The sequence below is a fragment of the uncultured Clostridium sp. genome, from assembly GCF_900547735.1.
GTDB lineage: Bacteria > Bacillota > Clostridia > Lachnospirales > Lachnospiraceae > Otoolea.
On record NZ_URHZ01000036.1, the window covers coordinates 1 to 51422 of the forward strand.

A 51422-nucleotide genomic window follows, 5' to 3' on the forward strand; every position below is an offset into this window, starting at 1 on the left:
ATCTTGACAATCACAAACTCACCCGGTTCGCAGGAACGTGCGACTCTGGGGGCTTTCACGACCATCAGATAAATTTTATCAGCCAGCTTTTCCGCTTTTAAAATCGGATACATGTCATTCTCTCCTCCGGTTACCGTCCACTCCGGGCCCGGTAACCTCTTCTGCTTTTCTCGTGTTACGTTATTTTGTTACGTTGTTTCTTCTCTATTTATTCTCTGCAACTATGATTCTTGCTTTTCTCCCCATGGTGTTATAAAATTGAAAGAAAACACAACTGTCCGGTGCCTTCCCGGTTATCACTCCGAGATGCTTTGTCCTCCGGACAGTTACAAGAAAACATACAAAGGAGAACTTCTATTGGCTTCCATTGAAATCTTTCTTCTGCAATCCCCGAAAATCATAATCGGTTCCTCCCCCTGCCAGCTTCCTTATCAGAAGGCCGAAGCGCTTCTGTATTATCTCGCTGTCGAAAAGAAATCCACCAGGGAACAGGCCGCATCCCTTCTGTGGGACAACTGTGATGAGGCGGTTGCCAGGAAAAACCTGCGCCACGCCATCTACACGGTTAAAAAGGCCGTCGGTGAAGAATGCATCCTCCCCTGCGGCCGCCAGGAGCTGGTCTTAAATCCGGAGCTTACTGTTTCCGTCGATTACGACCGCCTGGTAAACGAGGACTGCCTGGACGCCTATAAGGGGGAGTTCCTGACAAGCTTTTATGTCAAAGGTTCTCCCGCCTTTGAGGAATGGATGCTCGCGAAACGGCAGTATGCCCTCCATTCTTATCTGGAACTCTTAAAACGCCGTCTCTCCCTCCTTCCCCCTTCCGATGTGGAGGAGGCGGAGAAACTGTTCGGCCTTTACATCGAACAGGAGCCGCTGGATGAGAATCTCTACCGCCTTATGACCGAACGCTATTTAAACAGCGGTTTCTATTCTAAAGGCATCAAGCTTTACAACCGGCTGGCCCGGCTTTTTGAAAGGGAGCTTTCCGCCTCTCCGGGAAGAGAGATGAAAGAACTCCATCACCGGTTGCTGGACGCCCTGCACGAAGAACGTTCCCCGATGGATGATACGGAGGAGGAGCTGCCCGGACGCGAGTCCGAACTCCGTTTCCTCGCCGAAGCTTTCCGAAACTTCATCGGAGGCAAATCCACCTCCATCCTGCTGACCGGCGAGGATGGGAGCGGCAAGACCTATCTGGCGGAATACTGTACCCGCGCCCTCTCGGAGCGCTCCTTCCTGGTTCTTCAGGCTCCCTGCCTGGAAACGGAAAAAGATGTACTGTTAAAGCCCGTCAGCACGATGATTCTGCAGCTTCAGCCTCTGATTACGCTTTATCATCTGAAGGTGGATTCGGGCTATCTTGAGGCTGCTTCCCGGCTCTTTCCCCTGTCGGGTACAATCGACACGGCCGCTTACAGCCTGCTGTTTAAGTTATTCTTCAGTATCGGAGAACAGATTCCCCTGGTCCTGTTTTTCGACAACATCCACTTCATGGATACGGCCAGCCTGGATTTTATCTCCCTGCTGATCCGAAGCCGGAACCCTAATATCCTGTTTCTCGCCACTTCCCTGCCTCCCGTCGGCAGTCTGGAACATATCCTGCTGCCGCTCTGTGCGGAAAATGTCCTGCTGCATCTGAAAGTGAATCTCCCTACGGCCTCCGTATTCGGGAAAACCGGGCGGGAGGAAACCATTTTCCGGGGCCGGGTGCCGCTCTTAGACAGACTTAAAAACCTGACTTCCACAGAGGAGGCCGTCCTGGAGCTCCTCTCCGCCTGCCAGTCCAGGGCAAACCTGGAGCTTTTTGAAGATCTCCTGAGAGAAGAGCCCCTTGATATCCTGGATGCATTAGAGCATCTGAAGAGCCTAGAAATAATCGAAGAAAGATCGGAACAGCAAAATCCCTATTTTCTTTTCCGCAACAACAGCATACGGAGAAGAATTTATGAAAGCATGTCGCTTTCCAGGCGCTGCTATTTCCACAAGATACTGGCCGAGCATTTGAAACACCTGGAGGTGTCCGGCAAAACCGATTACGAATGTCTGATTTACCACTACTGCCATGCCGGCAACCAGGCCATGGAGCTGAAATGCCGCATTCTGGCCCTGGAAGAGTATGCCTCCAAAAACTATGAGCTTTATCCCATGCAGTATACTCCCCAAAGCCAGCTAAACGGCAGTATCCCTTCCTTCACCGGATACTGCAATATCCTGGAAGACCGCCTGCTCTCGCTGACGGAAAATGAAGCTTCTTCCATTCCGTTTTCCCGGCTGTACGCCCTTTTACTGCGGACAAAAGCACAGTACTGCATTGCCCAGGGCGAATACAGGGAGGGCCTCGCAAGCCAGAAAAAAGCGCTGCTGATTAACAGCCAGACCGACAATGATCCGCTTATGCGGATACGCTGCCTGCGTCTTGTCAATTTTTACCGTCTCAACATCTGGAGCACGGGGGATTTGGAACGCTCTCTGTCGGAATGTCTGAGACTCGGAGCGGAGGGCGGATACGAGGAGGATTATGCCATCGACTGCCGCCTCTACGGCCTGTTTAAAGCTATGGAGGGGAATTACGCCGCCAGCCTGCGCTATTTAAAGCGGGCTCTCAGGATTTTTGCAAAATATCCGCTGAAATCCCGCGTCTATACCCTGAATATTGCCGGATGTTACAACTACATGGGGGAGGCCTACCGCAAGCAGATGCAGTTTGCAAGAGCCGTCCAATTTTACCAGAAAGCGGTTGCCACCTGCGAATCGGCCCGCACTACGGGAAATGCAGTCTTCTATTCAAACCTCGGCCGCGCCCATCTGGCTCTCGGAAACAAAGAAGAAAGCGCCGATGCGTTTTACCGCTCCAACAGGCTCTTCAATGAATCCGCAGCGCTGATTGGGCGCTCCATTACGAAAGGATACGTGAGCATCCTGGAGGCGGAAAAAGGGAACTTTGCCTCAGCAGGGGAGCTGATAAAAGAGGCCGGTGAGAGCGCCCGTCTCTTAAATTCCCCGAACTCACTCGGCCTTTTAGCCATCGCCTCACGTGAGCTGCGTCTGCGCTGGCCGGAAGAGTTTTCTTCTATATTAATGCAGACGCCCGATGAATATAAAACCGAAGCGCTGGCCGCCCTGGAAAATATTCCGGGCGCCTATGAGATAAAGGAGTTATAGCTTACCGGACACAGAGTGCGCGGTAACCGCGATAGCGTTACCGTCCGCAGCTCCGCAAATAGCGGCGGTGCTGCGGACGGCAATGAAAATTCATATAGTATGTTTCTGTGCATCGCGAAGCGGTAACTATGAAGGCACTGAATCGTTATGTCAGTTCTTTGAATATTCTTTTTTTCTGAAAAGGCTGCGAAGCAGCACCAGCCATCCCCATGACACCGTGAATGCGGGGAGGGCCGAAAGAAGCGCTCCCTTAAGCGGTGATATCTCGGTAAACATGACCGGCCCGAAAAACATGATGAAAACGACCACCATCATCACAAACAGCGTTATCTTCTCCCGCATGGTTTTAGGCGGTGTCAGAAATATTTTTACAATGTCAATCTCCAGTCTTTCGGGTTCTTTTCTCATTTTTTCTCCTCCTATGCGTTAGCCTGGGCCTCCGTCAGCCCGGCCGCCGGCTCTGCTTTAGGCAGCGCCGCCTCATTGTCATCTACTTCTTCTATGATTTTGTCAATAAAGAATACCTTGAATGTTGCCGCCAGCTGCAGGATGAATACGGGTAGTACACAGAATCCGCCGACGCCCGACAGGTATTTCACGCCTTCCACGCCCTGCTGGCCGCCGCCGAAGATTACCATAACAACGGAGATAATGCCGATGGATACGCCCCAAAGCACTTTCTGCCAGTTTGCAGGTTCCTTGTCGTAGCTGGAGCCCTTTGTACATACCTGGGCAATGGTCGTGGACATTGTGTCCGCCGTGGTTGAGAATGCGGCAATCATGGTTATCATGACTAATGGAATGATAATGACGCTGAGCGGCATCTTTTTAAGCAGTTCCCAGAGTCCCGATACCGCAATGCCGTTCTGAATTGCCCCAATCAAATCCGCCTTTCCAATCTGCTGCCAGTTGAGGGCCGTGCCGCTCCATACGGAGAACCATACAAGGCCGAAAGAGGACGGTAAAATCCAGTTTACGATCATGAACTGACGGATGGTTCTTCCGTAAGAGATCATGGCAAAGAAGATAGCCATCAAAGGCGCGTATGCAATCCAGCATGCCCAGTCAAACATGGTCCACCATGTAACAAGCGCCTCGCCGTCAATGACATACGGGTCGAATCCCCAGCGTAAGAAGTGCTCTCCCCAGCTTGCCAGGCCCACATTCAGCATATTGCATATGTAAACGGTCGGTCCTGCTATGATCAGGAAGAATAAAAGCCCGTAGAAAATTTTCGTCGTTCCGTTGGCAAGCCATTTGATTCCCTTATCCAGTCCTGCTACGGACGCAATGGTAAAGGTGGCCGTGATAATGATAAACAGGGTAATCCACACAATCGGTCCCTGGGCGATTCCATATGCCGCTTCCAGTCCGGAACCAATCAGGGCAAGACCCATGCCGAGGTTGCTGGAAAGTCCCAGTGCCAGGGCTACGATCGATACCACGTCAATTACGTTGCGCCAGAAGCCGTATTTGATTTTTTGGCCGAACAGAGGCGTCAGGGACGCTGCAACCGAAAGTTCCTCTTTTCTGTTAAAATAGATGTACGCCATCGCGCAGCCTACGATAGAATACATGGCATAGGGAATAAAGGTCCAGTTATAGAATACCCTTCCCATACCAAAGTAAGCCGCTTCCTGCGTCAGAGGGGTAATTCCGGTCCCGGCCAGTTCCCCATAGATACTTCCGTAATAAATCATAACTTCGTTTGCGCCGTAAACGATGCAGCCCACAGCGATTCCGCCGGTCAGCGTCATGGCAAACCATGAACCGAAGGAATGCTTTGACCTCGCATTTTTCCCTCCGAACCTGACATTTCCAATCTTGGAAAATGTGAGGATAATTACAACCACCAGACAGAATATGGCAACCAACTGATACAGCCAGCCAAACGATTTTAACGACCAGCCAAAGATTGCCGAACACATTTTGGTAAGCCAGTCATTTCTCAAAATACCCAGAAGCGCACCTCCGCCTATGATCAAAAACGCCGGTAAAAACACACCCCATCTTACATCATCCTTTTTTTTACCCTCTCCACTCACTCTAACTACCTCCTAATTTATTTAGATGTATTGTATTCCTTTAAGAATTCATACGTCTTTTCAATATCACAGGACAGATTCCTGTCCTCGCAAAGAAACGGAACCACTTTGCGGTAGGCCTCGAACAGTTTCCTTGTCTCCTCCCCGAGGGACGGCGGTTTTCTCAGATCCACCGCCTGCGCCGCATGCATCAGCTCAATGGCGGCGATATAATAGAGATTGTCGATAATCTTTCTCATATTGCAGGACGCCATCGTGGCATTGGTCGCCAGATCCTCAATATGTCCGGCCATGCTCAAAAAATCCAGGGAACACGGATTGGCGTACATACGGTTCTCCGCATCGAGACAGGAAAACGTCTTCTGAATCGTGCCGTATGCAATGACGGCCCCCTCTTCCGGAGTCAGGAAACGGTTCAGCTTTGTAAATCCCGGATCCCCGATCCGAAGGAGCTGCTGGCAAATCATCTTCGACATATGAGCCAGTCCGGTGGATACCATTTCAACAGCCAGCACCCAGGACAGCGGTTCGAAGTTGGAACTGCCGCACATCCTGTCTTCTTCCGGGAGCAGGCAGGGATTGTCGTCCGTGGAGTTTAACTCCTTTTCAAGCTGCCCCTCCGCATAAGCGAGGGCGTCCATTACCGCTCCCGTCACTGCGCTCTGGCCCCTGAAGCTTAACGGATCCTGCAGCGCCCTGTCCTCAGACGGATCAAAGAGATAACTTCCCTTTAAAATTTCGAGGCAGCTCTTTGAGGATTCAATCTGGCCGCCAAATCTGCGTTCCCGGTTCACGGACGGATCCATCGGATCCAGCACGCCGTTAAGTCCCTCAAGCGCCAGGCAGAATACCCTTCTGTACCGTTCGATAAACTGTCTGGCTTCAATTAGCCCCAGGGAAGCAAAGGCTGCCCCCTGCGCATTGGACGATACGACGCCGAGCCCGTCTTTCGGTCCCAACAGAAGCGGTTCAAGCCCTGCGGCCGCAAGAGCCTCGCCTCCGGTCATGCGCTCACCGCGGTACCAGGCCTCGCCCTCCCCGATGATGACAAGCCCGATTCCCGACAGTGTGCCGATATCCGCCTCTCCCACCGAGCCGCGTTTCTTCACAACCGGATGGATGCCGCGGTTTAAAAATTCCACATAATACTCCACAATCTCGGCCGATACTCCGGTGTGCCCGCACAGGAAACCGTTCAGGCGGACGGCCAGCATTGCGCGGACCTCCTCCTCGGTGCATTCCGGATCCACCCCTATCATATGGCTTCTTAAAAGGTTCCTGTTATATCGGTCGTAAAACTGGGAAAATACCTTCTTGTCTTTATTCCAGCCCACTCCCCTGTTGAGGCCGTAGACAGCCACTCCCCTCTTATCAAGGGTAAATATCAGCTCTCTTGCCATGCGCACGCGTGACCATGATTCTTCCCCTATCTCCACGGGCGCTCTGTGAACGGCAATCTGTTCCAGTTCCTTAAGGTTCAGCGTTTCCCCCGTCAGGCGTATCCTCCCCATCTCCATCTACCTGTTCCTCTCTTTCTCCAAAAATGCTATGATTTTCTCCGGTGTAGCCGGATAGTCGGAAAAATTCCCTCCCACCGCAAAATTAATCGCATTGATAGCGGCCGGCCCCGGCGCTACCGCCGCCAGTTCTCCGAGGCTCTTTCCTCCGTACGGGCCGTCCGGTTCCCCGTCTTCGATGAAGAGGGCTCTGACAGGAGGCATATCGGGAGCATTGATCATGTGGTATTTTGAAAAATTCCGCCCTTTAATTCCGCCCTTTTTGTCATATACCATCTCCTCGCACAGGGCCATTCCCAGGCTCATCTGTGCGCCTCCCTCCACCTGGCCCTCGGCCAGCGTCCGGTTCATGCACTGGCCTACATCATGGATGGCCAGCAGGTCGGTCACTTCCACAAGACCCGTATACTTATCTACCTTCACCTCCGCAAATGCGCAGCTGTAGGAACCGGGGTTGGACGGCGGCTCATATTCCAGCTCCGCCCTCAGATAGCGTGAACATGCTTTCTCATACTCTTTCGCCACCTCACTGTATGCCTTCGACTCTTCCCGGCAGAAGAGCTTCCCGTCCTCCGCCTTTATCTCATCCTTTTCCCATCCGTATAGGACGCAGGCCGCCTTAATCAGCTTCTCAAACAGGGCCTCTCCCGTCTTCTGCACCGCCCTGCCGCATACGTAGGTGACACGGCTGGCCTGGGTTCCGGCGGCATCGTACGGGGTAATGTAAGTATCTGCCTCATATACTTTAATCCGGTATACATCCATGTGGAGCGCCTCGGCGGCTATCTGCTGCATGGTCAGCACCGTTCCGCAGCCCTGGTCATGAATTCCCACCCTGACTTCCACCGAGCCGTCCGGATGCATCATCATGTGGACATTGGTAAACTCGGGATAAGCTCCCTTGTAGCCGTTTCCGTGTGCCGCACAGGCCATTCCGACGCCCCATGCATAGCGGGAAGTATTCTTTTCCCTGACGTGTTCCCGTCTCTCCTTCCAGTTAAAAGCCTCCATCCCCGTACGGATACAATCCTCAATCCTGGTATTGCCGAGATTTGTGCCTCCCGTCGGGTCCGGATCCATCGGCTGCGCCACGTTCTTTAAACGGAGCTCACAGGGGTCGATTCCAAGCTTTGTTGCCGCCTGATCCAGATTAATTTCTGTGATTGCATGAGCCTGGGGCGAACCGTATCCGCGGCAGGCGCCGCCCGGTATCGTATTGGTAAAATACGTCCTGACATGACAGTCCTGGGCCTCCATCCGGTACATGCGGAACAGCTTTTTAGCCAGGGCCATCGCTACGGCCGAGGCATTTGTGTAATAGGCTCCTCCGTCCATGTCGGCTTCAATTCTGCGCCCCAGAATCCGTCCATCCTTCGTAAGCGCCGTTTCCACCTGCATCTCACAGGCATTCCTGCTTCTGGTTCCGATTACGGTCTCCGCACGGTCCATGTAAAGCATCACCGGACGTTTCAGCGTATAGCAGGCAAACGCGCAGGCCGGTTCCACAACGGTCTGGCCTTTTCCGCCGAACGAACCGCCCATCGTCGCCTTGATGACACGGACTTTCGTGTACGGCAGGCCGAGAAGGCTGCTGACATGGAAGCGGACCTGGTAAACGGTCTGGCAGGGTGTCCAGAGAACCAGATTGCCGTTCTCATCGATATCCGCCAGGGCGATATGAGCTTCCAGCGCTCCGTGGTGAATCTTCTGGGTGCTGCCCGAAGTGGCCACCACAACCTCCGCCTCCATCTTCACCGCCTCGTAATCTCCGAAAGAAACCTTTTTTTCAAATGCCGGGGGCACCTCCGATTTCCTGGCGGCGGCCAGGCCAATCACGGGTTCTTCCTCCCCGTATGTAATTTCCACAAGGCTCGCCGCCTCTTGTACGGCCTCCTTTGTCTCCCCCACGACAAGGGCGAGGTGGTCTCCCACAAAACGCGCCTTGTCGCTCAGAATATACTGATCTTCCGGTGAATCGATACAGGCCGACCAGTTATGGGGATTATAGGTTTTCTTCGGAACATCCTCAAATGTGTATACGGCCTTGATTCCCGGTACTGAAAGCGCTTTCGTCTTCTCTATCTTCACCGCAGCGCAGGCTTTTTCGCTGAGGACCAGTTTTGCATAGAGCATATCTTTTAATTCCCGGTCACACGTGTATCTGCTCTTTCCCCGCGCCTTGTCGTAGGCATCCTCCCGCACATACCGTTTGCCCACATATGTAAGTTCGCTCACCTGGGTATTCCCCCTTCCGGTTTCATTTCTCTTAATTGTTCTCTCAATTTTTCCTGCTCCCTTATATCTTTAAGCGCGTCACAGACGATTCCAAAGGACGCCGGTTTCTTATAATGTTTTGAACTCCTGTCCGGGATGTTTTCCTCTATCTGGGCATAGACGGCTTCTTTCAGGAGATCTCCGTCAATCTGTTGAAGCTCCATTCCCTCCAGAACCTTTTCGATAAACTGGGAACGCCTTGCCTTCGGTCCTACCGCCCCTAAAAGCACGGAGACATTTCTCATAATTCCGTTTTCCACATCCGTCCTGATGCAGACATTCACCTTGGAGATGGCCACCGCTTTTCTGGAACCCACTTTTGCAAATCCCGAAACGGCATCCGACTTTTTAAATTCAAAGCTCAAAATGACATCCGTCTCTCCGAGGGACGTTTTCCCAAGCCCCTTTACGAACTCGTCTACGGCACATGATCTCACTTCGCCCGTGCCGTCGCATATCTGCGCCCTGGACTCGTAGGCCAGGACCACGGGAGTCAGGTCGGAGCTCTGTGAGGCGTTGGCTACGTTGCCTCCTATCGTCGCCCTGTTCCTTATCTGGGTGGAACCAACCATGGACGCCGCTTTGGCAAGGGCCGGAAGATACCGTCTTACCACTTCGCTCCGTTCCAGTTCATCCATGGTGACGGCGGCGCCGATTATTACCGCGTCATCCGTCTCTTCTATCGCGGCCATCTCCTCCATATGGGTCAAATCGATGAGGGAAAAGTGGAACTGCTTCTTTTCACGCAGTCTGATCATCAAATCCGTTCCGCCCGCACACAGCCAGGCTCCGTTTTTCTCTTTGAGGGCCGCCACCAGCTCCTCTCTCGTTACCGGCATTACAAAACTCAATTTAATCCCTCCTCTGCGGCCGCCCTGACCGCCGCCTTTATTTTTTCGTACCCCGTGCACCTGCAGAGGTTGCCTTCTATCGCTCTTTTAATCTGTTCATCCGTCGGGTTCGGGTATTCCATCATCAGAGCCTTGCATGAGAGTATCATGCCGGGGGTGCAGAACCCGCACTGGATTGCCCCGTTCTCAATAAAGGCCTTCTGGAGGATATCCAGCTCCCCGTCCTTCTCCAGCCCCTCAATGGTCACAATCTCTTTTCCCATTACCTGGCCTGCAAAAACGGTGCAGCTCGTCACGGCTTTCCCATCCAGAAGCACGGTACAGGCTCCGCATTCTCCTTCCCCGCATCCTTCCTTTACTCCCTTAAGTCCGCAGTCATCCCGCAGAAAATCTAGAAGCCGTCTGCAGGGGTCCACCTCTCTCTCTACCCTCTCGCCATTGATTGTACAAACTAAATTCATATGCCACCTCAATTACCGGTCCGCTGGGGAATCCGGTCTTTTTCTTTTCATCGTCCCCGAAGGAAGTCATTTTTGTTTTCGTTGAATTCAGTATAGCAAAGCAGCGTTGAAAAAACGTTGAAAAACAAAAACGGCTTTAAAAAAAATGGTAAAAGGCGTGATTCGCTTACAAAACATCTCCCTCTTAAACGGTTCCGGCTGCCAAATCCGGAACGTATTTACAGGTTTTTTTATTTCCCCTGAACCCGTTTTATAATTATTTTCAAAAACAACTCGTAAGTATTTCCCTCTTGTTTTTGTCTATTTTGTATATTTTTTTATGCATTTTCATCCATCTCCTTAACTTTCATTGTCATATTCCACAGTTTTTTATTCAGATATTGATAATTTGTCACAAAAGGTGATATACTCGTTTCTATTCCGGGTGGCAAATTACCTGCCGGGTGGCGTAGACAGCATCAAAAAGTCACCACAAATCACCGCATGGAAAAATTCACTGAAACACTAAATGCAAAATTGAGAAGGAGGTACTCCATGAATTCATCTCCAACATTTACCGCCGTCATTGCGGCGGCCGGTTTATCCTCACGCATGGGCGCTTTTAAACCCACGCTCCCGCTGGGGAACGACAGCATTTCACGCAGGCTGATCCTGGCCTTTATCAGAGCAGGCTCTCTCCCTGTCACGGTAGTAACCGGTTTTATGGCCGAAGCCCTGGCGGACCATCTGAAGGATCTTCCCGTCCGTCTGGTACATAACAAAAACTATGAAACTTCGCACATGTTCGACTCCCTGAGCCTGGGACTTAGAGCGTGTCTTGAAAATCCTGCGCTTCCCGATAAAATTTTTCTCTGTCCGGCGGATATGCCGCTTATTTCCCCCGAAACAATCTCCCTGATGGCCGGCCAGGAGGCCGGTGTCATTATCCCTGTCTGCGAGGGGCGGAAAGGCCATCCGGTCTGTATCTCCAAAACGCTCCTCCCCGCCCTCCTGTCACACGACGGCACGGACGGGCTGCGCGGAGCGCTTAAACCCTTTTCCAGTGAGATTTTCCATCTCCCTGTTGACGATGCCGGAATTCTCACGGATGCCGATACAATGGAGGATTACCGGAAGATCCGGAAACTTTTCGGGGAGGTGGATTCATGAGCTGTCCCTCCTTTTACGCACTGATAGCCGCGGCAGGAAAACCACGGCGAAAGGACGGATTCCAGGTGTCCGATCCATTGGGTTCCCTGTCCGTCATACGAAGAATTATCCATACCTTCCGTCAGGCGGGAGCTGCCGAAATTGTCGTCATTACCGGCTATCACGCAAAGGAAATGGAACGTCATCTGGCGCGCAGCGGCGTCATCTGCCTCAGGAATGACGACTGGGAGAATTCCGATATGATGGCCTCCGTGCGGATGGGGCTTTCCTATCTCTCCTCCACCCCCGGTCCCGTTATGTTCACACCGGCCGACATCCCGCTTTTCACCATGTCGACCGTGCTTCACCTGCTTAACAGCGGAGCAGATTTCGCCGTCCCGCAGGCGGGCGGAAAAAGCGGTCATCCCCTGTATCTCGGTACAAAAATCCAGCCGTTTCTGAGCCGCTACGAAGAAGACGGGGGACTGCGCGAGGCCCTGAGGCGGTCCGGTTTTCCCCGGACCCTTGTCCATGTTCCCGACGAAGGAGTCCTCTATGACGCGGAGCTTTCCGAAGACTTCGAGGAGCTTCTGGAACGCCACAGGAGACAGCCGTTTCTTCCCCTGGTGAGCGTCTCCCTGGAACGTGAATCCCCGTTTTTCGACAGGACCGGCGCCATGCTTCTGCGCCTTATCGAGCAGACCGGTTCCGTCAAAAAGGCCTGCGCCCTGATGGGCCTCTCCTACAGTAAGGGCTGGGATATTTTAAACGAACTGGAGCTTCAGGCCGGCATTACGGCCATCAACCGCAGGCCCGGCGGCAGCGACGGCGGAGCCACCACACTGACGGCGGAGGGAAAGGAATTCCTTGAACAATTTACCGCCTACGAAACAGAAGTTATCTCGCTGGCCAAAAAGTGCTTCGGCCGGTTTTTCAATTCAAAGGAGGACTAACAATGAATGAAACAACACGCTACCTCTCTTCCCTCCTTCGGGAGCTGGAAAACGGACATGATGTGATGTCCGTAACCGTGATAGAAAGCCTGGGTTCGGCCCCCAGAGGCGCCGGAGCCAGAATGCTCACCGGCGAAAAAGGCCGTATCTGCGGGACGGTCGGAGGCGGTCCCATTGAATACGAGGCAGAACAGGAAGCCGGAAGACTTCTCTTAGCAAAATCCTCCGCCAGAAAACAGTACGATTTGTCCAGCCAGGCCTCCCCGGTCGGGATGATCTGCGGAGGGAGCGTAAAAATGGCGTTCCATTATATAAGCGCCGGGCGGGAGGATATAAAATCCCTCTGCCGCTCCGCCCTCGCTCTTTTTAAATCGTCGGGTTCTCTGTGGCTCGTGCTGGAACTTCCTCCGTCATCCGGGGAGGAAAAGAACCGCACCGGCGGGGAAAAGATGTGGATTTACAGCTCCTCGTCTTCCGTACCCGGTGGGTTATCCGCCGGTCCGCCTGCCGGTTCATCCTTTGAATTGGCGGCCGTTCCGCCCTCTGAGCCGGCTGCCGCTCTGCCCTCTGAACTGGCGGCCGCCGTCGCGGAGCGCTGCAGACGAAAGCAGCCCGGCATTATCACGTGCGGGGAACATGAATTTTATCTGGAGCTGATCGCGGCCGACAGCCTGGTCCATCTATTCGGCGGGGGACATGTGGCCAGGGAACTGGTGCCGCTTCTCTCCAAATCAGGCTTCTCCTGCGCCGTATACGACGACCGGGAGGAATTCTTAAAGCAGGAGGATTTTCCCGACGCCGCCGGCACAGCGGTTGTCTCCTTTGACAAACTGGAGGGCTGTCTCTTTCCGGCCGCGGAAAATTATTTTGTCATTATGACAAGAGGCCATGTATTCGATCTCCAGGCTCAGGCCTTTGCCATGAAGTCTCCCGCCGCCTACATCGGAGTCATGGGCAGCCGGAAGAAAAAAGCCTATCTGACCGAAGCGCTCTTAAAAGCGGGGTTTAGCCGGAAGGAGCTGGACTTTGTCCATGCCCCAATCGGGCTTGACATCGGAGCCGATACCCCGGCCGAGATAGCGGTGAGCATTGCCGCCGAACTCATTCAGGTACGGAGCTTAAGAAACGGTAATAGCGCAGTAAATAAGGAGGAAAACCGATGAAATTAATTAAAACCGAGGATGCCGCCGGCTGTGTGCTCTGCCACGACATCACTCAGATTATCAAGGGCGTCACAAAAGATGCCGTGTTCCGTAAGGGGCATATTGTGACGGAGGAAGATATTCCCGTGCTCTTAAGCGTCGGAAAAGAACACCTCTACATATGGGAAAAAGACGAAAACATGCTGCACGAAAATGAGGCGGCGGAGATCCTCTGCGGCATCTGTATAAATGACGGCATGGAGCGTTCCTCCGTCAAGGAGGGAAAAATTGAGCTGACCGCAGCGGCCGGCGGACTTTTTAAAATCCGCCGGGACAAACTGAGAGCCGTCAATTCTCTGGGCCAGATGATGATCGCCTGCCGTCACGGAGACACGGTGGTAAAAGCGGGCGATAAACTGCTGGGAACCAGGATTATCCCCCTTGTCATTGAAAAAGAAATCATGGAAAAGGCAAAAGAAACGGCCGGAAATGAACCCGTCTTCTCCCTTCTTCCCTTTACCCTGAAAAAAGCCGGGCTTGTCACCACGGGAAATGAAGTTTACCGCGGAAGGATCAAAGATACCTTTACTCCGGTCATCGAGGAAAAGCTCCGTGAGTTTGACGCCGAAGTCGTTTCACACATCACGCTGCCCGATGATCCCGACCGGATTACGGAAGCGATCCTCACCCTGATCGACGAGGGGGCCGAGCTTGTCTGCTGCACCGGGGGAATGAGCGTGGATCCCGATGATATGACTCCCCTGGCCATCAAAAATACGGGGGCGCGCATCGTCTCCTACGGCGCTCCGGTGCTTCCGGGCGCCATGTTCCTGCTGGCCTACTATGAGAAAAACGGGCGTTCCATCCCCATCGTCGGCCTCCCGGGCTGCGTCATGTATGCAAAGCGGACCATCTTTGATCTTGTGCTCCCGCGCCTGATGGCGGAAGATCCCGTTTCCAGGGAAGAACTTGATGCCCTCGGGGAAGGCGGCCTGTGTCTCTCCTGCCCCGTCTGTACGTTTCCGAACTGCGGCTTCGGCAAGGGGGTGTAACCATGGAATTTACTCATTTTGATAAAAACGGCAATGCCGTTATGGTGGATGTGGGGGAGAAGGCCGAGACCGACCGGGAAGCCTCCGCCGCAGGAAAAATCTCCATGAGCCGGGAATGTTTTGAACTTTTAAAGGCGGGACGGATGAAAAAGGGCGATGTACTGGGCGTCGCAAGGATTGCGGGCATTATGGCCCTCAAACAGACCTCTAACCTGATACCGCTCTGCCATCTTTTAAATCTGACCCACGCGGAAATTTCATTTTCTTTAAACGAGGCGGCGTGTGAGGTTGGGGCAGTCTGCACGGTCCGTACCACAGGAAAAACGGGTGTGGAGATGGAGGCGCTGACCGGCGTGTCGGTTGCGCTCCTCACCGTCTATGACATGTGCAAAGCGGTCGACAAGACCATGACAATCGGAGAAATCTGCCTTCTCCGCAAATCAGGAGGAAAAAGCGGTGTGTTTGAAAGACCCTTACGGTAGAATCATCGATTATCTGCGCGTCTCCATCACGGACCGCTGCAATTTAAACTGTGCCTACTGCAGGCCCGGCAATGCCCCGTTTCTGGATGAGAAAGAGCTGTTAACGACAGAAGAAATTCTCACCTTCTGCCGGGAGGCCGCCCTGCTCGGGATACGCCATCTGAGAATCACCGGCGGGGAGCCTCTTCTTCGGGAAGGCTGCTGCAGCCTTGTAAAAGATTTAAAGGCGCTGCCCGGAATTGAGAGCGTTACAATGACCACCAACGGCACCCTTTTAAGCCGCCATCTGGACGGACTGAAGGAGGCCGGGATTGACGGAATCAATATCAGTATGGATACGCTGAACGGGGAGCATTATGCCGCCCTCACCGGCGCTCCGCTGCTGCCCGGACTCCTTGAGGCAATCCATGAAACCGTTTCATTCAAAATACCGGTCAAGGTAAACTCCGTCCTTATGGATGGGCGCATTCCCGTCACGGACTATCTGGAGCTGGCTGAATTTTCCCGCAGCCTCCCGGTGGACGTCCGTTTTATCGAGGCCATGCCCCTTGGCGGCTTCTCGCCTCCCGCCCTGGATCACAGGAAACTCTTATCCCTGCTCTCCTCGCGGTATCCCGGCATGGAGCGCCTGAATACGGCCCGCGGCTTCGGTCCCGCCGTCTATTACGCCATACCCGGGTTTTCGGGCTGTATCGGCTTTATAAACGCCGTACACGGCAATTTCTGCGGGCACTGCAACCGGATACGGCTGACGGCAAGAGGCGTTCTCAAAAGCTGTCTCGGCTATGAGGGCACCATCTGCATCAAACCGCTTTTCGGGTCGGCCGGGAGCGAAAACGCCCTCCGCCAGGCCCTGCTTACCGCCGTCTCGGAAAAACCGTCCTGTCATCATTTCGGTGAAAATCACCGCTATGCCGAACGGGACAACATGTCAAAAATAGGAGGCTGACCATGGGAACCATAAAAGCAATCTGTATCAGTGAAAAGAAGGGGACCGAAAAACATCCCGTCCCTTACTGCGATCTCGTCGTGGAATACGGAATTTCCGGCGATGCCCACGCCGGCTCCTGGCACCGCCAGGTAAGCCTTTTAAGCGCGGAACGCGTCCGGAAATTCAACGAAAAAGGAGGCGGGGTCTCGGACGGTGATTTTGGAGAGAACCTTCTCGTGGAGGGCCTGGATTTCTCCTGTTTTGCGGTAGGAACGACCCTGACGGCCGGAGACGCTGTCCTGGAGATTACACAGCTCGGCAAGGAATGCCACCATCACTGCACTATTTACCACAGGGTCGGGGAATGTATCATGCCGAAAAGGGGCGTATTCGCCCGGGTTCTGAAAGGCGGCCGTCTCTATCCGGGAGATGAGATTGTCTCCTGCCCGCCGGATCCGAAAAGGCCGTTCACGGCTGCCGTCATCACCCTCAGTGATAAGGGCTCCAGGGGGGAGCGCATCGACGAAAGCGGCCCCGCGGCGGCCGCACTGCTCCAGGATGCGGGGTATCAGCTCCTGGAATCCATCCTGATCCCCGATGAACCGGAGGAACTTAAAAAACACTTAAAACGCCTGAGCGACAGCCGACAGGCGAGTCTCATCCTGACACTGGGAGGCACCGGGTTCTCACCACGCGACACCACGCCGGAGGCCACAATGGCCGTGGCGGAGCGGAATGCCCCGGGCATTGCAGAAGCTATCCGCAGCCTGTCCATGCAGGTAACAAAAAGGGCCATGTTAAGCCGGGGCGTATCCGTAATCAGGGGAAAGACCCTGATCGTCAATCTGCCCGGCAGCCCGAAAGCCGTCCGTGAAAGCATCGGTTTTATCATCGAAGAGCTTCCGCACGGACTTGAAATATTAAGAGGAGGTGCATCAGAATGCGCAAGATAAACAATGTAAATTTAAAAGAAATAGGAAACTCAACAGGAAAAAGCCGCTTCAATAAAGGAATCAAAAAAACAGTTCTCTCCATGGCGCTGCTGGCCGTGCTGGCCATGACCGCCTGCAGTTCCGGGCAAAAGAAGACGGAAATCACAGGCGCTGCCGCCGAATCCGGATCTTCATCTGAAAAAAGCACTGAGAATCCGGGCAACGCCGCGGACGGTAAAAAAGCGGCAGTCGAAAAAACAGGTGAGATTTTTATTGCGGCGGCAGCCAGCATGAAGCCGGTCATGGAAGAAGTTCTAATCCCCGGTTTCGTGAAAGCAAATCCCGGCTGCACCGTGACGGGAACGTATGACAGCTCGGGGAAACTCCAGAAACAGATCGAGGAAGGGCTGGGCGCGGATCTTTTCCTGTCCGCCGCCACAAAGCAGATGGACGCCTTAAATGAGGAAGGCCTCGTAGACAAGGATTCCGTCACCATGCTCCTGGAAAACCAGATTGTCCTGATCGTGCCCGAAGGTTCCGAGGGGGATTACACGGCCTTTGCCGATATTGAAAAAGCCTCCACGATTGCCATCGGCGATCCCGACAGCGTCCCCGCCGGCCAGTATGCCCATGAGGCGCTGACACAGATGGGCCTCTGGGATTCCCTTGAGGACAGGTTCAGCCTCGGCACCAATGTAACGGAAGTTTTAAACTGGGTTGCGGAAGGCAGCGCCGATGCCGGAATCGTATATGCCACGGATGCGGCGACAACGGACCGCGTAAAGGTGATAGCGCCCGCCCCCGAAGGAAGTCTGGCTAAGCGCGTCCTGTATCCGGCCGCCATTCTTTCCGACACAAAGGATCATGACGGAGCCGCCCTTTTCCTTGAATATTTAAAGAGCAGTGAGGCAAGTGAAGCATTTACTTCCTATGGCTTCACCCCATTGGCAGAGTAGCATAAAAAGGTAACAGTTCAGCCATGATGCATTCCGTGAGGTATTTTCGCATGTTCTTTGCGAAAATACCGAGTTACACGGCGAGAAACGGTGCTTTCTACCGTTTCTGTGCATCATTTTGCTGCAGTTTGGTCGGAGGCTGAACTGCAGCCTAAAAACGCAAGGAGGTAAAATGGAACTTTCACCTGTTTTTATTTCGCTTAAAACGGCGGTCTATGCCCTTCTCATCGTCTTTCCCGCAGGAACCGTACTTGCCTGGAAGATCATGAAGGTGAAACGGCGCCGCCTGAAGACAGTCCTGGACAGCATCCTGACACTCCCGTTAGTTCTTCCTCCTACGGTAGCGGGACTGTTCCTGCTCTGTCTCTTCGGCGTCAACCGGCCGCTGGGACGTTTTTTTCTCAATGTATTCGGTGTGAAAATTGCATTTACATTTATCTCCACCGTTATCGCCTCGGCCTTTGTCTCCTTTCCGCTGATGTACCGCTCCGCACGCGGGGCTTTTGAGCAGGTGGATCCACAGCTTTTAGATGCCGCCCGGACATTGGGAATGAGCGAAACGGCCGTATTCTTCCGCGTGCTGCTGCCGAATTCCGTACCGGGCCTGCTCTCGGGCAGTGTGCTTGCATTCACGAGAGGCCTCGGAGAATTCGGGGCTACCGCAATGCTGGCGGGCAATATTGCGGGAAAAACAAGGACTCTCCCGCTGGCCGTTTATTCCGAAACAGCGGCCGGGCGCATGGACATTGCCTTTGTCTATGCCGGAGTCCTGCTGGTCTTTGCATTCTCCGCCCTGCTCCTGATGAGCCGCGCCGGAACCGCAAAGTGGAAGAAATAAATGATAAGGAGTATATGATGCTGACCGTCGATATAAAAAAAGAACTTAACGATTTCACTCTGGAATTCAGGCTCACGCACAGCGGGGGCTGTCTGGGCATTCTGGGTCCCTCGGGCTGCGGAAAAAGCATGGGGCTGAAATCCATAGCCGGTCTGGTGGAACCCGACAGCGGCCTGATCCGCCTGGGTGAAAAGACGTTCTATTCCTCACAGGACCGAATCAGCTTAAGGCCGCAGCTTCGAAAAACAGGTTATCTCTTCCAGAGTTATGCCCTGTTTCCCAACATGACCGTGGAGGAGAATGTGGGCGCCGGAATCAGCCGCAGGGACAAAGGGCGCAGTGAAACCATTGCCGCCTTACTGAAGCGTTTCCAGTTGTCCGGCCTTGAAAAATATTATCCCGACAAATTATCCGGCGGACAGCAGCAGAGAGCCGCCCTGGCGCGGATTCTCGCAAGCTCTCCCGATCTTCTGCTGCTGGACGAGCCGTTTTCCGCCATGGATGCAAGCCTTAAGGAGATGCTCCGTCTGGAACTGCTCCATGTGCTGAAGGATTACCACGGCCTTTCCATTCTTGTAACCCATGACAAGGATGAGGTCTATCAGCTCTGCGATAACCTGATTGTCATGGAACAGGGACAGATTCTCTGTTCCGGTCCTACCGGAGATATCTTTAAAAACCCGGGAGTCCGGCAGGCCGCCCTTCTGACGGGATGCCGGAATATATCGGCCATTCAAAAGCTTGGAACGCGCAGCCTCCTGGCCCTGGACTGGAATCTCTCCCTCACAACGGCCGTGAATATCCCGGATACGGCAACAGCCGTCGGCATACGCCCCCACTCCCTGGTCCCGTTAAGCGGGGAGGATGCGGACGGCCTGAGCGCTCTGCCGGGAGCAAATCTCATCCCGGTTAAGAACCCGGTCGTTTCCGCCCTGCCCTTTGAATGGGAAATTTACCTGGAAAACGGAATCCGGTGGACGGCCGGAAAGAATTCAAAGGTCTCTGCGCCTCCCCCTGTACCTTCATGGCTCCGGGCCGCCCCTGAGGACTTACTCCTTCTGTCTTAATGCCTTGAAAGTAAGTGCCCGGGAGGCCGCTGCGGTTCAATCCCGCAGGAAAGAATTTTATTCTACGGGGGAGTTCAAAGAACTTTCCCGCAGCACAAAAAAAGCCCAGGCCTCTGTTTCCAAAGGTCTGAGCCTGTTCGTGCAGAAGAAGAGACTTGAACTCTCACGGTATTGCTACCACACGGACCTGAACCGTGCGCGTCTGCCAATTCCGCCACTTCTGCAAACTGCGGGAGATGGGACTTGAACCCACACGAGCATACACCCACAAGATCCTTAGTCTTGCCTGTCTGCCAATTCCAGCACTCCCGCGTCTGGTGCTTGGTGATTTGTGTTCCTCACCAACGAAAGCTAGTATACCACAAAGTTTCCATCATGGCAACCACTTTTTGTAAATTTTTTTAATTTTATTAACTATTGAGTTATTTTACCTTTAGACCTGTGTTTCGACAACACCCGACAAGCCTTATATTACGGGCTTTGCAGGTATTTTCGGCAGCAGACCCGGCCGGCATATTTTTTTCCTCCGGGTCTGTCTGCAGCATATTTTTTTAATATTTTACTTTAAAACATTTTTTACCGCCGAAAGCAGTTCCTTCACATCCACCGGTTTAGCCAGATGGCCGTTCATACCGCTCTTAATAGACTTTCTCATATCCTCATCAAACGCGTTCGCCGTCATCGCAATAATCGGGATGCTCTGGGCGTCCGCACGGCTCATTCTTCGGATTTCCCTGGTCGCTTCCAGACCATCCATGACAGGCATTCTGATATCCATCAGAATCAGGCTGTAAGCGCCTTCCGCGGCCCCGGCAAACTTCTCCACGCCCTCCCTGCCGTTTGCAGCGGTATCCACCGTAAAACCATGCATCTCAAGAAGTGTTTTCGCAATCTCCGTATTCAGTTCATTATCTTCCACCAGAAGAATCCGGCAGCCGGAGAAATCATAGGCGGCAGCCTCCGGCTCTGCGGAAAACGCCTCTTCCGGTTCCTCCGAAACGTTAAACCGGAGGACGAAGCTGAACCGGCTTCCCCTGCCTTCCCGGCTTTCCAGTTCAATCTCCCCGCCCATCATCCTGACAAGGCGGCTGCTGATGGAAAGTCCCAGGCCGGTGCCTCCGTAGACGGCGGCCGTATAGTCCTCCGCCTGCTCGAACGCATTGAAAATTCTTTCCCTGTTTTCCGGGCTGATTCCGATACCGTTATCTTCCACTGCAAAACAAATCTCCACCTCGGCATTTTCTCCCGGATGAACACTGCCTGTCTGCCTTTCAGAAACGGAAAACTTTATCCGTCCGCCCTCTCCCGTGAATTTAACCGCATTGCTGAGCAGGTTGATAATCACCTGCTTCAGACGCATTAAATCGGCATATACCCACGGATGCTCCACCTGTACGTCCCGGATATAGGCAATATTTTTCCGGAGCATCTGGTTCTCCATCAAATCGCCAATCTCGTCCGCAAGCTTTATAATGCTGCCGCTGTCGCAGGCCAGCTTCATCTTGCCGCTCTCAATCTTGGACATATCCAGAATATCGTTAATCAGGCTTAAGAGGTACTGCGAGGACTGATCAATCTTTATCAGGCAGTCTCCGATCTCCTCCTTCTTTTCCTCCCTCTCCATTGCTATGGCCGTCATGCCGATAATGGCATTCATCGGGGTCCTGATCTCGTGGGACATGCGGGAGAGGAAATCGCTCTTGGCCCGGCTCGCCAGGTCATACCGCTCCCGGTTGATATTGGTCTCAATGATTTTTACAACCTCCTGAAGTTCGGAGCATTCCCCGTCACTCCACTGCCGCTGTTCCGCTTTCCTGATAAAATTGATGGCTCCCATCAGTTTACCGCCGTCATACATCGGAATGCAGACCCCGGAAACACCGTCCGAAATATGCAGGATACGGCGCTCCTCCTCCGTAAACGGCCCGTTCTCGGAAAACCTCACATACCCCGATGCAAAACGCGTCAAACAGCGTTCAAAATCCGGGTTTTTGAAATGGCATACCGTCGTGTCCGCCACGGCGTCCTCATTCCGGTGCCACTGCCTGTACACTCCCGAAGCGTTGAAATCCCATCGGATATCCGCCATCAGGATGTCGGAGGCATTGTAATTCGTTCCCATCTTTGCAAACAGCACCGAAACGATCGGACCGACGCGTCCTCCTCTGTCGAAAAGGTTGAAGACCCTGGTCACCATGTTCAGCGCCCTCACGTTGCCGTTGCTGGCAATCTCGTTATAATCTCGTTTTTCGGTGCACTCTGATTCCGGCACATCCTCACAGAAGGTGAGCTGTGATTTCCTGCGTCTCTTTCCGTAGGCCAGCGCCGCTCGCAGCTTCTCCGCGTAGTCCGTATAACTGCCTGCCCCGCCGCCCAGTGCGATTACCGCAGCGGTCACGGAAATCTCCAAATCCTCGCTGCAGAGGTTTGAAAGCATGTGGTTCATCCGCCCGAAAAAGTCCGGGATCTCTCCCCGGCTAAAGCCCCTGAACCAAACGAGAATCTCGTCGCCTCCGGCCCTGACCGCAATCAGGCGCTTTCCGGATTTCTCGTTTTCACGCCTTTGCTTCAGGATAAAGATTCCCATCTCTTCCAGGACGGCATCACCAAACTCAATTCCAAAATGGTCGTTCATCTCCTGGAACTTGTCAAGATCCATCAGAAGCATAAAGCCCGGGCGGCCAAGTTCCACCTCAGCCCTGATAATCTTCTGACCTACTTTTTCCCGGTAAAGCCCGGTTACGGGATCGATGCGGACCGCCTTGCTCTCCATCTGCTCTTTCTCTTTTTGCTCCTGAATATTGCGGATGCTTCCTATTACCTTACTCTTTTTACCGGAAGCGTCACAGATTGTTTTGCCGGACAGTTCCATCCACTGCCAGCCGCCCGACTGCGTCAGTGCACGGAAATCCATCTCGAATTTGTCGTCCAGGCGCAGAAACATCTTTTTCATCAACTGCCGGTCAGCGTCATATAGCAGTTTGCTCTGCTGGATGCCTTCGATCAGATTTTCGATATAGCTGCCATGTCCGCTCTTTTTGCCGTCGGCAAGCAGGTTATAAATTTCAATTGAATTACCTTCCACATTATAAGTATAAATAATGTCCGTACTGCTTTGGAGGGCGAGCAGATAACGCTCTTTCTCCTCCAGCGCCTCCGCCTCCGCCTTCTTCTGTTTCTCCGTCAGATCCCAGACCGCGTCGTAGAGCGCCTTAATCTCCGCAATATCCGATTTTCCCCGGTTCCTGGGTCCTTCTTTCCTGACATCCCGGATCCAATCGGCCAACTGTGTAATCGGCCGCGTCAGATAGTGCATCAGAAAATAAATACAGATAATGCCTACAATCAGTGAAATGAGAACCGCCAAAGCGATATTCCTTGTAATTCTGCTGCCCATGCCGAACAGGCTGTCCTCCGACTGGACGCCAAACAGCACCCAGCCATTTTCAACAAAGGGTGTATTGGGGCTGTACATCGGAAAGGCAACCGCTTCGGCGTAATAATTCCGCCCGTCTTCCAGGCCGTCTATCTGGTAGAGGCCCGTATACTGTGTTTCCTTCAGATTCAGGGGTATATTTTCATCCAGGTTCCGCTTAAGGGTATTGCCGCTTAAAAAGAACGGGAGCAGCTCCCCCTCATCGGTATACTTCGCAATCAGATATCCGCTGTGTTCCCCTGCATTCAGTTCACTGTAGGGAAGCAGGCCGTTAATCACTGCGGAGGAAATCTCAATTCCCATGACACCGTATACTTTCCCGTCACACATCAGTGGGACGGAGTAGCTGATCATGCTGTAGGAATCCTTAGCCCTGTCATTCTCCAGATAAAACGTGCTGCTCCAGTACGCCAGATTATCCTCTTTTGCTCCCGGATTTACCAGCGCCGCCCTATACGGCTTATAGAAAAAGCTGTCCGCTTCAAGCTGCCCTTCCTGGCGGAACAGGAACCTGGAGGTCCAGGAGGTATCGAACGGGATTCCCAAATCATGAGAAAATTCATAATTTCCCCGCTCCATCAGAAGATCCGAGTAGTCCTTCGGATTCACATAAGGATCCGCATCACGGAAATAAATCCCGCTGCATTTGTAGACTTCCTCACCCTCTTCTTCCTGCGCCTTTCCCAGGCCGTCGGCCAGGATCAGATAGACGCCGTTTACCCCGTTCCTTCTTATTATGTCGAGGCTCGGAAGCAGCATCTGGTTTAACAGCTCCTCTTTCGCTTCCTCGTCCTCCATAAATCCATGGAGGGTCAGTTGCTTTTCCTCTAAAATCCGTTCCAGGCTGGAGTTCGCAATTTCATATTCGCCGGATATATCTGTCCACTGGTGCGTCATGTTATTGGAAAGGATCAGATTTCTGTTTTTTACGATCTGCTCCATAATTCCAACAGAATATTCCTCTAAATGTCTTACCGTGCCTCCAACGTGCACCGCTCCAAGGGCAACCAGCGCCTGGAGCAGCATCACAAACGAGAGCGGTATTAAAAACATCCTTAGAATTGTCTTCTTTTTACGCATCTCTACTCCTTGTCATTATTTGGAGCCATCCTCCCGGTCCGTTCCGGTCTCATCCACACAAGCTTCCAGCTTCTGCTTCACCGAATCAAACCATAAGTCAAAGGATTCCTCGGAAATATAGTCCTTCACCGCATCCTCAAGGCTTAAACCTTCTGCCAGAAGAGCCTTTACCTGCTCCCTGTCGGCAACGGCCTTATCGGAAAGATCGTATTCCAGAATCTTTCTGGCCTTGCTGCCGCCGTCAAAAGCCTTGTTGGTGTAGAGGTCATTACTCTTAACGGCTCTGTAGGCCTCCGTAAGCGTATCGTATTCTTTTTCAGGCATGCTCACCTGCTTGTCCGCCATCACTTTCTCAAGCACCGCTATGTCACCGGCGTCTTTCTTGACGGGAAGATAGCCGGAAGAACAACTGAACTCCGTGTTTTTCTCCGCGTCGGTAAACCATTTGAGGAATTCGCAGGCGGCGCTTTCTTTCTCCGGCGTACTCTTTGTCACAACCATTCCCGCTCCCTGCTGGACAATATATGGTTTCCCTCCCTCAAATCCGGGGACGGGAAGTACGATACAGCCGATTGGCGTGATGGAATCCCCCACCTCGACCTGATCCGGGAAATATCCTGCCGATGTGGTGGAGCCCGTATAAGCGATCAGCTCCCCGATCTTGACATCATCGGAGCGGAAGCGTCCGTAAGCCGCAAAGTATCCTTTTACAAAGGGAACATAATAGCAGTCCCAGATTCTTTTAAAAACATCTCTGTCAATCTGAAGCGTCACCTTCTGTTTTTCCACATGAAAAATTTCGACTCCCAACTGCATGGAGCCGACAATGAAAAGATTGGCAACAGCGTCTCTGCCGTAAAAAGCCTTTCCGTCATTCGCTATGCCGGGCGTTTTAGCGTCCGTCCAGTCGTAATAAAGCCCGGCGACTCCGACGACGCCTTCCTTTGTCTTCAGGTCGTCGAGAGACGCCCCTGTTTCCGCTGAGAATTCATCCCAGACATTTTTATTCATCATCATGATTTCCGTGGATTTGGCCACCGGGAAAATCTTGAGTTCGCCGTTTACCCCTATTTTTCCTTCCTCTATGTAGGCATCCATATAGGAATTCTGCTCTTCCTCCGTAAAGTACGGGGAGAGATCCGCCAGAAGCCCCTCCTTCTCAAGCTCATATGCCGTATCCGCATAGGAAGAAAAGATGCCGGGCATCTCATCGCTGCCCACTTCCTTCTTACTCGATGCCAGAACCGCATTCTCCAGCTCCGAGACATTGCCCTTGCTGTGTCCTTCCACATAAATGTTCTTTTCTTTCCCCACCGTCTCGTTGAATTCATTGACAAGATCGTCAAAGGCCGCCTTCTGTGAGCCATTGTAATAATGCCAGATTGTAATATCCACCGGATCGCTGTTTTTTACCGTATCAACCGACGCGGCACCCGAACAGCCGGTCATAATCAGGCTGAATGACAGAATTGCCGCAGCTATATTTTTCTTCATAGTAATCCCCCTTCGTAACGCCAAGTGAAATCTGCATGCGCATGATATAATGTCCGCATTGCGCACATTATATCATATTCACTTCGTGAATATGAGTCTCCGACGGAATTCAGCGCCAGACTTTCTGCGGCAAGCGCAGAAATCTGCATGCGCATGATATAATGTCCGCATTGCGCACATTATATCATATTCACTTCGTGAATATGAGTCTCCGACGGAATTCAGCGCCAGACTTTCTGCGGCAAGCGCAGAAATCTGCATGCGCATGATATAATGTCCGCATTGCGCACATTATATCATATTCACTTCGTGAATATGAGTCTCCGACGGAATTCAGCGCCAGACTTTCTGCGGCAAGCGCAGAAATCTGCATGCGCATGATATAATGTCCGCATTGCGCACATTATATCATAAACGTCCTGTGTATTAAAGTGATTTTACGCTTTCGCGTATAAAAAAACCGAAACACTTTACCAGGATGATAAAATGTTTCGGTTACTTATTTTGCTTTGATATCCGAATTATGCTAATTTTGCTTTAGCCAGTTCTGCCAGTTTAGCAAAACCTTCTGCGTCGCTGATTGCCATGTCGGATAATACCTTACGGTTCATCTCAACACCAGCCAGCTTTAAGCCGTACATGAACTTGCTGTAGGATAAGCCGTTGATACGTGCTGCTGCGTTGATACGTGCGATCCAGAGCTGTCTGAACTGTCTCTTTCTCTCTTTACGTCCTGCGTAGGAGCTTGTTAATGCTCTCATTACGGACTGTTTTGCTACTCTATACTGTTTGGAACGGGCACCTCTGTAGCCCTTTGCCAGTTTTAATACTCTATTATGTTTCTTTCTAGCGTTTAATCCGCCTTTAATTCTTGCCATGAGTCAATTCCTCCTTCTTAATCCTCGAATCTTATAAGTATGGTAAAATCTTCTTCATTACCTTGCTGTTTGTTGCGTCGGTAACGATGTCTTTTCTAAGATTTCTCTTTCTCTTAGTCGATTTCTTAGTTAAGATGTGGGATTTGTAAGCTTTATTTCTTACTAACTTTCCTGTTCCTGTTGTTTTAAAACGTTTAGCAGCAGCTCTGCTTGTTTTCATTTTAGGCATAGTAAAATTCCTCCTTAGATATTTGTCTATTTTAACGTTTTGCAGATAAAAACAATACGATGCTTCTTCCTTCAACTTTTGCAGGCTTATCGACCGTTGCGATATCAGCGAGCTTTTCTGCAAAATCGTCAAGAATGTACTTTGACTTGAACATATGAGCCATCTCACGACCTCTGAAGCGCAGTGTAACCTTCACCTTGTTGCCCTTTTCAAGAAACTTACGTGCGGCATTGGTCTTGGTGTTTAAGTCGTTATCATCGATATTCGGTGACAATCGTACCTCTTTAACATCGATTACTTTCTGTTTCTTTTTGGCTTCTTTCTCTTTCCTAGCCAGCTCGTATCTGTATTTACCGTAATCGATAATTTTGCAGACCGGCGGCTTAGCTGTCGGAGCAATCTTTACCAGGTCAAGCTCTGCATCCTTTGCAAGTTTTAAAGCGTCTTTAGCAGGCATGATTCCAAGCTGCTCTCCGTTCTCGCCAACCAAACGAACCTCTCTGTCTCTAATCTGTTCGTTAATCATTAAATCGCTAATAGTCGTGCACCCCCATCACATGATGAATAATATTTATATACTGCAAAAAATAAGCGGACAGCCAGACTATCCACTTATCATAATAGGAAATCCAATTAAGGAATTTTCGATAAATTATGAACCCACGGTCACTTGCTCGTGCCGGGGTGAGGCGGATACCTGCTTTCCTGTATATGTTGTAAGTATTCTCACAACCTAAGTAACTATACTACAAGAGTTTTAAAATGTCAACTATTTTTTTAGTTGAAATGCGGGGACGCCTCTGTAAGATGGCGGACTGGGTGGCATAGTGGTTGGATGAGTCTTCAGTCCCGGCTGTGAGGACGTAGTGAGGGGGAATCCGGGAGAAAAAATTCCTGCGGGGACCCGCTCCCGCTTGTGGAATGCACAGCGGATGCCAGCTTCGTGAGAAACTTAAACAAGCACCGGCGGATTCCAATGTCTCCTTCGGAAAGTTTTCTCCCTCCTTCCCCCGGGCAGGTTATCGCCGGGACTGAAGACCGGGGAGGGAGCGGCCCCGTCCGTCAGCTACAGGAGCCGGCCATCACCAGCGGCGATCTTATCGATGGCTGAATTATTAAAAGCCGGGGAAACCGGACGTCTAATAAAGACTATTTCCGTTTTCCCCGGCTCCTGTGCAGATGCGTGGTTTCCGTTCTTAATGGAAGGAAACCTGTTATCTTGCCTTGAAGCTGGAACACTCCGTGCCCTGTGCCTCGACTGCGTCGCCGCCTGTGATACCGATATGCTCGGCCTCGCAGAAACGATCTTTGTTGAATACACAGTTTACGGCTTCACACTCTACTTCCAGTCTGTTTTCCGGTGTTTTGAACATGTTGCGGAACATTCCGCCCTTGTTCTCATCGTAGCTGCCGCAGCATGTATCACATTTCTCATGTGCGGACTGGCCCTCTACGACGATTGCGTTTTTACAGCAGCAGTTTTCAGAGTTATGAAGACATCCCGTTACGTTACAATCCAATTTTGTCATGACGTGCTCCTCCTGTTTCGTTGTTTACGGCGAAAAACCGGCAAAGCTCTCTTTTCACCGTCTCTTTACATCCTTTCGGACAGTAATTCAGATACAGGCTTAGTATGTGCCGTCACAGACAAAATATTCTTTTTTAGTTTTAAAGCGCACTGCTTATTTTTATTTTGACGTCTCCATTTTACGGATTTCCTTTGACTTAATCTCTTTCTGGATATCGGAGATAAATGCGTCGAGACTCTTGGAGCCTTCGTCTCCGGCAAAACGGCTTCTCACGGAAACATTGCCCTCTTCCTCTTCTTTCTGGCCTACTACCAGCATATACGGAACCTTCTGTGTCTGGGCCTCACGGATTTTATAGCCGATCTTCTCGGAACGTGTGTCCATCTCGGCTCTGATTCCCGCCTCATTTAACTGATCCGAAATTTTGCCCGCATATTCGGAATACTTGTCGGAGATTGGAAGCACCTTCACCTGCACAGGCGCCAGCCAGGTCGGGAATGCTCCCGCAAAATGCTCAATCAGAATCCCGATAAACCGCTCTATGGAACCAAAGGCCACGCGGTGAATCATGATTGGCCTGTGTTTCTCGCCGTCCGCTCCCGTATATTCCAGTTCAAACCGCTGCGGAAGCTGGAAATCGAGCTGGATGGTTCCGCACTGCCATGTTCTTCCAATGGAATCCTCCAGATGGAAATCGATTTTCGGTCCGTAGAATGCTCCGTCTCCCTCATTCACCACATAATCGAGTCCCAGTTCATCGAGGGCGGAACGAAGTCCTTCCGTCGCCATCTCCCAGTCTTCATCACTTCCCATGCTGTCCTCCGGTCTGGTGGAAAGCTCTACATGGTATTTAAAGCCGAACAGCGAATACACTTCATTAATTAAATGGGCAACACCCTTAATCTCATCCTTAATCTGATCCGGTGTCATGAAAATATGGGCGTCATCCTGTGTAAAGCAGCGCACGCGCATCAGGCCATGGAGCTGGCCCGATTTCTCGTGGCGGTGTACCAGGCCCAGCTCTCCCATGCGCAGAGGCAGATCACGGTAGGAACGCGGCTCGGACGCATAGGCAAGAACTCCGCCCGGACAGTTCATCGGTTTAATGGCATAATCTTCTTCGTCAATTACCGTTGTATACATATTATCTTTATAGTGATCCCAGTGGCCAGAAGTCTCCCAGAGCTTTCTGTTTAAGATGACCGGGGTTGAAATCTCCACATAGCCTGCTTTTTTATGGATTTCTCTCCAGTACTCAAGCAGGGTATTCTTAAGCTCCATTCCCTTTGGAAGAAAGAATGGGAATCCGGGGCCTGCATCATGCATCATAAAAAGGCCGAGTTCTCTGCCGAGCTTTCTGTGATCCCTCTTCCTGGCCTCCTCCATCATTGTGATGTAACCTTCCAGCTCTTCCTTGGACGCAAAAGCCGTCGCGTAAATACGTGTCAGCATCTTATTCTTTTCACTGCCTCTCCAGTAGGCTCCCGCCAGGTTCATCAGCTTAAATGCCTTGCCGACTCCCTTTGTGTTCATCAGATGAGGGCCCGCACAGAGATCCGTAAATTCTCCCTGACGGTAAAAGCTGATCTCGGAGCCTTCCGGCAGATCCTCGATGAGTTCCACTTTGTACGGCTCCTCTTTTTCCTTCATGAGGGCAATTGCTTCCTCCCTGGGAAGTGTGAACCGGTTAAGCTCCAGGCCTTCCTTCACAATTTTTTTCATCTCCGCCTCGATCTTCGGCAGATCCTCCGCCGTCAGAGGAACAGCCGGATCCACATCATAGTAGAAGCCGTCGGCAATAGACGGTCCGATTGCCAGCTTTGTTTCGGGATACAGCCTTTTTACCGCCTGCGCCATCACATGGCTGGCCGTGTGGCGGAGCGCCGCCAGACCGTTCTCGTCTCTGGCCGTCAGGATGCTCAGGGAACAGTCCCTGTCAACCACCGTGCGCAAATCCACAACCTCTCCGTCCACTTCCCCGGCACAGGCCATCCTGGCCAGGCCTTCGCTGATATCCTTTGCGATGTCAATGACTGCCATCGCACATTCATACTCCTTCACAGAGCCGTCTTTTAATGTGATTTTCATATTTATTTCTCCTCTCTTAATTTACACTGCCTCTTAGCACGAGTGCGCATCCTGCCCGGAGGGCTTTTTTGTATCATTTTTATGATATAATAAAGAGTCCGGTCCACCGGACTCGCGCGCCGAGTGCGGCCGCATAGCGGCATATTACATCTTCGCACGAGTGCGCATCCTGCCCGGAGGGCTTTTTGTATCATTTTTATGATACAAAAAAGTCCCCTGACACACACTTCTGCGTATCAAGGGACGAATTTATCGCGGTTCCACCCTGATTGACCGGACTATGGTTCTGCCCGGACCTCTCAATTATGATGATAACGGAATCACCGTTCCCGATTAAGGGACACTCGAAGCTGGTTTTGGGACACTCGCTCTGTAAGGCACTTCCACCGCATATGCCTCTCTCTGGACAGCTCTCCTGTCTTACTGGTCTTCTCAACGTGTTAACAATATGGTTGATTTACGTTTGATTATAACACCCGCGGACGATTTGTCAAGCCTCTACCTGATCTCTTTCATCATGACATCCCTGAGCCGGCCGCCGTATTTTTCTTTTCTGCAGACCGCCTTATAACCCTGCCCGAGCATATTGCCGCGGCTGAAACGGTTGTCGGGATGGACCGTGCACATAATGTACCGGTATCCGGCCAGGAGCAGCTCCTTTTCGGCCGCCTCCATCAGCAATGCCTGCAGATGCCTCCCGCGGTATTCCGGCAGGATGGCAACAGAATCCACATGGGCCGTTTTCAAAAGCTGTTCTTCCGAAAAGCCTGCGTCATAGCCCAGATTTTCTCTTTCAAGCCCCGGCGTAAGGATATCCATAATTCCAGCCGTCCTGCCGCTTTCCGGGTCAATCGCCCTGAGAACAAATCCGCGTCCCGATGTCAGAACCTCCCTTATAAACCGGGCGTCATCGGGCACAAACCATTCCAGGTTCTCCATCGCTTCCCAGACTGTACGGATCAGTTCCGCTATTTCCTCCGCATGAACGGCCTCCGCCTTCTCAATTCTGAATTCCACTGCTTTTTCCCCTTTCTTTCACCCGCTGCATCCTCGTAAGCTCCGGCCAGATGGTCAGAAGCATGGTTCCAAAGCAGGCAATTCCGCCGATAAAATTAGAAATCGGCTCCGCCGCAAAAACGCCCGATGTTCCCATATGAAAAACACCCGGCAGCATGATGGTGAGCGGCACCACAATAATCACTTTCCGGAAAATAGAGAAGAAAATGGCATTTTTCGATTTTCCAAGCCCTACAAAGATAGCCTGCCCAGAAAACTGGAGCGACATCATAAAAAAACCGAAAAAATAGAGCCGGAGCGCAGGAATGCCCGCTTCTATTAATTCCCTGTCCTTGTTAAATATACGGATAAACAGCTCCGGGAATCCATGGATCAGGCTCCAGATTCCGACCGTATAAATGATGGCCGCCACCGATGTGAAAATGATTGCTTTTTTAACCCTCTCGTACTCCCCGGCACCGTAGTTAAAACCAAGGACCGGCTGTGCGCTCTGGGTGATTCCCGAGACGGGAAGCGATGCCACCTCCCGCACGGAATTGATGACGGTCATAACTCCGACGTAGAGGTCGCCGCCGTAGGCCTGCAGCGTCGCATTACACATAATCTGGACCGTACAGTTCGTAATAGCCATTGTAAATCCGGAAAGTCCCAGCCCTACAATCGACTTGACTCTTCTCAGCTCCAGCTTAAGACAGGATCGCCTGAGCTTCAGGATCGTCTTTTCTCCCGTCAGAAACCTGACAATCCAAACCGCCGACAGAAACTGCGAGATAATCGTGGCAAATGCCGCCCCTCTCACTCCCATGTGGAAGACAAAAATAAAGATGGGATCTAAAATAATATTGGATACCGCCCCCAGAAGAACCGTCATCATTCCAATCTTTCCAAATCCCTGTGAATTGATGAAACTGTTCATCCCAAGCCCGACCATCACAAAAAGACTGCCGAGCAGATAAATTGTGATGTAGGCATCCGCAAAGGGCCAGGTGGAATCGCTGGCTCCGAACAGATAGAGCATGGGCCGCCTGAATATCAGCCCCAGAACGGTCAGCAGAATCCCCGATATCACCATCATGGTAAATGAATTTCCCATGATTTTTTCCGCTTCTTCAAGCCTGCCTCTGCCCCTTTCGATGGAGCAGAGCGGCGCCCCGCCCATTCCAAACAGATTGGCAAACGCAATCACCATCGTTATAATCGGCAGGGAAAGGCCGATTCCGGTCAGGGAAAGCGTCGAATTCTCCGGTATCCTTCCTATATAAATTCTGTCTACAATGTTGTAGAGTACATTGATGAGCTGTGCCAGCGTCATAGGCACGGCCAGGCTCATAATATTTCCTACCACACTCCCCTGTGAAAAGTCATTCTTATCCGTATTCATCTTCCGCCTCCAGAAACGCTGCCGCCTTCATCGGCATAGGCAGCGGCAGCCTGAACGTTCAGCGCACAGACCGACGCCATCCATAAAGCAGCGCGCCATAATAACTGTATTTTGTCATTATAGCGCGCTTTTTTATCGGTTGGCAATGAAAATTTCACAGAGCGTGTGTTCCACACAGTAAAACTGTTTAACGGAACAGAGCCGTAACATTAGCGACTTCCGCCGCTGCTGCCGCCCGTGTCAGGGAACTGAAGTCATAGAAACAATAGCCGCTCACCTGGCCGGTTCCTCTTCCTTCCAGCACCTGGCGTCTCATAATATCATTATATCTGAGCCATTCCGGCACTTCATTTCCATCCTTTGCATCGGTTCCCGTCTTATAGAGGGCCAGCCCCGCATAGAGGGTCACATTGCCCTTCTTTTTAAGCTCAATCCAGTCTTTCAGGCAGTTGGAGTATGCATACGGAGCCGTCTGGCCTCCCGACTTCGCCTCAAATCCCCAGTATATCTGAGGCATAATATAATCAATGTACCCCGGCTGAGTCATCCATGTATCAATGTCTGAGAACAGTCTCGTATCGGAACGCAGATTCTTTAAATACCCCTCCGGGCTGATACCGAATACCACGCCTGGTTTAATGGATTTGATCGTACTGTAAATGCCTCTCACAAGCTGGTTTACGTTGTCGCGCCGCCAGTCTGCGATACTTCTTCCGCTGCCGGAGGCCAGGTATTCCGGTTTGTCAAACCACAGATCTACGTTTCCGTCGTTGACGCCCGGATAGAAATAATCATCAAAATGGATTCCATCCACATCGTAGCCCTCGACGATCTCCCTCACGCCGTCTATCACCATCTGGCGCACCTGCGGCACCGCCGGATTGTAATAATACTCTCCCTGGTGCAGTAGAACCCATCTGTCGTTGGCCGGATCCCCGTCGTTCGCCCAGGCGACGGCCGGGTTGCTGCTGCTGAGATCACTGTAACGGTTCAGATATCCCGTTATCCGGTACGGATTGACCCAGGCATGGATTTTCAGGCCTCTCTGGTGAGCCGACTGGACCACATAAGCAAGCGGGTCATATCCCGGATCCTTTCCCTGCTGTCCCGAAGCAAACTTAGACCATGGAAAATATTTGGACGGATACATGGCGTCGCCGTCCGGCCTCACCTGGACAAAGACCGCGTTCATTCCGTTTTGGACGCTTATATCCATCGTAGAATCCACCGCATTCTTAAATCCGCTGTAATCCTTCGGCCACTTATTCCAGTCCAGATAAGAAATCCAGACGCCTCTCAGCTCGCCCGACTGGACGGCAGTCCCGCTGTCACCGGCCGGTCCGGCCAGGGACGTCATGGCTCCCATTACCGCAAACACTGCCGCAAGCAGCAGAGAAGCCAGTCTCTTTGCAGGCACCCGTCTGCGGATATTTTTTAAATCACTCCGTTTTTCCTTTACTTCCATTGTCTTTCCGCCTTCCTGTCTGTGTTTATCCGCCTGCGGGCCATTTTTCCTTTTCTGCCAGGCCTTGCAGGTTCTAATGATTTCTTCCAGCACAGCTATATTTTACCAGAAAATCCTCCGGGGATTCTTACTTTTTCCTTTCTGTTTTGTAAAATGTAACGCTGGACAACCAATCCCCTGTGTGCTAGACTGGATAACAGGAGATACAGGTACATGGAGAGGCTTCACTTCGCAAAGGAGGTTTTCAAATGAGTTTAACGAAAGAAGATATCCAAGCCATTGCGGGATTAATCGCCCCATTGGAAACACGGATGGAAGCCGGTTTCAACAGAATTAACGAAAGGCTTGAAATTCTTGATACCAGAGTGGCAAACCTGGAGCAGAAGGTAGAAGACCTGGATCACAGAATGGACAGCGTTGAACAACGGATGGACAGTGTCGAATCAGGACTCGACAAACTGGCAAGCGATACGGCTTCTTTAAAAGCCGGGCAGTTATCGCTCAGGAAAGACATCAAAATCCTCGACCAGAAAGTCCAGAGTACTTACGAGCTGGCTCTTGAGGCCTGGGGGAAAAGCACAGAGAACCGGATGCTGATTCAGGAAATGTAGGCCGCTGCTGTCCGTCCGTGCAACACAGAATACAACACGGCACAAAAAAAGCACCGTAAATACGGTGCTTTTTGCATGGAGCAGACGGGAGTTGAACCCGTGTCCAAAAACCAATTCCCTGTTCTTCTACTATCGTAGTCCGTTCTTTGACATTCCCTCTATCCTGCGGAAACGAACATCCTCAGGACTTCAGTAGATCCTAATACGTCTGACGGTCCGGAACCCTCCCGCCATCGTTTCTCACATAGTCGATGCCAGATTCTTAAAGTGTGAGTGCTCTAAGGCTGACAACAGCCGAATTAGGCTGCGTAAGCTAATTTATTATTGTTAGCGTTTAATTTTAAGTTTGCCATTTAACGCATCGCATGCGGATAGCTTCACCAGCTGCATGATCCCTGTCGAAACCGGTACTGCCCCTTTAAAGGGTTTTATGCTCCATTATCTTATCATGTTCCAAAACGTCTGTCAATGGGGGCGGCTAGTTATTTCTTGCCTTAAATTCCCTCTCGATCTCACGTTTTGCATCCTTCTTGGCGATATCGTCGCGCTTGTCGTAAAGTTTCTTACCTCTTGCCAGGCCTACCTCCACCTTCACAAGGCTGCCCTTAAAATACACCTGCAGCGGAACCAGGGTATAACCCTTTTCCTTAATCTTTGACTGCATTTTCCTGATTTCCAGCTTATGAAGCAGAAGCTTTCTGGTGCGCAGCGGGTCTTTGTTAAAAATGTTTCCCTTCTCATAAGGGCTGATATGCATTCCATAGACATAGACCTGGTTATTTTCCACTTTAATAAAGGACTCCTTAATGCTGCACTTCCCCATACGCAGCGATTTTACCTCTGTCCCGTAAAGCTCGATCCCTGCTTCATACTTTTCATCGATAAAATAATCATGATATGCCTTCTTATTGTTGGCAATCATCTTAATGCTCTCTTTACCCATATTGTTTTTGTTATCCTCCTGTTTTACCCGGTCTTTCGGCCGTGAAGCCGGCGATCCCCTACTTCGCCGTATTCACATTGCCTGCCGGAATAAAGTCGATGGTCTTTGCAAACCGGTCGCAGCCCGTAACCTGCACCCGGATCGGCTGACCCAGTTTATACGTCTTTCTCGTCATCTCACCGATCAGTTCATAGTGAAGCTCGTCAAACAGGTAATAGTCGTCGCGCAGCTCATTGATATGCACAAGCCCCTCCACGGTGCTCGGCAGCTCCACATAGAAGCCCCAGTTTGTCACGCCGGAAATAACGCCGTCAAACTCCTGTCCGATGTACTGTTCCATGTACTGGACTTTTTTCATCTTGTCGGTCTCACGCTCCGCCTCATCCGCTCTTCTTTCAAGAGCCGAAGTTTTAACCGCCACCTCGGGAAGAATCTTCTCGAAGTGGGAAACTCTTCTGTCGTCCAGCTTTCCGCACAGGCATTCCTTGATAATCCTGTGAATCTGCAGGTCCGGATACCTTCTGATGGGAGATGTAAAATGCGTGTAGTATTTTGCCGCCAGGCCGAAATGACCGGAATTCAGGGTCGTATATTTCGCCTGCTTCATGGAACGGAGCGTCAGGCGGCTGATCAGCGCTTCTTCGGGTGTATTTTCCACCTTGTCAAGCAGCTTCTGTACTTCCTTGGGATGCACTTCCCCATTCGGCATACGGAGTGTATATCCGAAATTGTTGATGAAAGTGCCCAGCTTTTTCATCTTTTCTTCATCGGGCTTATCGTGGGTTCTGTAAAGGAACGGCACTTCCTGCCAGAAATAGTCTTCGGCTACCGTCTCATTGGCCAGAAGCATAAAATCTTCAATCAGACGGGTGGCCGCATTGCGCTCATACGGCTTGATTTCTACGGGGTGACCCTTCTCATCCAGGATGATCTTGCTCTCCGGGAAGTCAAAATCAATGGAACCGCGGCTGTGGCGCCTGTTCCTCAAAATATCGGCCAGCTCCTTCATCAGGTCAAACATCCCGACAAATTCCCTGTACTCTTCCATCGCTTCCGGATTGCGGTCCGTGATAACGGCATTAACGGCCGTATAGGTCATACGCCTGTCTACACGGATTACAGTCTCCGCCACCTCGTGTCCGACTACCATACCCTTATCGTCGATTTCCATCAGACAGCTCAAAGCCAGACGGTCCTCCCCCTGGTTCAGGGAACAGATGCCGTTGGAAAGCTTGTGCGGCAGCATCGGGATGACGCGGTCCGTCAGATAGACGCTCGTTCCCCTCTTAAGGGCCTCCGTGTCCAGCGGAGTATGTTCCCTTACATAATGGCTGACATCGGCAATATGGACTCCCAGCTCATACCCGTTTTCCTTCTTTACGAGGGTAATCGCATCGTCCAGATCCTTTGCCTCCTCACCGTCGATTGTAACGGTTTTTAAGGCCCTTAAATCCTTTCTTGCCAAAAGCTCCTCCGGCATCACTTCATCCGGGATCGTCTTAAGCTGTTCCATCACCTGCTCCGGAAACTCCTCCGGCAGATCATAGGCTCGGACAATGGAGAGAATATCGATTCCCGGATCGTTGATGTGTCCCAGGATCTCGGTAATGACGCCTTCCGGTTTCTTTCCCTTGTCGTCGCCGAACTCCTTGATTTTCACTACTACTTTATGTCCCGTGACGGCGCCCGCATCACTGCCCTGCGGAATAAAAATATCTTTTGAAATTTTCTGGTTGTCCGGTATTACGAACCCAAAGCCCTTACTCTTTTCATAGGTTCCCACCAGGCTCTCGTTGGCATGCTCAAGTACGCGGATCACGCAGCCTTCCGCGCGTCTGCTGCCCTCTTCCTCCTCGATGACGATCTGGACTCTGTCGCCGTGCATGGCTCCCCTTGTCCTGTCTCCCGGGATAAAGACATCACTGTCCCTTCCCTCCACCGTCACGAAGCCGAAACCCTTCGGATGCCCGCTGAACGTTCCCGTAATGGCAAAGGTCTCCGGCTTGCCAAGCTTTCCTTTGGAAGAAAGGCTCAGTTTTCCGTCCTTTAACAGAGCTTCCAGCACAGCCTTCAGCTCTCTTCTTTTTTCCTTTGGAATGTCTAAAAGAATTGCCAGCTCCTTCACTTTCATCGGAACATAATTCTTATCGTTCGTCAGATCCAGGATTACCTTTTTCCTTCTCTCAAACTCTTCCGCATCCTCCGGTTCAAACGGTTCACTGCCGGCCCTTTTTTCATAGCCGTCTCTCTTTCTCCCCGGCTTTTCATTCCGATCACTGCTTCTTCTTTTTTCCGGTCCGGCGTTTTTTAGTTCCGCTCTCTTACCGGGTTTTAATTTCTTTTTAATTTTATCTTTTATTTTCAATTTATTTCTCCACGTTTCTACTGTTTTCTTTTATATTATACGGGAATTTATGCACAAACATACAATTATAGTAAAAAAATGCACCTGCAAAAAACACCTCGCGGAATACTGCCTTCGAACAGTAACCCCATATTTCCCTATAAAGAAAAAGAACACCCCTGCTCCCAGGAGTGTCCGGATTAAAATACTTTCAGGTTCAATACAAAAGCAAGAATAAGCCAGAGAAATGCGCCGTATTTTGTCAACTTCTCCAACTTTCCTTCCATGGAACGGCTCTTATTCTTTCCCCAATAGCTGTCTGCCATACCGCTGATGGAACCGGACAGGCCTGCGGATTTACCTTCCTGAAGTAAGATTACTACTGATAAAAATACACAAATAGCAACGAATAAAAAGGTGAGAATACCTCTTATCATTTTTACACCTCCTATAGTCAAACAAGTGTATCATATCATATTTTTCCTCGAAAGACAACTATTATTTTAGTTGATCTGTGAGGATTCTGCCGTAGGATGGCGGAAGGGGTAGCGAGAGGATTAGATAAGGCTTCGGTCCCGGTTTCCAGGGTGTGGCGAGGGGGAAGTGGGAGGAAAAAATCCCCGGCGGGGGAGGAGGAAATCTTTTCTGCCCGCATCCCCCGCCCTGCCATAAACCACCCCCGGGACTGAAGCTCATAACCTCTCACTCCCCATCCCGTCCAAAGTTCCTCCCGGCCGCGTCCTCATCTCCTATTTCAACTCTTCCTCTATTCTTAAGAGCTGGTTATACTTCGCCACCCGGTCCGAACGGCAGGGCGCGCCCGTCTTGATCTGCCCGGAGTTCACCGCAACGGCAATATCCGCGATGATGGAATCCTCCGTCTCACCCGAACGGTGGGAAATAACGGTGGTATAGCCCGCCTTTTTAGCCATCTCAATTGCCTCGAAGCTCTCCGTCAGCGTTCCAATCTGGTTGACTTTTACGAGAATGGAGTTGGCAACGCCTTCCTCGATTCCCCTGCTGAGCCGCTTTGTGTTGGTGACAAAGAGATCGTCGCCCACAAGCTGAATTTTTTTACCGAGTTCGTCCGTCAGGCGTTTCCAGCCCTCCCAGTCGTCCTCCTGCAGGCCGTCCTCGATGGAACAGATGGGGAATTTGCCGATGAGCCGCTTGTAATATTCCACCATCTCCCCTGCGGTGCGGCGGATTTCGCGGCCGTTCATGGCGCTCTCACCCGGAAATACATAAAGTCCGCTGGCCTCGTCGTAAAGCTCGCTGGAAGCGGCGTCGATTGCTATCTTAATATCGTGGCCGGGATGATAGCCGCTCTTTTCAACCGCTTTTACGATTGTCTCAAGGACTTCCTCCGCATTTTTAAGATTGGGGGCAAATCCGCCCTCGTCTCCGACGGCCGTACTGTATCCGCCCTCATTCAGCACCTTCTTTAATGTGTGGTAAATCTCCGAGCACATTCTGAGTCCCTCGGAAAAACATGGTGCTCCGGTGGGCATGATCATAAATTCCTGAAGATCCACGGTATTGTCCGCATGGCGGCCTCCGTTCAGGATGTTCATCATCGGAACGGGCAGAGTGGATGCTCCGATTCCTCCCAGATAACGGTAAAGCGGGATTTTAAGGCCATCGGCCGCCGCCCTTGCAACAGCCATGGAGACGCCCAGAATCGCGTTTGCACCGAGTTTTTCCTTGTTATCCGTACCGTCCGCCTCTATCATAAGCCGGTCGATTCTCCTCTGTTCCAGGGCATTTTCAAACAGGACCGTCTCTCCTATCGCATTTACAATATGGTCGGCTGCCGTGGATACGCCCAGGCCGTGATAACGGTTGTCGCGATCCCGCAGTTCCACCGCCTCAAATTTTCCCGTGGATGCGCCGGATGGCACGGCCGCACGTCCTACCGCCCCATTTTCCAGGGTAACCTCCGCTTCTATTGTGGGATTTCCGCGGGAATCCAGAATCTCCCGTCCTTTGACACTGACTATCTCAAAATCATTATTCATATAAACCGCCTCCTGATTTACTCTCTTTTATGTAAGAATAGCCTTTTTTTCTCTTTTTTATGCCTCCCGCAATTTCCAGTAACAGGATCCGGGACAATCTGCCGTCTGTCTCTCTTCTATAAATAACGAAACTTTCTCTTGATTTTTACACTTTATTATGGTAAATTGGAAAACAAATTTATTTGTGGCCATGAAAAGATTGAATCGTCACAGGATTTAAAGTAAGGGGGAATTATATGGAATTAGCCAATACTGTTGTAAATACGATCAACGACTACCTTTGGGGAATCCCAATGATTGTGCTCCTGTTCGGAACTCATATTTTTCTGACTGTCCGGACCGGATTCATCCAGAGAAAGACATTTACCGCAATTAAGCTTTCTGTCACCAAAGATCCCGGCTCCCACGGCGACATCAGCCAGTTCGGCGCCCTTACGACGGCGCTGGCCTCCACGATTGGGACCGGCAATATTATCGGTGTGGGAACCGCCGTTGCCCTGGGCGGCCCCGGCGCGGTGCTCTGGTGCTGGCTGACCGGCGTGTTCGGCATAGCGACCAAATATGCCGAGTCCCTGATCGCGGTGAAATACCGTGTCAGGACAAAAGACGGAACCATGCTCGGCGGCGCCATGTACGCTTTGGAACGCGGTTTACATATGAAATGGCTGGGTATCGTTTTTGCCGCCCTGGCCTCCCTCACTGCATTCGGTATCGGCTGCGGCGTTCAGGTTAACGCCATTGCAAGCGTTATCGACGCCAATCTGTCCCCTATCCTGAAAAACGGAAGCGGCAGTCTGGCAGCGGCTCTTAATAAAAACCCGTGGATGATCAGTCTGGCAATCGGTATCATTGTCGCTTTTGTCACCGGACTCGTCATATTCGGAGGCGTCAAATCCATCGCCCGCGTCTGCGAACGCCTGGTCCCTTTTATGGCATTTTTCTATGTTGTAGGATGTGTCATCATTTTGATTATAAACAGAGAATATCTGGGCGAGTCGATCCGGATTATTGTAAAATCGGCATTTACCGAGGTGCCCTCCATCGCCGGAGGACTGGTGGGTTCCGGTATTATGACAGCCGCCCGCTACGGAATGGCAAGAGGCCTGTTCTCCAACGAGTCCGGCATGGGTTCCGCCCCTATCGTAGCCGCGGCGGCCCAGACCAGAAATCCGGTGCGCCAGGCTCTCGTCTCCTCGACCGGTACCTTCTGGGATACCGTGGTGGTCTGCATGATGACGGGGCTCGTCCTGGTCAGCAGCATTATCGGCAACGATTCGATCAGCGTAACGAACCTTTCCGGCGGCGAACTGACCACGGCCGCCTTCTCCCAGATTGCCTACATCGGCAGCCCGATTTTAATTATCGGAATTATCACCTTTGCCTACTCCACCATCCTCGGCTGGTCCTACTACGGCGAGCGCTGCCTGGAATATCTGTTCGGTAAAAAAGCGCTCTTCCCCTACCGGCTGGTGTGGGTGTCGGTTCTCATCATCGCCCCTCTAATCCAGTTGGATCTCGTATGGAATATAGCGGATACGCTGAATGCGCTGATGGCAATCCCGAATATTATCGCGGTCCTGCTCCTGTCGGGCGTCGTTGCAAAGGATACAAAATATTACTTAAACCACCTGGATGAGAGGGATGAAACGCCGATTCCCGTTCTGGGAAATGAAACATAACACAGCCGCAGAATCCGCAAAAGACCGCAGTCCCCGCGCAGGAGCTTTCCTCCATGCGGGAACTGCGGTCTTTTACCATTGAGCGGCAATGAAAAGTTCGCGAAGCGTGCTTTTCGTTGTTACTGTTCACTCCGTGTCCAATAACCTTTTATCCTTCCAAAATCGGTATCGGCGGCGTCAGTTTTTGCCCGCCAGCTCATATCTTATCTTCTTCATGGACGCCTCATATTTCCTGAAGGTCCCTCTTCCTCCCGTCTTGGCCGCAAACAGGGCGATATCCGCCCTCTGGTATAAATCATCGAACTCCGTTCCCTGATCGGGCATCATCGCATAACCCGCCGACACGGAAAAGGTCATCTTCCGCCCTCCGTTGTCATAGGTAGTCTTCATCTCCTCGATCACCTGCGCTATTTTATGCTCCAGCACTTCCTCACAGATGTTTTTACAGAAAATAAGGAACTCGTCCCCTCCAATCCGGCAGATAATATCATCCTGGCGGAAAAAGTTTTTCAGTTTTGCCGCATTTCCTGCTATGACGCTGTCCCCGTACGCATGTCCAAACACATCGTTGACCAGTTTAAAATTGTCCAGATCAAGCATAATCAGGGCCGCCGTTTCGCCGTCCATATTCTGCAGGAATTCCTTAATTCTGGGGATTGCGGTCTGTCTGTTATATAGCCCCGTCAGCGCATCGTTTTCCGCCATCCTGGTCAACTTGAGTTTCTGTTTCCGGAGGAGTTCAAGCGCCTTTTTATCGGCTTTATTTTCTACGTTTTTCTTCTTTTCTTCCGTGATGTCAACGTAGTATCCGACCGCCTTCACCGGCTTCCCGTCCCCGCTCCTTATTGTCTCACAGGCAACTCTGATCCAGCGCAGCCCCCCGTCCTTTTCTTTCATCGGCACTTCATGTTTCAGACTTTCGCCGCTTTTATTATAATAAATCTTTTTGAGGTATTCGAGAAAAGATTTCCTGTCTTCCTCCGGTATTTCTTCCCATCTCTTCGCCGCATCCGTGAAGTTTTCAATCACCTTCTTGCTTCTTCCCTCATCGAATCCGCCGGGCACTTCCCACCGATCCGTGCCGCGGTTCAGGGTCAGTCTGTTATTTTCAATATCCCAGTCCCAACTGTTGATCTCCGCCTGGCGCAGAACGCTTTCCATCTGCGTTCCGGTAAGCCAGAGTTCCTGCTCTTTTTCCTTGATATAAGAAACATCGGCACAGATGCAGAGAAAATTCAGTCCATCCGCCCCCTCGTCGATATACCTGATATCCAGACTCATCCACAGGACTTCCCGGCCGGGCATCGCCACCCGTATCACATCCTTATAATTCCGGCGGTGCATCATGGACCGTTTCAGGAGTTCCGCCAGACTGCCGTCCTCCGTGTTTCCCACAGCCCTTTCGCATGTGCCGCTCTGAAGTATTTCTTCATATTCTTTCTGCGTGCAGCCCATACGGCCAAACAGCCCTTCCATCAGAATATGCACGGAGATAGTTCCCTCTTTATAGGTAAGGAGAGTGACCGCCTCGGGCATATGTCTCATGAGAAGTTTCATTCTATTGCGCAGTTCAACCGTCTCGGTGATATCCAGGATAACTCCCTGAAGAAAGGTCCTTCCGCCGAGTTCCATATAGCGGCTCTGATCAACCACCCAGATATACCCCCGCTTTGCCGCTACCCTGTATTCCAGGTTATAAGTTTCTTCGTTCCTTCGCAGAGGTTCAATGCTCTTCCTCACCATATCCCTGTCGTCGGGATGGACCAGATTGATAAATTTGTCGTCAAACTGCGTCCTTATTTCCTCCCTGGTATAGCCGAGGATTTCCAGAAAACGGTTGCTGATATAAAGGAAATCAAAGTCCCTCGTCCTTGCGCAGCGGTGATAACCGCCCGGCATGTCATTGTTCAGGAAATAGAGTTCCTGATTTTGGCGGATTAAGGCGGCGTTGCGTTCCGCTAGCTGCTGCTGGGCAAACATAGTCTCCGAGATATCGGTACAGGCGCTGATAATCGCCAGCCTTCCATCCTCAGCAAGCACCACTTTTCCCTTGTCCAGCGTCCAGAACCAGGTGCCATCCTTTTTCGGCATTCTGTAGGTTGTCGTATACTCCAGCCCCGCATAATATTCGGGACCGATATCCTTTTTCACCTGTTCCCTGTCATCGGGGTGAATCGTGTTAAGCACCAGACCGTCAATTGCCCAGGCCAGCTCCTCGCAGGAGTCATATCCCAGAAGCTGCACCATTGCGGAATTGGCAAAATACAGTGGAAATCCTTCTTCACAATATCCGCCGATCATTCCTCCCGGAGACATCTGTGCAAAAATTGACGCGGCCGCCCTGCGGTTCTCTTCCGCCAGACGCATAAAGGACCTGTCGTTCTCCGCAACGTTAACCACCGCAGCCAAAGCCCTCTGGGAGGATTCCAATTGGCATTCCTTCTGCTTCTGCCGTGTGATATCACTGACGGAACAGTAAAATTGCCTGTGTCCGTCCTGCTCCCTCATGAAAAAGGCGCGCATGCTCAACCACATAATGCTTCCGTCGCCTTTCAGATACCGCAGCTCGCCTTCTCCTCCTCTCATTCTGTCCTCGCAGGCCCGTTCGAAAATCTGAAAAAGAAGGCCGCGGTCTTCCCGGTAAAAATTTTCTATCATGTTCTTGCGCCGTTCTTCCAGCTCCAGCAGGCTTGTGCCGGTAATTTTACAGTACTGCTCATTGACCCTCAAAAGCTCCGCATGACCGTCCGATATGTCGTAGAGAGCGATGCCTCCCAGTATGTTGTTCAGCATTGTCTCACTGAAAATATCATCGTTCATCAAATCCCTGGTCTGCATCCGGCTGATGGTCCTGGCCGTGATCCCACGGAAATCCATGTTGTCTTCCCTGGCCATAACCGCCTCGCAGTCCGCAATGGGCATGGGGCGGTAAAAATAATAACCCTGCCCGTACTGACAGCCCATGTCCAGGAGCATCTCCATCTGAGCCCTGGTTTCCACACCCTCGGCGATCATGCGAAGTTCCATGAAACGGGCCATATTGATAATCGTCTCAAGAATCCGCATTGCCCGGCCCTCACTCTTATCATCCATCTTGAGAAACTTCATGTCTATCTTCAATACGTCTACCTTGACGTCGCTGAGCATGTTGAGGGATGAATAACCGCTCCCGAAATCATCCATAAACACGAGGAATCCCGCCGCCCGAAGTTTGGCAATCACGCCGGTAAAAATATCATATTCTTCCGCATAGGCGCTTTCCGTAATCTCGATCTCCAGGAGCTTCGGATCCAGGCGGTACTTCTCCACCAGACCGGCAAAACAGTCCACCACATCAATCGTATAGATATCCACCCTGGATACATTGACGGAAACGGGCACGGGCCGTTTACCCCGATCAATCCAGTTTCTTAAATGAATGCAGATTTTTTCCCACATATGAAGATCCAGGCTGGCTATCAGGCCATTGCTTTCAAGAAGCGGGATGAACTCCCCCGGGGAAATCACGCCGCGTTCCGGGTGAATCCATCTGACCAGTGTCTCCAGTCCCACAATCTTACCGTTGGTCATGTTGCACTGCGGCTGGAGATAATAGACAAATTCATCATGGTCCAGCGCACGCTGCACCTCGGAGAGCAGAAGATGGTTCTCCTCCATCTTTTTCATCATCCGGCTGTCAAACCGGCACACGCGCTGCGCATAATTGCCTTTTACGGAGGCCAGGGCAACGACGGCCCTGTCGTACATGGTGCTGACCGGAATGTCTCTGTCCTCGATCGAATACAGTCCAAAGGCCGGAAGGAAACCGGCATTCTTCCCATACTGCCTGACATATCCCATAATTCCGTCCCGCAGCTTCAAAAGCATCTCTTTGTCGTCCGGCAGGATAATGACAAAATCATCGCCTCCCATATAACCGGCAATTCCACCGTTTTCATCCTGGGCCTTCTTTAAATGCTCCCCGATGTTGAGCAGGAAACGATCTCCCTCCTCCTCGCCGTACCACTGGTTAAAAAGCTTAAAATGCTCCACATCGATGGCCATGATACAATAGGTTTCATCCTGGATTTCCCGCAGGAACCGCTCCGCCGCCCTGAAGAATTCGGCTCTGTGATAGAGCCCGGTGAGGGGATCGCGCTCCTCATCCTTTTTGTCTTTCTCCGCCAGCATAAACTCCTTCTGCTTTTGTTCATCAATATCCTGAATAAAACACATCAATATCCGATCATCGTACTCTCCCTGGTTCAACGGCACCACAATCTGGGCCACCCAGCAGTAGCTGCCGTCCGTCCTGAGCTTTCGAAGCTGTTTTTTCATGATCCGATCCGTTCCCGCTTCATGCAGGGTGTCAAACATCCGGTCCAGGTTCCAGAATTCCAGGAACCCCTCCCTGTCGTCCGGGTGGATCATGCCGTCCACCACTTCCTCCATCATTTTTTCAAGTTTTCCCTCTTCCGCCGGGATCACATACTTGCCGGCCTGGTGATAAAGGATTTTATAGGTGTCCCTGGTCAGGTTCAGTTCAAACAATTCGTCATAAGCAGAAATGCTTGTCAGATTGTAGAATAAGTTTTTGTTAACCTCCCGTATTCCGGTGGTCATGACCATAGTGCAGGAGCCACACCCCGGCCAGTCGATATTGCCGCCGCTGACCTCCACCCATCTCTGGGTCACTTTATTATATAAGACTCCGCTCTTTGCCTCATCCCTTGCGGCCGGACAGTCACGGCATGGTTCGTCCTCCCTGCACATGGCCCTGTAACACTTCTCCCCGCAGCTCAGCCAGGGAAATGTCTGTTTTATCTGTTCATTAAAATACACTACCTGATATTGATCATCAATGATGTAAATCCCCGCATCTTCTTTATTCGAAATTCTCCCCATATTTATCCCGTCCTGTATTCATGCCGTTCTGCTTTTACGGCACTGATTTAAACATAATTATACTCGTTTTTCACCTCTTCCGTCAATATTTACAGCCTTTTCAGACATTTTTCCGCCAGGGTTCTTCCAAAATCTCCTTTATTTTTTATTTTGTATACACAATATCCTTTTATTGTGCCCTTTTTATCCTCCCTCCCGGCAGACAACGAAAAGCACGCTTCGCGAACTTTTCATTGCCACTCAAAAAAAACGCCCGGCCAGAGCTGATATTCAGCAGCGGCCGGGCGCATTCCCGTTTTGTTAACTTCTGAGTTCGATTCCAAGTCCCTGAAGACCATTCAGAATCTTATTCATTACCGTATTTACTTCTTTATCTTCCAGGGTGTGATCCTGTGCCCTGAAGGTGATGGAATAGGCGATGGATTTGAATCCTGCCGTAATCTGGCTTCCCTCATAGATATCGAAAAGATTGTAGCTTTCCAGAATCTTTCCGCCTCTCTGCTCGATGATTTCCTCTACCTGGCCTGCCAGGATCTCTTTCTTCATCACCATGCTGATATCTCTTGTCACAGCCGGATATTTGGCAATTCCGGTGTATTTGTGATCAAAGGATGCATAAGGAAGAATCGACGGCATATCAACGACTGCCACATAGGTCTTCTCGCCCAGCTTGTAGTTGTCGGCCGCATCGGGATGAATCTCACCGAGATAGCCGACTACGGTTCCGTCGTAAATGATTTCCGCCTGGCGTCCCGGATGAAGGAAGGGTTTGCCCGCCTCCGGATTGTAGTGCGGTTTTTTCTTCATCTCAATCTTGTCGAAAAATTCCTCAACCACGCCCTTCATCGTATAGAAATCCCCGTTGCCGTACATTCCCAGGATGAACTGCTGGCGTTCGTCGGGAAGCTCTGTCAGAGGAAGCGCTTTCGGCATATATACGGTTGCCAGCTCATATAAGCGGACATCTTTATTTCTTCTGTTATAGTTGGTGGACAGGGAGGAGAGCATTCCATTTAACGGAAGTGTTCTCATAATACTGAAATCCTCACCCAGCGGATTGGAAATCGTGATGGCCTGTCTGTATTCGCTGTCTGCCGGAAGCAGAAGCTTATCAAATACCTTCGGGCTCTCAAATGAGTAGGTCATGCTCTGGCTGAAACCGGAGAACTCCGCGATCTCCCTGGCCACTTCCTCCACTCTCAGCTTGAAGGAAAGCTTTCCCGTCGTCGCTTCGCCGGTCGGGAGTGAAGTCGGAACCACATCATAGCCGTAGAAACGGGCAACTTCCTCGGCCAGATCCGCCATGCGGTGGACATCCTGTCTCCAGCTTGGCACAATCACTTCCTGAGTCTCTTTATCATATTCCAGCTCCACCCGTTTGAAATACTCAATCATGGTCTCCGCGCCGATGTCGGTTCCCAAAAGCCTGTTGATCTTATCGGGATCGAATTTCACCCGGTTGCCTTCTTTTTTCACCGGGTATACGTCGATCGTTCCGCCCACTACCTCGCCTGCGCCCAGCTCTTCAATTAACTGGCAGGCACGGTCGATTGCGGTCTTTGCGGTGTTGGGATCGAGACCCTTTTCAAACTTTCCGGATGCATCGGTTCTGAGGCCGATTCTCTTAGATGAAAGACGGATATTCGTTCCGTCGAAACATGCGGCCTCGAATACCATGGTTTTTACATCGTCGGTGATTTTGGAATTCTCACCGCCCATGATGCCTGCGATACCTACCGCCTTCTCGGCGTCATTGATCATAAGGACGCGGCTGTCCAGTTTCCTGTCCTGGCCGTCCAGGGTCTGGAATACATCTCCGTCCTTTGCACATTTCACAATAATCTTATGTCCGCCAATCTGGTCATAGTCAAAGGCGTGCATCGGCTGTCCGTACTCTTCCATCACGTAGTTTGTGATATCGACAATGTTGTTAATCGGACGGATGCCGCTGGCGGCAAGACGTCGCTGCATCCATACCGGTGACGGGGCAATCTTAATATTTTTTACCATTCTCGCACAGTATCTCGGGCAGAGCTCCTGATCCTCCACGGATACCTTCAGGTAATCATGGATGTCCTCACCGTTTCCGGATTCCCTGATTACCGGCGCTTTGAATTCTTTATTAAATGTAGCCGCCGCCTCCCTGGCAATGCCGATTACGCTGTAGCAGTCCACACGGTTGGATGTGATCTCATACTCAAATACCACGTCGCGGAGCCCGAGGACTTCCGCCGCATCCGCACCCACCTCTGAATCCTCCGGGAGAATATAAATTCCTGATTCGGGGGCGTCCGGGTACATTTCACGGCTGGAACCCAGTTCTTCGATGGAACACATCATGCCGCAGGACTCGATTCCCCGGAGCTTTCCTTTTTTAATCTTGATTCCCTCTTCCGGAAGCGGACCGCCGTCATGGCCTCCGGCCACACGGCCGCCGTCCAGCACAACCGGAACCTTGTCGCCTTCCTTTACATTCGGGGCGCCTGTAACGATCTGAACGGATTCCTCTCCGACGTTAACCTGGCAGATAATCAGTTTATCCGCGTCAGGGTGACGTTCAATCTTTGTAATCTGGCCAACCACGATTTTTTCCAGATTTTTGTCAAGGCGCTCATAACCTTCCACTTTCGTTCCGCTCATGGTCATGGCGTCGGTATATTCCTGATCCGTCACTTCCAGATCCGGCACATATGCCTTAATCCAGGATAATGCTGTATTCATGTCTATCTCCTCTACTCTATCATCTATTCGCTTATTTCTTAAAACTGTTTCAGGAAACGGATGTCATTCTCATATAAGAGTCTCATGTCATCGATTTCGTATTTCAGCAGGGCGATACGCTCCAGGCCCACACCGAATGCAAAACCGGAGTACTCCTCGGAATCAATGCCGCTCATCTCCAGGACGTGAGGATGAACCATGCCGCAGCCCAGAATCTCGATCCAGCCGGAACCCTTACAGAAACGGCAGCCGGAACCTCCGCACTTGAAACAGGTTACATCCACCTCGGCGCTCGGCTCCGTGAACGGGAAATGGTGAGGACGGAACTTTACCTTTGTCTCCGGCCCGAACAGCTCCTTGGCAAACTCCGCCAGCGTTCCCTTTAAATCGGCAAATGTGATGTTCCTGTCAATGACAAGTCCCTCAATCTGATGGAAGGACGGGGAATGCGTTGCATCCACCTCATCGGAACGGAATACGCGTCCCGGCGCGATCATACGGATCGGCAGTTTGCCCTGCTCCATGGAACGGACCTGGACCGGTGAAGTCTGGGTTCTGAGTACAATATCCTTATTAATATAGAAGGTATCCTGCTCATCCTTAGCCGGATGGTTTGCAGGAATGTTCAGTTTTTCAAAGTTATATAAGTCGTATTCCACTTCCGGGCCTTCCACTACCTCATAACCCATGCCCACGAAGATACGCTCCACTTCCTCCAGGGCAATGGTATTGGGATGGCTGTGGCCCACATTGCTCTTCTTGGCGGGCAGCGTTACGTCGATCACTTCGCGTTTCATCTGCTCTTCCCTGGCTTTTCTTGCCAGGACGGTCTTTGTCTCCTCCAGCTTTGCCTCAATTAAGGCTCTGGCGTCATTGACCATCTGGCCCACCTTCGGACGCTCCTCCGGGGAAACATCCTTCATGCTCTTCAGCACGCTTGTCAGCTCACCTTTTTTTCCAAGATAAGCAACGCGGATGTCATTTAACTTTTCCAGCGCATCGGAAGCTTCAATCTGTTTTAATGCTTCCTCTTTGATTTTTTCTAACTGCTCTCTCATAATAACTCCTTTTTACGGTATAATGAACAAATAAGAATCCGGCAAGCCGGACTCTCGCGCCGAGCGCGGCCGCTTAGCGGCATATACATCTTCGCGCGAGTGTGCATCCTGCCCGGAGGGCTTTTAATATCATAGGAAAGTTTTCCTAATGATATAAGAGTCCGGCAAGCCGGACTCTCGCGCCGAGCGCGGCCGCTTAGCGGCATATTACATCTTCGCGCGAGTGCGCATCCTGCCCGGAGGGCTTTTAATATCATAGGAAAGTTTTCCTATGATATTAAAAAAACGCTACATCTCCTCGCAAATGCGAAGGGACGAAGCGTTATGCTCGCGGTACCACCCTGTTTCCTGCCATGGCAGGCTCTCATCATATGCGTAACGTGCATGACCCGTCACAGCTTACTATATACTATCCGTTCAGCCGTGCAGCTCCGGTGGGAAATTCAAACTCTTATCTGAACCTGAAGGAACTTTCAGCCGATGATTCCTTCTCTCTGATGGAAAATAAGACTCTACTGACACTTTCGCAGCCTTTTTTATAAAAATCTATAAACTTAGGTTATATTTTAGCACATACCTTTGATTTGTCAAGTAGTAATGTCCATATTTAGTTGAGATGGGAGGACGCCTCTGTAAGATGGCGGACGGGGGATGGGATTGTTTGGTGAGTCTTCAGTCCCGGCTGGATGGGCGTCGTGCGGGGAATCCGGGAGAAAACATTCCTACGGGGACTCGCTCCCGCTTGTGGAATGCGCAGCGGATGCTAGCTTCGT

General features: G+C 51.4%; 36 protein-coding genes, 2 tRNA genes, 1 other RNA gene, 1 pseudogene and 1 other annotated feature. Of the genes and pseudogenes, 13 read left to right on the forward strand and 27 right to left on the reverse strand.

What is annotated here, in order from left to right; all coding sequences use genetic code 11:
- A pseudogene (locus tag QZT18_RS12625) lies at positions 1–113 on the reverse strand (NAD-binding oxidoreductase); the annotation flags it as partial.
- Between the two features lie 244 nt (positions 114–357).
- Here QZT18_RS12625 and QZT18_RS12630 point away from each other — a divergent pair.
- A complete protein-coding gene (locus QZT18_RS12630; RefSeq protein ID WP_294148361.1) occupies positions 358–3165 on the forward strand; it encodes an AAA family ATPase in 2808 nt (935 codons plus the stop codon).
- A gap of 150 nt (positions 3166–3315) precedes the next feature.
- Here QZT18_RS12630 and QZT18_RS12635 read toward each other — a convergent pair whose 3' ends face one another.
- The 6 genes from QZT18_RS12635 to QZT18_RS12660 are packed head-to-tail and all read right to left on the reverse strand — an operon-like array spanning position 3316 to position 10313.
- Positions 3316–3573, reverse strand: a complete 258-nt coding sequence (locus tag QZT18_RS12635) for a hypothetical protein (RefSeq protein ID WP_125140740.1) — start codon at positions 3571–3573, stop codon at positions 3316–3318.
- A gap of 11 nt (positions 3574–3584) precedes the next feature.
- On the reverse strand, positions 3585–5210 hold the full coding sequence (locus QZT18_RS12640) for a BCCT family transporter (protein ID WP_294148362.1): 1626 nt from the start codon (positions 5208–5210) through the stop codon (positions 3585–3587).
- 17 nt (positions 5211–5227) lie between these two features.
- Positions 5228–6727, reverse strand: a complete 1500-nt coding sequence (locus tag QZT18_RS12645) for a histidine ammonia-lyase (RefSeq protein ID WP_294148363.1) — start codon at positions 6725–6727, stop codon at positions 5228–5230.
- Positions 6728–8962 carry a xanthine dehydrogenase family protein molybdopterin-binding subunit gene (locus tag QZT18_RS12650; RefSeq protein WP_294148365.1) on the reverse strand — a complete coding sequence of 745 codons (2235 nt, stop codon included), beginning with the start codon at positions 8960–8962 and terminating at the stop codon, positions 6728–6730.
- Positions 8959–9852: a xanthine dehydrogenase family protein subunit M gene (locus tag QZT18_RS12655; protein WP_294148366.1), complete on the reverse strand. Its 894-nt coding sequence runs from the start codon at positions 9850–9852 to the stop codon at positions 8959–8961. The genes QZT18_RS12650 and QZT18_RS12655 overlap by 4 nt, the downstream gene beginning before the upstream one ends.
- Positions 9849–10313, reverse strand: a complete 465-nt coding sequence (locus tag QZT18_RS12660; protein WP_294148367.1) for a (2Fe-2S)-binding protein — start codon at positions 10311–10313, stop codon at positions 9849–9851. Before QZT18_RS12660 ends, QZT18_RS12655 begins: the two co-directional genes overlap by 4 nt.
- Positions 10314–10847: 534 nt before the next feature.
- Here QZT18_RS12660 and QZT18_RS12665 point away from each other — a divergent pair.
- The 10 genes from QZT18_RS12665 to QZT18_RS12710 all read left to right on the forward strand — a co-directional run bounded on the left by QZT18_RS12665 (position 10848) and on the right by QZT18_RS12710 (position 19794).
- Entirely contained in the window at positions 10848–11462 is a 615-nt protein-coding gene (locus QZT18_RS12665) for a nucleotidyltransferase family protein (RefSeq protein ID WP_294148368.1), read from the forward strand.
- Positions 11459–12394 carry an NTP transferase domain-containing protein gene (locus QZT18_RS12670; protein WP_294148369.1) on the forward strand — a complete coding sequence of 312 codons (936 nt, stop codon included), beginning with the start codon at positions 11459–11461 and terminating at the stop codon, positions 12392–12394. Before QZT18_RS12665 ends, QZT18_RS12670 begins: the two co-directional genes overlap by 4 nt.
- A gap of 2 nt (positions 12395–12396) precedes the next feature.
- Entirely contained in the window at positions 12397–13557 is a 1161-nt protein-coding gene (locus QZT18_RS12675; RefSeq protein WP_294148370.1) for an XdhC family protein, read from the forward strand.
- Entirely contained in the window at positions 13554–14588 is a 1035-nt protein-coding gene (locus tag QZT18_RS12680; RefSeq protein WP_294148371.1) for a molybdopterin-binding protein, read from the forward strand. Before QZT18_RS12675 ends, QZT18_RS12680 begins: the two co-directional genes overlap by 4 nt.
- Positions 14589–14590: 2 nt before the next feature.
- Positions 14591–15070, forward strand: coding sequence for a cyclic pyranopterin monophosphate synthase MoaC (gene moaC, locus QZT18_RS12685; protein ID WP_294148372.1), 480 nt, complete (start codon positions 14591–14593; stop codon positions 15068–15070).
- Positions 15045–16019: a GTP 3',8-cyclase MoaA gene (moaA, locus tag QZT18_RS12690; protein ID WP_294148373.1), complete on the forward strand. Its 975-nt coding sequence runs from the start codon at positions 15045–15047 to the stop codon at positions 16017–16019. The genes moaC and moaA overlap by 26 nt, the downstream gene beginning before the upstream one ends.
- A 2-nt stretch (positions 16020–16021) precedes the next feature.
- A complete protein-coding gene (locus QZT18_RS12695; protein WP_294148375.1) occupies positions 16022–16954 on the forward strand; it encodes an MOSC domain-containing protein in 933 nt (310 codons plus the stop codon).
- Positions 16942–17889 (forward strand): molybdate ABC transporter substrate-binding protein, encoded by a 948-nt coding sequence (modA, locus tag QZT18_RS12700; protein WP_366925874.1) that lies wholly within the window; start codon positions 16942–16944, stop codon positions 17887–17889. The genes QZT18_RS12695 and modA overlap by 13 nt, the downstream gene beginning before the upstream one ends.
- 172 nt (positions 17890–18061) lie before the next feature.
- Positions 18062–18727 carry a molybdate ABC transporter permease subunit gene (gene modB / locus QZT18_RS12705; RefSeq protein ID WP_294148376.1) on the forward strand — a complete coding sequence of 222 codons (666 nt, stop codon included), beginning with the start codon at positions 18062–18064 and terminating at the stop codon, positions 18725–18727.
- A complete protein-coding gene (locus QZT18_RS12710; RefSeq protein ID WP_294148378.1) occupies positions 18715–19794 on the forward strand; it encodes a sulfate/molybdate ABC transporter ATP-binding protein in 1080 nt (359 codons plus the stop codon). The genes modB and QZT18_RS12710 overlap by 13 nt, the downstream gene beginning before the upstream one ends.
- Before the next feature lie 140 nt (positions 19795–19934).
- On the opposite strand, the gene QZT18_RS12715 is transcribed toward QZT18_RS12710, so the two are convergent.
- From QZT18_RS12715 to QZT18_RS12770, 12 genes are all read right to left on the reverse strand, one after another.
- Positions 19935–20018 (reverse strand) — tRNA-Leu (locus tag QZT18_RS12715).
- Between the two features lie 4 nt (positions 20019–20022).
- Positions 20023–20106, reverse strand: a tRNA-Leu gene (locus QZT18_RS12720).
- 247 nt (positions 20107–20353) lie between these two features.
- Positions 20354–24310 carry an ATP-binding protein gene (locus QZT18_RS12725; RefSeq protein WP_294148380.1) on the reverse strand — a complete coding sequence of 1319 codons (3957 nt, stop codon included), beginning with the start codon at positions 24308–24310 and terminating at the stop codon, positions 20354–20356.
- A 15-nt stretch (positions 24311–24325) separates the two neighbouring features.
- Positions 24326–25804: an extracellular solute-binding protein gene (locus QZT18_RS12730; protein WP_294148381.1), complete on the reverse strand. Its 1479-nt coding sequence runs from the start codon at positions 25802–25804 to the stop codon at positions 24326–24328.
- A 521-nt stretch (positions 25805–26325) separates the two neighbouring features.
- Positions 26326–26682 carry a 50S ribosomal protein L20 gene (gene rplT, locus QZT18_RS12735; RefSeq protein WP_227033709.1) on the reverse strand — a complete coding sequence of 119 codons (357 nt, stop codon included), beginning with the start codon at positions 26680–26682 and terminating at the stop codon, positions 26326–26328.
- Positions 26683–26713: 31 nt separating this feature from the next.
- Positions 26714–26911, reverse strand: a complete 198-nt coding sequence (gene rpmI, locus QZT18_RS12740) for a 50S ribosomal protein L35 (protein WP_022358435.1) — start codon at positions 26909–26911, stop codon at positions 26714–26716.
- Between the two features lie 31 nt (positions 26912–26942).
- Positions 26943–27437 (reverse strand): translation initiation factor IF-3, encoded by a 495-nt coding sequence (gene infC, locus QZT18_RS12745; protein ID WP_125140758.1) that lies wholly within the window; start codon positions 27435–27437, stop codon positions 26943–26945.
- A gap of 688 nt (positions 27438–28125) precedes the next feature.
- The gene (locus QZT18_RS12750) at positions 28126–28440 is read right to left on the reverse strand and encodes a DUF1540 domain-containing protein (RefSeq protein WP_125140759.1); all 315 of its coding nucleotides are present in this window, start codon (positions 28438–28440) and stop codon (positions 28126–28128) included.
- A gap of 159 nt (positions 28441–28599) precedes the next feature.
- A complete protein-coding gene (gene thrS / locus QZT18_RS12755; protein WP_294148382.1) occupies positions 28600–30528 on the reverse strand; it encodes a threonine--tRNA ligase in 1929 nt (642 codons plus the stop codon).
- Between the two features lie 498 nt (positions 30529–31026).
- Positions 31027–31545, reverse strand: coding sequence for a GNAT family N-acetyltransferase (locus QZT18_RS12760; protein WP_294148383.1), 519 nt, complete (start codon positions 31543–31545; stop codon positions 31027–31029).
- A complete protein-coding gene (locus QZT18_RS12765) occupies positions 31529–32926 on the reverse strand; it encodes an MATE family efflux transporter (protein ID WP_294148384.1) in 1398 nt (465 codons plus the stop codon). Before QZT18_RS12765 ends, QZT18_RS12760 begins: the two co-directional genes overlap by 17 nt.
- A gap of 187 nt (positions 32927–33113) precedes the next feature.
- Positions 33114–34391, reverse strand: a complete 1278-nt coding sequence (locus tag QZT18_RS12770; RefSeq protein WP_294148385.1) for a glycoside hydrolase family 10 protein — start codon at positions 34389–34391, stop codon at positions 33114–33116.
- A 248-nt stretch (positions 34392–34639) separates the two neighbouring features.
- On the opposite strand from QZT18_RS12770, the gene QZT18_RS12775 reads away from it, so the two are divergent.
- A complete protein-coding gene (locus tag QZT18_RS12775) occupies positions 34640–35002 on the forward strand; it encodes a hypothetical protein (RefSeq protein ID WP_294148386.1) in 363 nt (120 codons plus the stop codon).
- A 73-nt stretch (positions 35003–35075) separates the two neighbouring features.
- Here QZT18_RS12775 and ssrA read toward each other — a convergent pair.
- From ssrA to eno, 5 genes are all read right to left on the reverse strand, one after another.
- Positions 35076–35419, reverse strand: a transfer-messenger RNA (tmRNA) gene (gene ssrA, locus QZT18_RS12780).
- A gap of 61 nt (positions 35420–35480) precedes the next feature.
- Positions 35481–35945 (reverse strand): SsrA-binding protein SmpB, encoded by a 465-nt coding sequence (gene smpB / locus QZT18_RS12785; protein WP_294148387.1) that lies wholly within the window; start codon positions 35943–35945, stop codon positions 35481–35483.
- 58 nt (positions 35946–36003) lie between these two features.
- Positions 36004–38310, reverse strand: a complete 2307-nt coding sequence (gene rnr / locus QZT18_RS12790) for a ribonuclease R (RefSeq protein ID WP_366925876.1) — start codon at positions 38308–38310, stop codon at positions 36004–36006.
- Positions 38311–38489: 179 nt separating this feature from the next.
- Positions 38490–38726 (reverse strand): preprotein translocase subunit SecG, encoded by a 237-nt coding sequence (gene secG, locus QZT18_RS12795; RefSeq protein WP_294148388.1) that lies wholly within the window; start codon positions 38724–38726, stop codon positions 38490–38492.
- 312 nt (positions 38727–39038) lie between these two features.
- Positions 39039–40307 carry a phosphopyruvate hydratase gene (gene eno, locus QZT18_RS12800; protein ID WP_294148389.1) on the reverse strand — a complete coding sequence of 423 codons (1269 nt, stop codon included), beginning with the start codon at positions 40305–40307 and terminating at the stop codon, positions 39039–39041.
- A gap of 236 nt (positions 40308–40543) precedes the next feature.
- Between eno and QZT18_RS12805 the strand changes: the two genes are divergently transcribed.
- Positions 40544–41986, forward strand: a complete 1443-nt coding sequence (locus tag QZT18_RS12805) for a sodium:alanine symporter family protein (protein WP_294148390.1) — start codon at positions 40544–40546, stop codon at positions 41984–41986.
- A gap of 177 nt (positions 41987–42163) precedes the next feature.
- Here QZT18_RS12805 and QZT18_RS12810 read toward each other — a convergent pair whose 3' ends face one another.
- The 3 genes from QZT18_RS12810 to pheS form a co-directional block, all read right to left on the reverse strand.
- Positions 42164–46870 carry an EAL domain-containing protein gene (locus QZT18_RS12810; protein ID WP_294148391.1) on the reverse strand — a complete coding sequence of 1569 codons (4707 nt, stop codon included), beginning with the start codon at positions 46868–46870 and terminating at the stop codon, positions 42164–42166.
- 300 nt (positions 46871–47170) lie between these two features.
- Positions 47171–49591, reverse strand: coding sequence for a phenylalanine--tRNA ligase subunit beta (gene pheT / locus QZT18_RS12815; RefSeq protein ID WP_294148392.1), 2421 nt, complete (start codon positions 49589–49591; stop codon positions 47171–47173).
- Between the two features lie 38 nt (positions 49592–49629).
- Complete coding sequence (gene pheS / locus QZT18_RS12820; RefSeq protein ID WP_294148393.1) at positions 49630–50649, reverse strand: phenylalanine--tRNA ligase subunit alpha; 1020 nt, start codon at positions 50647–50649, stop codon at positions 49630–49632.
- A gap of 307 nt (positions 50650–50956) precedes the next feature.
- Positions 50957–51186, reverse strand: a binding site (T-box leader).
- Positions 51187–51422 lie beyond the last annotated feature (236 nt).

Bases quoted from the DNA above. Each gene is read 5' to 3' on its own strand.
- QZT18_RS12645 (WP_294148363.1), bottom strand. From the start codon at position 6,727: ATGGAGATGGGGAGGATACGCCTGACGGGGGAAACGCTGAACCTTAAG.
- eno (WP_294148389.1), bottom strand. From the start codon at position 40,307: ATGAATAATGATTTTGAGATAGTCAGTGTCAAAGGACGGGAGATTCTG.
- QZT18_RS12725 (WP_294148380.1), bottom strand. From the start codon at position 24,310: ATGCGTAAAAAGAAGACAATTCTAAGGATGTTTTTAATACCGCTCTCG.
- QZT18_RS12730 (WP_294148381.1), bottom strand. From the start codon at position 25,804: ATGAAGAAAAATATAGCTGCGGCAATTCTGTCATTCAGCCTGATTATG.
- rplT (WP_227033709.1), bottom strand. From the start codon at position 26,682: ATGGCAAGAATTAAAGGCGGATTAAACGCTAGAAAGAAACATAATAGA.
- QZT18_RS12665 (WP_294148368.1), top strand. From the start codon at position 10,848: ATGAATTCATCTCCAACATTTACCGCCGTCATTGCGGCGGCCGGTTTA.
- QZT18_RS12775 (WP_294148386.1), top strand. From the start codon at position 34,640: ATGAGTTTAACGAAAGAAGATATCCAAGCCATTGCGGGATTAATCGCC.
- QZT18_RS12805 (WP_294148390.1), top strand. From the start codon at position 40,544: ATGGAATTAGCCAATACTGTTGTAAATACGATCAACGACTACCTTTGG.
- QZT18_RS12675 (WP_294148370.1), top strand. From the start codon at position 12,397: ATGAATGAAACAACACGCTACCTCTCTTCCCTCCTTCGGGAGCTGGAA.
- QZT18_RS12765 (WP_294148384.1), bottom strand. From the start codon at position 32,926: ATGAATACGGATAAGAATGACTTTTCACAGGGGAGTGTGGTAGGAAAT.
- QZT18_RS12635 (WP_125140740.1), bottom strand. From the start codon at position 3,573: ATGAGAAAAGAACCCGAAAGACTGGAGATTGACATTGTAAAAATATTT.
- secG (WP_294148388.1), bottom strand. From the start codon at position 38,726: ATGATAAGAGGTATTCTCACCTTTTTATTCGTTGCTATTTGTGTATTT.
- rpmI (WP_022358435.1), bottom strand. From the start codon at position 26,911: ATGCCTAAAATGAAAACAAGCAGAGCTGCTGCTAAACGTTTTAAAACA.
- QZT18_RS12680 (WP_294148371.1), top strand. From the start codon at position 13,554: ATGAAATTAATTAAAACCGAGGATGCCGCCGGCTGTGTGCTCTGCCAC.
- QZT18_RS12670 (WP_294148369.1), top strand. From the start codon at position 11,459: ATGAGCTGTCCCTCCTTTTACGCACTGATAGCCGCGGCAGGAAAACCA.
- QZT18_RS12770 (WP_294148385.1), bottom strand. From the start codon at position 34,391: ATGGAAGTAAAGGAAAAACGGAGTGATTTAAAAAATATCCGCAGACGG.
- modB (WP_294148376.1), top strand. From the start codon at position 18,062: ATGGAACTTTCACCTGTTTTTATTTCGCTTAAAACGGCGGTCTATGCC.
- thrS (WP_294148382.1), bottom strand. From the start codon at position 30,528: ATGAAAATCACATTAAAAGACGGCTCTGTGAAGGAGTATGAATGTGCG.
- infC (WP_125140758.1), bottom strand. From the start codon at position 27,437: ATGATTAACGAACAGATTAGAGACAGAGAGGTTCGTTTGGTTGGCGAG.
- smpB (WP_294148387.1), bottom strand. From the start codon at position 35,945: ATGGGTAAAGAGAGCATTAAGATGATTGCCAACAATAAGAAGGCATAT.
- moaC (WP_294148372.1), top strand. From the start codon at position 14,591: ATGGAATTTACTCATTTTGATAAAAACGGCAATGCCGTTATGGTGGAT.
- QZT18_RS12660 (WP_294148367.1), bottom strand. From the start codon at position 10,313: ATGAATTTAGTTTGTACAATCAATGGCGAGAGGGTAGAGAGAGAGGTG.
- QZT18_RS12750 (WP_125140759.1), bottom strand. From the start codon at position 28,440: ATGACAAAATTGGATTGTAACGTAACGGGATGTCTTCATAACTCTGAA.
- QZT18_RS12695 (WP_294148375.1), top strand. From the start codon at position 16,022: ATGGGAACCATAAAAGCAATCTGTATCAGTGAAAAGAAGGGGACCGAA.
- pheT (WP_294148392.1), bottom strand. From the start codon at position 49,591: ATGAATACAGCATTATCCTGGATTAAGGCATATGTGCCGGATCTGGAA.
- modA (WP_366925874.1), top strand. From the start codon at position 16,942: ATGCGCAAGATAAACAATGTAAATTTAAAAGAAATAGGAAACTCAACA.
- pheS (WP_294148393.1), bottom strand. From the start codon at position 50,649: ATGAGAGAGCAGTTAGAAAAAATCAAAGAGGAAGCATTAAAACAGATT.
- QZT18_RS12810 (WP_294148391.1), bottom strand. From the start codon at position 46,870: ATGGGGAGAATTTCGAATAAAGAAGATGCGGGGATTTACATCATTGAT.